The sequence below is a fragment of the Pseudomonas sp. B21-059 genome (assembly GCF_026016285.1).
GTDB lineage: Bacteria > Pseudomonadota > Gammaproteobacteria > Pseudomonadales > Pseudomonadaceae > Aquipseudomonas > Aquipseudomonas danubii.
The window spans coordinates 5,997,806-6,055,336 of sequence record NZ_CP087201.1; the positions used below are offsets into that span (position 1 = coordinate 5,997,806).

The window sequence follows — 57,531 nt, forward strand, 5'->3', positions numbered from 1 at the left end:
CAGCAGTCCGGAATAGCGCCAGCCGGCCAGGGGTTCCTGAAGTTCGGCGGAAGGTTCGGCGAACACCGCCCCTGCCACCAGCAAGGTCAGCAGGAGGGAGGATAAAACGCGCATGTAATGCGTCCTGCCATGCATGGGAAAACCCTGGCGCCAGATCCTCGGCGCGGCTGCAAATATTCAGAAAGAGTGCCCGGCGACAAAGGGCGCTGGAAAGGCCGCAGATTAGCGACTTGGCGCCTGTTGCACAATTGGCGAAAAGGGATTTTGCAAGGCAATCGACACCCTGCTGAAGTCCGCTCCGCAGGTGCCACTACGGCGACATTATCCGCGCCGAGAAAGGTGGCCATACGCCACCAATTGCGCACCTCATCAGCCGACAAGAAAAACCCTTAGTTCAAGTACGAATCTGCCCCAGAGGCCCCCTCTCTCCAGCACTCGCAAGCGTCCGGCCGCCAACCACCGACGGCTGCCGATCGACCCTGCGGCAAGCGCTCTGGAATGCCTGTTGCACCAATCGGCCCGGCCATCGCCCATGGCAGCCAGGGGCCATCGCGCATTCCCTCAGGGAATGACCCCATACCCATTAGTCGATTGCTACAGCGCACCACTCAACGCTTATCTAAGAACGCCGCAGCGTTGCACCGCGGCGCCCTGTGATTGCGGCCTCGCCTGGCCATAAAAAAGATAAGCAACGGGAGTGCCTCACTGATGAAGTATCCGTTAAGAGCCTGGGTCTTCTGGCCCACCTTTCTGATTCTGCTGGCGGCGGTGATCGCCAGCTACCTTGATCTGCAGGGTTTCCTGGTGGTGAGCAGGCAGCTCAACCGGATCATCCTCGACAACTTTTCCTGGCTGTTCAGTGCCGGCAGCTTCTTTCTCCTGGTACTGACCGCCATCGTCTACTTTTCGCCCCTGGGGCGGGTGCGCATCGGTGGCGAAGACGCCAAGCCCCTGCTGAGCAAGCCGCGCTGGTTCATGGTGGCCCTGTGCACCACCCTGGCGGTCGGCGTGCTGTTCTGGACCACCGCCGAGCCGCTCTATCACCTGTATGGCCCGCCCTCGAGCCTGAACATCGAAGCCGGCAGCAGCGAGGCCAAGCACTTCGCCATGTCCAGCATGTTCCTGCACTGGACCCTGACGCCCTACGCCATCTATCTGGTGCCCTCACTGGTGTTCGCCCTGGTTTTCTACAACCTGCGCGGCCACTTCTCCATCGGCGCCATGCTGCAACCCCTGCTTGGCGCAGCATGGGTCAAGCGCCATGCCGGACTGATCGACACCCTGGCGATGTTCGCCCTGGTGGCGGGCATGGCCTCTTCCCTGGGCACCGGCGCCCTGACCCTGTCCGGTGGCCTGAGCCAGTACATCGGCGGTGACACCACGCCGCTGCGCCTGGGACTGATCATCGCGGTGATCGTCGCCACCTTCGTGTTCTCCGCCGCCAGCGGCTTGCAGAAGGGCATCGTCAAGTTCTCCACCTTCAACACCTGGATCATGCTGGCCCTGGGGCTGTTCGTTCTGGTCTGCGGGCCGACCCTGTACATCCTCAGCCTCGGCATCGAGTCCTTCGGCACCTACCTGCAGACCTTCTTCGGCCGCAGCCTGTTCACCGGCGCGGCCAGTGGCGACAACTGGCCCCAGAGCTGGACGGTGTTCTACTGGTCGGTGTGGTTCGCCTGGGCCCCGGTGAGCGCCATGTTCCTGGGCAAGATCGGCCGTGGCTATACCGTGCGCGAATTCATCCACATCTCCATGCTCTACCCGGCGCTGTTCACCGCCCTGTGGATCTGCATCTTCTCCGGCAGCAGCCTGTACTTCGACGCCCAGGGTGATGGGGTACTCAACCGTGTGCTCAACGAGCAAGGGGTGGAGCATGTGCTGTACCAGGTGTTCCAACAGCTGCCGGCGAGCGGCCTGATCATTGCCTTCCTGCTGTTCATTGCCTTCATCTCCTTCGTTACTGCTGCCGACTCCAGCACCGATGTCATCGGCAATCTGTGCAGTCGCGGGGTCACCGCCGACTCCGATCTGGACGGCAGCCCGCTGCTCAAGGTGATCTGGGGCGCGATCATCGGCTGCGTGTCCTGGGTGATGGTGGCCTACGTCGGCATCGGCGGGGTCAAGATGCTCTCCAACCTGGGCGGCCTGCCGGGCATGCTGATTGTCCTGCTCTCCAGCAGCGCACTGATCATCTGGATGAAAAACCCGTCCTTGCTGACACCGCCGCTGCCAGCGGAAGAGCTCGGGGAAAGCCACTCGCCACGAGGGCCTACCCCATGAACGTCCGTCTCCTGATCCTTGGCGGCCTGGGCCTGACGCTGCTCTGCCCCGCGCTGGCCCACGCCAGTCAGGCGCAATCCCGGGGCTTTGTCGAAGACAGCCGAATCAACGGCCTGGTGCGCAACAACTACCGCAACAACGACCATCGTCAGTTGGACCTGGATGCCCGCGAGTGGGGCCAGGGCCTGCAGCTGGACTACGCCTCCGGCTACACCCAGGGCACCCTGGGCTGGGGCCTGGATGCCCATGCCTATTTCGCCACCCGACTCGACAGCGGCGGTGGCCGGGCGCGCACCATGATGCTGGTCAGCGACAGCGACGGCAGCAGCCGCCGGGAATCGGCCACTGCCGGGGCCGCGCTGAAAATGCGCCTGTCCAATACCGAGCTGAAGTACGGCGACCTGCGGCCACAGACCCCGGTGCTGGCCCTGGCCGACAACCGGCTGATGCCGGCCACCGCCACCGGCCTGGCCTTCAGCAGCCGCGAGGTGGAAGGCCTGTTGCTGGAGGGCGGACACTTCACCGCCTCCCGGGACTTCAACCAGACCGGTCATCGGGGCGGCTTCCACGCCGGCTACGCCAGGGTCGAGGGCGGCGACGCCAGCTATCTGGGCGGCACCTACCAGTTGCATCCGCAGGTGGGGCTGGGGCTCTACAGCTCGCGCTACCAGGACCTGTGGCGCCAGCACTACGTCAACCTCAACCTCGACCAGCCCCTGGACGCCGAGGAGCGGCGCAGCCTGAACCTGGACCTGCGGCTCTATCGTTCCCTGGACGATGGTAAGGCCCTGGCCGGGGATATCGCCGTAACGGCCTGGTCGGCGGCGCTGGCCCTGAAGGATGGTCCGCACACCGTGACCCTGGCCCACCAACGCATCCATGGCCAGCAGCCCTTCGACTATCTGGCCCTGAGCGGCGGCGGCTTCCACGGCTCGATCTACCTGGCCAACGCCTCGCTGATCGCCGATTTCAACGGCCCTGGTGAGCGTTCCTGGAGCCTGGGCTACCGACTCGACCTGGAGCACCTGGGCCTGCCCGGCCTGTCCTTCGGCACCCGCTACATCCGTGGCAGCCATGTCGACGGCCGGCGGATCCCCAAAGACAGCCCCTACCGCTACTACGCCGACAAGGAGCGCCAATGGGAGCGGGACATCGACCTGAGCTACCGGGTGCAGAGCGGCGTCGCCAAGGACCTGTCCCTGAGCCTGCGCCAGGGCACCTACCGCATTAACGGAACCTCGAACGGCGATGTCGACCACATCCGCCTGGTCACCGAGTACCCCTTCAGCCTGCTGTGATCCACCGCGCTCGGCCCGGTGCCGGCCCCTTTATCGACTGGAGTAGCCCATGGACGTCATCCGCGACTTTCCCCATCCGATCCGCGAGATCGAGCACTGCCTGATCCCTCTGCGTGACGGCACCCAACTGGCTGCGCGTATCTGGCTGCCGGCCGATGCCGGCACCCGGCGTTACCCGGCAATTCTCGAATACCTGCCCTATCGCAAGCGCGATGGCACCGCAGTGCGCGATGCCCTGACCCATCCCTGGATGGCGGGCCAGGGTTACGCCTGCGTGCGCGTGGACATGCGTGGCAACGGCGAGTCCCAGGGCTTGATGGCCGACGAGTACCTGCCCCAGGAGCAGCAGGACGCCCTGGAGGTGCTCGACTGGCTCTGCGCCCAACCCTGGTGCGACGGCAACCTGGGGATGATGGGCATCTCCTGGGGCGGCTTCAACGGCCTGCAAGTGGCTGCCCATCAACCCGCAGCACTGAAAGCCATCATTACCCTGTGCTCCACCGACGACCGCTACGCCGACGACATTCATTACAAGGGTGGCAACCTGTTGATGGAAAACCAGGGCTGGGCCGCCACCATGCTCAACTTCAGCGCCGCCGTACCGGACCCGCTGCTGGTACAGGACTGGCAGGCGCAATGGCAGCAACGCCTGGACGCCATGCCGATGCTGGCCGAAACCTGGCTGCAGCATCAGACCCGTGACGACTACTGGCGCCAGGGCTCGGTGTGCGAGGACTACGCGGCGATCAAGGCCGCGGTGTACTGCATCGGCGGTTGGGGCGATGCCTACAAGAACAGCGTGCCGCGCCTGATGCAGCACCTGAATGGCCCGAAGAAAGCCCTGCTCGGCCCCTGGATTCACAAGTACCCGCACTTTGCCGTGCCCAACCCGGCCATTGGTTTTCTCCAGGAGGCCAAGCGCTGGTGGGACCACTGGCTCAAGGGCATCGACAACGGGGTGATGGACGAGCCCGCCTGCACCTTCTACCTGCAGGACGCCGTGCCGCCCAAAGCCAGCTACGCCGAACGCCCGGGCGTGTGGGTGCAGACCGCCGGCTGGCCCGATCCACAGATCCAGTGGCAGACCTTCAGCCTCAGCGACAGCGGGCTCAGCGCGGGAGCGCAAGCGCTGAGCGCAAGTCGCAGCATCTGCTCGCCCCTGACCACCGGCCTGCATCAGGGCGAGTACTGCGCCATCTGGTTCGGACCGGACGGCCCCACCGACCAGCGCCGGGACGATGCCCATTCACTGTGCTTCGACAGCCAGCCCTTGAGCGAGCCCCTGGCCTTGCTGGGTGATGTGCGCCTGGACCTGCGTCTGACCTCGGACCGGCCTTGCGGGCAGATCGTCGCCCGGCTCAATGCCGTAGCCCCGGACGGTCAGGTGGCGCAGATCACCTACGGCACCCTGAACCTGTCGCTGCGCGACGACTTCGCCGTGGCCAGCCCACCCGAGCCCGGCGCGCCCCTCCAGGTTCGCTTCAACCTCGACCATGTCGGTTATCGCCTGCCGGCCGGTTATCGCCTGCGCCTGGCGTTGAGCACCGCCAGCTTCCCGTTGCTGTGGCCGGCCCGGGAACTGACCACCCTGACCCTGCTGCCCGAGGTGCAGAGCGTGCAATTGCCGGTGTTCATCGGCGAACCCGTGGCGTGTCCGTTCGAAGCCCCGCAAAGCGCCCCGCCGGCCAACCTGGAAATCATCCGCGCCGCCGCCCCCAAGCGCAGCCTCAGCGAAGACGTGGCCAGCGGCGAAGTCTGCGTGCGTATCGACGACGACCTGGGCGCCATGCGCTTGCTCGATCACGGCCTGTGGGTCGACCAGCGCTGCACCGAGCAGTACCGCACCCTGCCCTGGGACCCGCTGTCGACCCGAGCCGATATCCAATGGCAGTACCGGGCCGGTCGCGGCACCTGGTCGGTGGAAGTGGACAGCACCCTGGGCCTGCACGCCGACGCACAATGGTTCTACCTGCGCGCCACCCAGGTTGCGCGACTCGATGGCCGGCAGATTCATCAACGCCAGTGGCACAAACGGATCGCCCGATCCACGCTGTAAAGCGTGGCAGGATGCCCAATCTCCGAGACTCGGCGGGACGCAGGACACAGCGCCCGCCCCTGTAGACTGGTACCCGCATGTCGCATCGAAACGTCGATCTGCCCCCTCTCAACTGCCTGCAGCCTTTCGAGGCCGTGGCCCGTCATTTGAGCTTTACCCGGGCCGCCCAGGAGCTGAACCTGACCCAGAGCGCGGTGAGCCGCCAGATCAAGCGTCTGGAGGCAAACCTCGCCCGGCCGCTGTTCCACCGCCACAACCTGGGCATCAGCCTGACCCCGGCGGGCGAGCGCTACTTTCGCACCATCCAGCGCCTGCTGCGCGAGCTGGACCGCGAGTCGGCGGAACTGCGCCGGCGCGGCGCCGAGCGCCAGCTGACCCTGGCCAGCACCCCGACCATCAGCTCGATCTGGCTGGCGCGCCTGCTGCCAGCGTTCCAGAGCCTGTATCCGGAGCTGGACATCCGCATCCTCTGCAGTGAAAGCCCCCTGCACCTGGATGTCAGCGAGTACGACCTGGGACTGTTCTATCACCTGGACGAGTTGCCGGCGCCCCTGGGCCTGGAGCTGACCCCGGTCTTTGCCGGGGAGCAGGTGATCTGCGTCTGCAGCCCGGACTACCTGAGCCGCAAGGGGCCGATTCGTGATCCGCAACACCTGCTGCAGGAACACCGGCTGCTGATTGTCGAAGACCACTATCACGACTGGCTGACCTGGTCCGACTGGTTCAGTGCCGTGGGCGCGACCTATCACTCCCCGCAACATGCCCTGCGCACCAACAGCTACCAGTTGCTGATGCAGTCGGCAGTGATGGGCCAGGGGGTAGCCCTGGGCTGGGAAAGCCTGCTGCAGGACGAACTCGCCGCCGGACGCCTGCAACGCGCACTGCCGCAGCGCATGCCCAGCCGCGGGCGCCTGAACCTGATGCAACCGCACCACCGCAATCCGCCATCCGCCGTACGCCGCTTTCGCCAATGGCTGCTGGAACACACCCACCTTGCCCACGACACCGGTCCTTGACCGCCCCGACCTGACGACTCATGAACCTGAACCTGCTGACATTCCCCGCGCTCTACTGCGCCACCCTCCTGATGCTTGCCGGCAACGGGCTGTTCTTCAGCTTTATCGGCCTGCGCCTGACCAGCGACGGGGTCGGCGAACTGTGGATCGGTGGCCTGACCGCCGCCTATTACGCCGGCATGGTCTGCGGCGCCAAGTTCGGCCATCGGATGATCGCCGCGGTTGGTCATATCCGTTCCTACGTCGCCTGCGCGGGTGCCGCGACCATGATCGTGCTCCTGCACCTGCTGTTCGAAGATCTGTGGTTGTGGCTGGTGCTGCGCTTCATCACCGGCCTGGTGATGATGAACCAGTACATGGTGATCGAAAGCTGGCTCAACGAGCAGGCGGGCAACCAGCAGCGCGGCGCGGTGTTCGCCGGCTACATGGTGGCGGTCTCCCTGGGCTTGATGCTGGGTCAGAGCGTGCTGATCTGGCGTCCCGAGCTGGACTTCAAGCCTTTGCTGATCGTCGCCCTGTGTTTCGCCGCCTGCCTGATACCCGTCGCCCTGACCCGACGCCTGCACCCGGCCAAGCTGGTGGCAGCCCCCCTGCAGATCGGCTTTTTCTGGCGCCGGGTGCCGCAAGCCCTGAGCACGGTGTTCATCACCGGACTGCTGGTCGGTTCGTTCTATGCCCTGGCACCGGTGTTCATCACCTTGAGCGGCCTGGACACGGCCCAGGCCGGCACTTTCGTCGCCGTGGCGATCCTGGCCGGGCTGTGCGGCCAGTGGCCGCTCGGCTGGCTTTCGGATCGCCTCGACCGCGCACGACTGATCCGCGCCTGCGCGCTGCTCCTGTGCCTGGTGACTGTGCCTTTGTGGGGGCTGGTCGGCCTGTCGTTTACCTTCTTGCTGCTGTTCGCCTGCCTCAGCGGCCTGCTGCTGTTCAGCCTCTACCCACTGGCGGTCGCCCTGGCCAACGACCACATTGAGCAACCCCAACGCGTGGCCCTGAGCGCCATGCTCCTGGCCACCCACGGCGTCGGCGCCTGTCTGGGGCCGCTGCTCAGCGGCGCGCTGATGAACCTCTATGGCCACAACGCCTTGTACATGGTGTTTTCGCTGTTCGCCCTGCTGCTGGCCTGGCGGGTACAACCGAGCAAGGTCAGCGGGGAGTTCCGGGTCGACGACGCGCCGTTGCAGCACGTGGCCATGCCCGAGCATCCGCCAAGCGTGCAGGCCTCGACCCTTGATCCACGCATCGAGGCTGTGCCCGGGGAGTGGCTGATCCAGGCGCCGCCGCCCGGTGAACCAGGGCACAGCACGCTCAAGACCGACGCTGCATCCGCCTGATTCAGGCAGGGTTTAATTGGACGCTGAGCCGAATACATGCTCTATTCGGCTCACCGTAAGAGCTGAATAGAGCATGTATTCGGCTCATCCCCAGAGAGCCCGTCCATGGACCACCCACGCTGGATCTGGCAACACCCTACCTGGCACAGCTTCGACTGGCAGGCCGAGCGTCTTGCGCCGCTGTTGCGCGAATGCGCTCAGGCTCAAGGCCGTTTGTTGGGCATGTCGGGCGTGGTGGACCAGGAACTGAGCGTCCAAAGTGAACTGGACGCGTTGCTGCAGAACATCCTCACTTCATCTGCCATCGAAGGTGAACATCTGAATGTCGGCTCGGTGCGCTCATCCCTGGCGCGGCGACTGGGCCTGGAGCTCCCTCTGGAAAGCCGCACCAGCCCACGCAGCGAAGGCCTGGCGGAGCTGACCCTGGATGCCACCCAGCACTTTGCCCAACCCCTGAGCCCTGCACGACTGATGCGTTGGCATCAGTGGCTGTTTCCCACGCAAGAGCAGCACCTGATGAGCCTGCCGATCCGGGTCGGCGAACTGCGCGGGGAGGCACCGATGCAAGTGGTGTCAGGTCGCCTCGATCGTCCCACCGTACACTTCGAGGCGCCGCCCAGAGCCGGCCTTGAGCAACAGTTGCAGAGCTTCCTGGAATGGTTCGAGTCCAGCCGTCATCTGCCCGGGCTCGACCCGCTGCTGCGGGCCGGGGTCGCGCATTTCTGGTTCGTCACCCTGCACCCCTTCGATGACGGCAACGGCCGTTTGGCCCGAGCCATCACTGACCTGGCTCTGGCCCAGGCCGAACACCAGGCTATTCGCTTCTATGCCATGTCCTCCAGCATCCTCAAGGACCGCGCGGGCTACTACCGGATACTGGAAAACAGCCAGCGCGGCGGGATGGATATCAGTGCCTGGCTGGAGTGGTTCCTGCAAACCCTGCTCAGCAGCCTGCAGCAGGCGATGTCACGCATCGACCGGGTACTGGACAAGACTCGCTTCTGGCAGCAGCACCGCCAGCAGGCGCTGTCTGCGCAACAGATCAAAGTGCTCAATCGCCTGTTCGACGGGGATCAGGACAGCTTTGCCCATGGCATCAGCGCCAGCCAATACCAGGCGCTGGCCAAGGTCTCCAAGGCCACCGCAACCCGCCACCTGGCCGACCTGCTGGCCAAAGGCTGCATCATCCGCTTGCCCGGAGGTGGCCGCAGCACCCGCTATGCAGCGAACCTGCCGGAGCGTCTTGGAGCCCCAGGAAAAACTCCGTGAAAAGCGCAAGCCAAGGCCACTGAAACCCGGGCCAGCAAGCGCTTCTCATTTGCCCGAAACCCCGGTGTCTGCTAGTGTCGCGCCGGTTTAACGTCAACCGGGATAGCCGCCATGGCCCGCAAAAAAGCTGCCTTAGATTTCGAACAATCCCTCGCCGACCTGCAAACCCTGGTCGAGCGTCTGGAGAACGGCGAGCTGTCGCTGGAAGACTCGTTGACCGCCTTTGAACAAGGCATCGGCCTGACCCGTGATTGCCAGGCCGCCCTGGCCCAGGCCGAGCAGAAGGTGCAGATCCTGCTGGAGCGCGATGGCGAACTGGCCGAACAACCTTTCGACGCGGAACAGCCAGAATGATTGCCGCTTATCAGGCCACCAGCCAGGCCCGCGTCGACGCTGCAATGCACACCCTGCTCACCGCTCCAAGCCCCGAACTTGCCCGCCTTTATGAAGCCATGCGCTACAGCGTGATGAATGGCGGCAAGCGCGTGCGCCCGCTGCTGGCCTACGCCGCCTGCGAGGCGCTGGGCGGCAGGCCCGAGCAAGCCAACGGCGCGGCCTGCGCGGTGGAACTGATTCATGCTTACTCCCTGGTCCACGACGACCTGCCGGCCATGGACGATGACGACTTGCGTCGCGGCCAGCCCACCACCCACAAGGCGTTCGACGAAGCCTGCGCGATCCTCGCCGGCGACGGCCTGCAGAGCCTGGCCTTCAGCGCCCTGCTGGACCCGGGCCTGAGCGACGCCAGCGCCGAGATCCGCCTGCGCATGGTCACCACCCTGGCCCAGGCCGCAGGCCCGGCGGGCATGGTGGGCGGCCAGGCCATCGACCTGGGCTCGGTGGGGCTCAAGCTCGATCAGAAAGCCCTGGAGTACATGCACCGGCACAAGACCGGCGCGCTGATTGAAGCCAGCGTGATTCTCGGGGCCCTGGCCAGCGGCCGGGCCGAGAAAGACGAGCTCAAGGCCCTGCAGACCTACGCTCAGGCAGTCGGCCTGGCATTCCAGGTGCAGGACGACATCCTCGACGTCGAAAGCGATACCGCAACCCTGGGCAAGCGCCAGGGTGCCGACATCGCTCGGGACAAACCGACCTACCCGGCGCTACTGGGCCTGGCCGCAGCCAAGGAATACGCCCTGGAATTGCGGGACCAGGCGCTGCATGCGCTGCGTCCGTTTGACGCAGCGGCCGAGCCCTTGCGCGAGCTGGCGCGGTATATCGTCGAGCGCCGCAGCTGATCAACTCCCGATAGCCGGACCGCATATCGGCCAAGTTCGGCGCTCCGCGTGGGCAGCTTGCGATGCATAAGGTAAACTGCCGCCTCTTTCTATACCTATAACGATTCGCCTGATGCCCACGACGTTTCATGAGATTCCCCGCAAACGCCCTACCACGCCGCTGCTCGACCGTGCCCAGACGCCGGACGGCCTGCGTCGGTTAGGTGAAGCCGAGCTGGAAACCCTGGCCGATGAGTTGCGCCTGGAATTGCTCTACACGGTCGGCCAGACCGGCGGGCATTTCGGTGCCGGCCTCGGGGTCATCGAGCTGACCATTGCGTTGCATTACGTGTTCGACACCCCGGACGACCGGCTGGTGTGGGACGTGGGTCACCAGGCGTATCCGCACAAGATCCTCACCGGTCGTCGCGAACAGATGGCCAGCCTGCGCCAGAAAGATGGCCTCGCGGCCTTCCCGCGGCGCTCCGAGAGCGAGTACGACACCTTTGGCGTCGGCCACTCCAGCACCTCCATCAGCGCCGCCCTGGGCATGGCCATCGCCGCCCGCCTGCAGCACAGCGAGCGCAAGGCCATCGCAGTGATCGGCGACGGCGCCCTGACCGCGGGCATGGCCTTCGAGGCGCTGAACCACGCGCCGGAAGTGGACGCCAACATGCTGGTGATCCTCAACGACAACGACATGTCGATCTCGCGCAATGTCGGCGGGCTGTCCAACTACCTGGCCAAGATCCTCTCCAGCCGCACCTACGCCAGCATGCGCGAAGGCAGCAAGAAAGTGCTGTCGCGCCTGCCCGGTGCCTGGGAAATCGCTCGCCGCACCGAAGAATACGCCAAGGGCATGCTGGTCCCCGGCACCCTGTTCGAAGAACTGGGCTGGAACTACATCGGCCCCATCGATGGCCACGACCTGCCGACCCTGATCGCCACCCTGCGCAACATGCGTGACCTCAAGGGTCCGCAGTTCCTGCATGTGGTGACCAAGAAGGGCAAGGGCTTCGCCCCGGCGGAAGTCGACCCGATCGGCTACCACGCCATCACCAAACTGGAACCCCTGGATGCTCCGGCGGCCGCACCGAAAAAGGCCGGCGGTCCGAAGTATTCCGGCGTCTTTGGCGAGTGGCTGTGCGACATGGCCGCCGCCGATCCGCGCCTGGTGGGCATCACCCCGGCGATGAAGGAAGGCTCGGACCTGGTGGCCTTTAGCGAGCGTTTCCCGCTGCGCTACTTCGACGTGGCGATTGCCGAGCAGCACGCAGTGACCCTGGCAGCCGGCATGGCCTGCGAAGGCGCCAAGCCGGTGGTGGCGATCTACTCCACCTTCCTGCAGCGCGGCTATGACCAACTGATCCACGACGTGGCGGTACAGAACCTCGATGTGCTGTTCGCCATCGACCGTGCCGGCCTGGTGGGCGAAGACGGCCCGACCCACGCCGGCAGCTTCGACCTGTCCTACCTGCGTTGCATCCCCGGCATGCTGGTGATGACCCCGAGCGACGAGAACGAGTTGCGCAAGATGCTCAGCACCGGGCACCTGTACAACGGCCCCGCCGCCGTGCGCTACCCGCGCGGCACCGGCCCCAACGCGCCGATCGACAAGGACCTGGAACCGATCGAGATCGGCAAGGGCGTGATCCGCCGCCAAGGCAAGCAAGTGGCCCTGCTGGTATTCGGCGTGCAACTGGCCCAAGCCCTGCAAGTGGCCGAAAAGCTCGACGCCACCGTGGTCGACATGCGTTTCGTCAAACCCCTGGATGAAGCCCTGGTCCGCGAGATCGCCGGTAGCCACGAACTGCTGGTGACCATCGAGGAAAACGCCATCATGGGCGGCGCCGGTGGCGCGGTCAGCGAATTCCTGGCCCGCGAGAACATCCTCAAGCCGATCCTGCACCTGGGCCTGCCGGATGCCTACGTCGAGCACGCCAAACCGGCGCAGATGCTTGCCGAATGCGGCCTCGACGAAGCCGGCATCGAAGCTTCGGTGCGCCAGCGTCTGGAACTGCTGGGCCTGTAACCGCCACACTCGAATGCACACGCCCGCCACGCGGGCGTGTGCTGCAAAACCCGACCTTTCGCTGTACGCGGTCAAGGCCGCAGTGCGCTAATGGAATAGCCATGCAACTTGCTCGCTTTGCCCTGCCCCTTTGCCTCCTGCCTTGCACTGAACTCCTGGCCGAGACTCTCGGGCGCGGTCAGGCATTGAAACTGTCCGAGACACTGATCAGCACCAACCGCCAGGTACAGGCGCGCAACGACAGCAGCGCGGCGAACACGGTATTCACCCGGGAAGATATCGACCGCCTGCAACCCACCAGCCTGACCGACCTGCTGCAACGGGCGCCCGGGGTCCAGGTTGCCCAGAGCGGCGGACGCGGCAACCTGCCGAACATTTTCATTCGCGGCACCAACTCGGCCCAGAGCCTGGTGCTGGTGGATGGCCAGCGCATCAGCAGTTCATCCTCCGGCGACAGCAACCTGCAATTCATCAGCGTCGAGCAGATCGAACGGGTGGAAGTGCTGCGTGGCTCGCGCTCGGTGATCTACGGTAGCGACGCCATTGGCGGGGTGATCCAGATCTTCACCCGGCGCGGCGCCGAGTCGGGGCTGCATGGGCGCATGCGTGTCGCCGCTGGCAGCAACCAGACCTGGGAACGCAGCCTGGGCCTTTCCGGCGGCGACGCCCAGACTCGCTTCAGCCTCGGCGCCAACCTGGATGAGAGCGCCGGAATCGACTGGACCCACGCCTCCTACCCCAGCGATGCGGATCACGATGGCTACCGCAACCAATCCCTGAGCTTCACCCTCAGCCATGCCCTCAGCGACGACCTGGAAGTGGGCTTCAACCTGCTGGATAACCGAGGCCGCAGCCGTTATGACAATCCGTTCGGCCCGGAGCAGGACCCTTACACCGACTTCACCGTCAGCAGTGTCAGCGGCTTTATCGATGCGACGGTCAATGACCGCTGGCAGTCGCGACTGGAGCTGGGCCACAGCGAGAACCGCGACCTCAAGCGAGATAAGCTCAGCGACCAAAACAGCGTGTTCAACACCTACCGCGACTCGCTCGCCTGGCAAAACGATCTGCGCCTGAATGCGCAGCACAGCCTGATCCTTGGCGCCGACTGGTATGAGGACAGACTCAATACCGGGCCGGCCTTTTTCATCGGTAGCACCCCGCTGTACTTCGCCGAAGACAGCCGCTGGAATCGTGGAGCCTTTATCCAGCATCGGTTTCAAGGCGAGAGCTTTTCCACCGAACTGGGCCTGCGCCGTGACCAGAACCAGCAGTACGGCAGCCAGAACACCTGGAGCGGCACCCTGACCCTGCCACTGAATCCGGACAACGACCTGCTGCTGTCCTACAGCGAAGGCTTCCGTGCGCCGAACTTCAGCGACCTGTATTACCCAGGCTTCAGCAACCCGGACCTCAAGCCGGAGCACTCCAGGAGCTACGAACTGCAATGGCGCAGCCAACTGACGCCAAGCAGCCGCCTGGAAACATCGGTGTACCGTACCGACATCAGGGACGCGATCATCTTCGACTTCGGCGCGCAGCGCCCGGAGAACATCGGCTCGGCGAGGATCAATGGCCTGGAAACGGCCCTGAAGCAGGAGTGGTTCGGCTGGCAGAGCAGCCTTGGCGCCGCCATCATCGACCCACGCAACCGTCAGAGCGGAGAGCAACTGCCACGCCGGGCCAGGCGCACCCTGAACCTGGATCTGGACCGGCAGTTCGAGCAGTTGGGCCTGGGCGCCAGTTGGCAACTGGTCAGCGATAGCCGCGAAGATCAATCCCCGCAGAAGCAGGCGCGCCTGGGCGGCTATGGGCTGGTTGGATTGCGCAGCAGCTGGGCCGTCAATCGCGAGATCAAACTGGACCTGAAGCTCGACAATCTTTTCGACAAGTCCTACTCCCGAGCGCTCTACCGCTACGACGGCAACAACTATGGCTACCGCACCGAAGGCCGCACCTGGATGCTCGGCGTGACCTGGACGCCCGAGCTGTAAGATCCGCCGAAGGGGCTCAGCGCTCAGGCGCGATCAAGGCACAGAGCTTGGCAGTCGCTACGATCATCTGCCCACTGGGCCGTTCCAGGCCCTTGTCCCTCACCAGCAACAACCGCCCCTGCCGCACCGCCGCGATCTGCGGCCAGGCCTTCCAGGCATCCAACTGCCCCTGGGCGGTGGCCAGGATCGCCTGCGGATTACGCTGCAATACCGATTCGATACTGACCTGGGGCGCCGGCAGGTGCTGGTCGGCAAATACATTGCGCGCCCCGCAGACACCCAAGGCTTCACTGATGATCTGCCCGCCGCCCACGGTGTACAGCGGCTGATCCCAGACCTGATAGAACACCGGCACGGCGGGCTCGCGGTGATAGCGTGCACGCAGGCTGGCCAGCTGACCATTCAACTCGTCTGCCAGATTGCGCCCGACGGCCGGGCGGCCCAGGCGCTCGCCGATCTCGGCGATCTGCGCCAGCAACTGCTGGAAATCATGGGGTTCGGCAACGTAGGTGGGAATGCCCAGGCGCGCCAGTTGGTCGCGCTGGGCCGGGCCAACACTGCCTGGCCAAAGCAACAGCAGGTCAGGTTTGAGGCTCAGTAGGCGCTCGATATCCAGCTGGCCGTAACGCCCCACCGAAGGCAGGTGTTTGAGCGACGCTGGCCGCTCACCGGCGTCCAGCACTCCCACCAGCAACTCGGCAGCGCCCAGCTCCACGACGATTTCCGTGAGCGACGGCGCCAGGCTGACCACTCGCGGCGCAGCCAGCGTCGGAACGCTGGCCAGCAGGCACAGGACCGCCAGCCAGCGCCACATCAGCCCAGCTGACGAGGAATACGGTAGAGGTAGAACAGCACCGCGGTGGACAGCGCCAGGAGCATCAGCGGCACCGCTTCCAGGCCGACAAACACTGCCAGGGCACCGATCCAGGCGGGCAAGGATGCCGCCAGGAAGGCGGCGCGACGACGGGCCGCCAGGGTGATCCAGGCGGCAGGCTCCTCAGGGGTATCGAGGGCTTTGCCGGCGGCGATCAAGGCATGCTTGTAGCCGTTGAAAAAACGCAGGCTGACGAACATCGAGGCCGTACCGGCGATAAAGAATGGCATCGCCAGCACGGGCATCAACGCCTCGCCCTGACCAAACACCAGGTTGATCACAAACAGCGGCAGCAAGGCCAGAGCCAGGTATTGCCACCAGCTTACGGTCAGACGCCGTTTGACTTGACCCCGAGTCACGCGCGGTCGACCTCGCCCTGGTGCTCGTTGCCCATCATGTGGTCGAGCTTGCTGGCCTTGGTCGCCAGGTACAGCTTGTTGTGGGGGTTGTGCCCGGTGTGCAGCGGCACCCGCTCGGCAACCTGGATGCCCATCTCGGTCAGTGCCTTGACCTTGCGCGGGTTGTTGGTCATCAGGCGTAGGGACTTGACCCCCAGATGCTCGAGCATCGGCAGGCACATGCCGTAGTCACGCTGATCCGCGGCGAACCCCAGGCGCTCGTTGGCTTCCACGGTATCGGCACCACCATCTTGCAGCTCATAGGCACGGATCTTGTTCAGCAGGCCAATACCGCGACCTTCCTGACGCAGGTACAGCAATACGCCGCGACCTTCCCGGGCGATGGCCCGCAGGGCGGCTTCCAGCTGCGAGCCGCAATCGCAACGCTGGCTGAACAGGGCGTCACCGGTCAGGCATTCGGAGTGCAGGCGACCGAGAACCGGCGCGCCATCGGCGATGTCCCCCAGGCTGAGCACGACGTGCTCGCGACCGGTGGCTTCATCGAGAAAACCATGCATGGTGAATTGCGCAAAAGGTGTAGGCAGCTTGGAGGCGGCAACAAAAACGACGGGCACTGTTGTGCTCCTGATCTGTATGAGGACTGGAGATTCGCAGAGGCGGCATTGTAACAGCAGCCTCCACTGCACGCTTAGGCTGAATTATCGGAGATAAATATCGATAAGTTTGATCAACGGACCGCCGGACGCGGACTCCCATCAAAGGGATAAGGCTGCTTCCAACGCTCGAAGATTGGCCGTAATCGCCCTGTACTCACCAACTGCGCCATGCGCTGGTCATACAGCTCGCGCATTTCCCGGCCCCGGGGATTACTGGCAAACCCCAGGTACAGCGGCAGCTCGGCCAAATGGGTGCGCTTGAACTGGCTCGGGTCCTGAGCCTGGCTCAGCACATAATCGATCTCGGTCTGGGCATCGATATAGTAGTCGGCGCGACTGTAGAGCAGCATCGGCAGGATACCGACACGCCGCCGGATCTCGTTGTAGCGGCGAACATTGGGCAGGTAGTCCTGGTACTTGTAGCCACGCACCCAGACCAGTCGGTAACTGCCGAGCGTCGCCGGGCTCAGTTCCGGACTGCTCGCCAGGCCCAGGGCGTAGATGTGGTCCGTGTCGTAGTTCCAGTGCGGGTAGAGCACGCCCGGCGATTCGTCGCGATAAGCCCCAACCTGTGCATCCACCTCGCCGCGCTGCACCAACCCGACCGAACGGGTATAAGGCACGCTGTAACGCTCGATGGTGATTCCCACGGGCTCGAAGACTTCGCGCAGGATGTCCCAGGCCAACCCATCGCCGTCGGCCTCGGTGTATTCGCTCCAGACCTCACTGGCGATGCGAATCTGCCCGGATGGCGCCTGCAGCTCGCCGGCCCGGACGCTGCAACAGCTCCAGGCAACCAGCAACACCAGCAGCACGCGGCAGACATCCATGCCTAATTCCTCAGTTGAAGCACCACACCAGCCCTTGCATCGCCAACCAGGCAAACACGCCAGCCAGCACATCATCGAGCATGATGCCGACACCGCCATGCACATGCCGGTCGACCCAGCGAATCGGCCACGGCTTGAGAATGTCGAAGAAACGGAACATTAGAAACCCCGCCAACAGCCAGTACCAGCCCTCGGGCACCAGCCACAGGGTGATCCACATGCCGACCATCTCGTCCCAGACGATACCTTCGTGGTCATGCACCCGCAGATCGTCGGCGACCTTGCCGCACAGCCAGAAGCCGAACAGCATGGTGACGCCGAGCATCAGCCAGTAGCCCCAGTCCGGCAACATCTGCCACAGCGGGATAAAGGGTAGTGCAACCAGCGAGCCCCAGGTGCCTGGCGCCTTGGGCAAGGTGCCGGAACCAAAACCGAACGCCAGGAAATGCCAGGGATTACGCCAGACCGACGGCGGTACGAACTCCGCCGGGACCTGTTTGGGATGATCTGTCACGGTGTCTCCGCAAAGTGTTGATAACCCCGGGTGCCGGGGGTGATGTCCTGGCCGCCGGCGTCCAGCAGGGTCACGCCCTGCCCGGCCACCACTTGCCCCACCACCTGCACCGGCCAACCAGCCGCCAACAGCGGCGCCAGCTCGGCAGGCGGCAAGGTAAAGGCCAGGACATAGTCATCGCCGCCACTCAAGGCCGCAGCGCGGGCACCCTGTTCGCCAAGAAAGCTCAACAATGCCGGCGACAGTGGCAATTTCTCCACCTCCACCTGCAAGGCGACCTTCGAAGCGGCCGCGATATGCCCGCAATCGGCCAGCAGGCCATCGGAGATATCCAGGGCCGAGGTGGCCTTGCCCCGCAGTGCCTGGCCCAGGGCCAATTGCGGTTGCGGTGACCAGTAGTGAGCCAGCAAGGGGGCGGCGATGGTTGCATCAGCGCTGCGCTGGCCCAGGACCAGCGGCAGGGCTCCGGCGGCATTGCCCAACTCACCGCCGACGCACAGCAAATCACCCACACGGGCACCACCGCGGGTCAGGGCAAGGCCTGCGGGCACTCGCCCGAAGACGGTCAGGGTCAAGGTCAGCGAGCCACGAGTGGTGTCGCCACCAATCAGGCGCACGTCGCAACTCTGGGCCATGGCGTTCAGGCCGCGGGCATAGGCCTGCAGCCAATCGGCGCTTACCGTCGGCAGGGTCAGGGCAAGGGTAAAGGCCAGCGGAGTGGCGCCCATGGCAGCCAGATCGCTGACAGCCACCGCCAGGGAGCGCTGGCCTAAAAGATAGGGGTCGCAGGGATCGGCGAAATGCACACCGGCCACCAGGGTGTCGGTGGAAATCGCCAACTGCTCGCCCGGAGCAACCGCCAGCAAGGCGCAGTCGTCACCAATCCCCAGGGCAACACCCTCGCCGCCTTGCGCACAAGGCGCGGCAGCGAAGAAGTTACGGATCAGCTCAAACTCGCCCATGGCAGCTGCAAGCGCGGTTCAGCGCTTGAACGCCTTCACTTCAGCTTCACGCAGGCGTGGGGCCAGCTTGTCGAGAACACCGTTGACGAACTTGTGGCCGTCGGTGGAACCGAAAACCTTGGCCAGTTCGATACCTTCGTTGATCACAACGCGGTACGGCACGTCGACGCGCTTGAGCAGTTCCCAGGTGGACAGCCGCAGTACCGCCAGTTCAACCGGGTCCAGCTCATCGATGGCCAGGTCCAGGCAAGGCACGAGCGCGTTGTCGATCTCGTTCTTGTTGGCCGGAACTCCGTGCAGGATCTCCCGGAAGTAGGCGCCGTCGATGTCAGTGAAATCGTTGTCGACCCGAAACTGCGCTTCGATCTCGTTCAGCGAATGCTTGGCCATGTGCCATTGGTACAGCGCCTGGGTCGCGAGCTGACGGGCTTCGCGACGCTTGGCGCTCTTGGATGGCTTGCCGGCGTTGGCAGGCTTGGGATCGCGCGGGTTGAAACGATCGCTATCGTCGCTAATCACTTGGCCTCCAACTGCGCCAGCAGGCTGACCATTTCCAGGGCGGACAGGGCAGCTTCAGCACCTTTGTTGCCGGCCTTGGTGCCGGAACGTTCGATGGCTTGTTCGATCGAGTCAACGGTCAGCACGCCGAAGGCCACTGGTACGCCGAACTCCATGGACACCTGGGCCAGGCCCTTGGTGCATTCGCCGGCCACGTATTCGAAGTGCGGAGTACCGCCACGAATGACCGCGCCCAGGGCGATGATCGCCGCGAACTCACCTTTCTGTGCGACTTTCTGCGCGACCAACGGAATTTCGAAGGCGCCAGGGGCACGGATGATGGTGATGTCGCTTTCGCTCACGCCATGGCGAACCAGGGCGTCAACCGCGCCGCTGACCAGGCTTTCGACGACGAAGCTGTTGAAACGGCCGACCACCAGGGCATAGCGGCCTTTAGGGGCGATGAAGGTACCTTCGATGGTCTTCAGGGTCATTCGACAAATCTCTTAAAGAGCCAGAGCGTGTCTAGCACACGCTCTTCAGTGATATTTGAACCGCGAATTTCAAGCCGGAAACGACCGGCTTTTATTCGGAGGGCACGTATTCTACAACTTCCAGGTCGAAACCGGATATCGCATTAAACTTCATCGGCGCACTCATCAGGCGCATTTTACGTACGCCCAGGTCGCGAAGGATCTGCGAACCGGCACCGACGATGCTGTAGGTGGTGGGTTTCTTCACCGGCTGGTGTTCCGCTGTTTCACGGATGTGCGCCAGCAGTACATCGCCATCCAGCGGGTGACCCAGCAACAGCACCACGCCACTGCCGGCCTCGGCCACTTTGACCATGGCCGCGCGCAGGCTCCAGCGGCCCGGCTGCTTGACCATCAGCAAGTCGCGCAGCGGGTCCATGTTATGCACGCGCACCAGGGTCGGCTCTTCAGCACAGATATCGCCCAGGGTCAGGGCCATGTGCACGTCGCCTTCCACCGAATCACGATAGGTCACCAGGTTGAACTGGCCCAATTCGCTGTCCAGGGGCTGCTCGGCAATCCGCTGAACGGTACGTTCGTGGATCATCCGATAGTGAATCAGGTCGGCGATGGTGCCGATCTTGATGTTGTGTTCAGCGGCGAAGGCTTCCAGTTCGGTACGACGGGACATGGTGCCGTCGTCGTTCATCACTTCGCAGATCACCCCGCTTGGCTCGAAACCGGCCATGCGCGCCAGGTCGCAGGCGGCTTCGGTGTGGCCGGCACGGGCCAGGGTACCGCCGGGTTGGGCCATCAGCGGGAAGATGTGACCCGGGCTGACGATGTCCTCGGCCTTAGCGTCCTTGGCCGCTGCCGCTTGTACGGTACGCGCACGGTCAGCGGCGGAGATGCCGGTGGTCACGCCTTCGGTGGCCTCGATGGAGACGGTGAACTTGGTGCCGAAGCCCGAACCGTTGCGCGGCGCCATCAGCGGCAGCTTGAGCAGTTCGCAGCGCTCGCGGCTCATGGGCATGCAGATCAGGCCACGGGCGTGCTTGGCCATGAAGTTGATGTGTTCGGCCTTGCAGCACTCGGCGGCCATGATCAGGTCGCCTTCGTTCTCGCGGTCTTCGTCATCCATGAGGATGACCATCTTGCCTTGGCGGATGTCTTCAACCAGTTCTTCGATGCTGTTGAGCGCCACGCGGCACCCCCTTGGGTCAGGATTTGAGATAGCCGTTAGCGGCCAGAAAACTTTCGGTAATGGTGCCGCCGGTGGTGGCTTCAGCCGCCTTGTCACCCAACAGCAGGCGTTCCAGGTAGCGCGCCAGCAGGTCGACCTCGAGGTTGACCTGCCGACCCGGCCGGTAGTCGGCCATGATGGTTTCCGCCAGGGTGTGGGGCACGATGGTCAGCTCGAACTCGGCGCCATTGACCGCGTTGACCGTCAGGCTGGTGCCGTCGACGGTGATCGAGCCTTTATGGGCGATGTACTTGGCCAGTTCTTTCGGTGCGCGGATGCGGAACTGAATGGCCCGGGCATTTTCTTCCCGCGCCACCACTTCGCCGACACCGTCGACGTGACCGCTGACCAGGTGACCGCCCAGACGGGTGGTCGGGGTCAGGGCTTTCTCCAGGTTGACCCGGCTGCCGGCTTTCAACTGATGGAAGGCCGTGCAATCGAGGGTCTCGCGGCTGACATCGGCCCAGAAACCATCGCCAGGCAGCTCAACCGCAGTCAGGCAGACGCCGTTCACCGCGATGCTGTCGCCCAGTTTGACGTCGGCCAGATCAAGCTTGCCGGTTTCTACATAGACCCGCACATCTCCGCCTTTTGGGGTCAATGCGCGAATGCTGCCGATGGATTCGATGATGCCGGTGAACATGGAGTCCTCCTCGAGAACAGGGCCGCCGGGTAGGCGAAAGTCGGGAATTATACGCTCGCTGGCGGGGCCGGGATGGCAGTGACTCGCCAGTCATCGCCCACCGCACGCATTTCAATGATCTTGAGCAACGGTGCCTCGCTCATCTGCGCCAGCGGCCAGTCCAGCAACGGCCGCGCCGAGGAACCGAGGAACTTGCCGGCGACGAAGATCTGGTACTCGTCCACCAGACCCTGCTGGGCAAAGGCTCCCGCCAGCCGCGGGCCGGCTTCCACCAGCACTTCATTGACGCCACGGGCGGCCAGCTCCAACAGCAAGCGATGCAGGTCGACCTGGCCATCGGGGCCGGGAACGATCAGGCACTCCGGGCCGTTGGCATATTGCTCTTCCACGGCCGCACAGGTGGCCACCAACACCGGTCCGGCCTTGAAGAACGGCGCGTCGAGAGGCACCCGCAAACGACCATCGATCAACACCCGCAGCGGTGGGCGACTCATGGCCAGGGCAGTCTGCTCAGGGTCCAGGCCCAGCTCAGCGGCGCGGACGGTCAGCCGGGCGTCATCCGCCAGCACTGTGTCGGCACCGGTCAGCACCACCGAAGATTCGGCCCGCAGACGCTGCACCGCAGAACGAGCGGCAGGCCCGGTAATCCATTGGCTCTCGCCACTGGCCATAGCAGTGCGACCGTCGAGACTCATCGCCAGCTTGACCCGCACATAAGGCAGGCCGTGCTCCATGCGTTTCAGGAAACCCTTGTTGATCGCACGGGCCTCGGCTTCCAGTACACCGCTGTGGGTATCGATGCCGGCCTGGGCCAGACGCTGTAAACCGCGACCGGCCACTTCCGGGTTCGGGTCCTGCATCGCCGCAACCACCCGCGCCACCCCGGCATTGACCAGGGCATCGGCGCAAGGCGGTGTGCGGCCGTGATGGCTGCAAGGCTCGAGAGTCACATAAGCCGTGGCGCCACGGGCCAGTTCCCCGGCGGCACGCAGGGCATGGACTTCAGCGTGGGGTTCACCGGCACGCACATGCCAGCCTTCGCCTACCACCTGGCCGTCGCGAACGATGACACAGCCGACGCGAGGGTTGGGATGGGTGGAATACCGGCCCTTGCGCGCCAGTTCCAGGGCACGGGCCATGTAGTGCGCGTCGAGTACCGCTTGCTCCGGGGACAGGCTCATTGCTTGGCCGGCTCGCGGGCGAGACGGTCGATCTCTTCGCGGAATTCGTTGAGATCCTGGAAACGTCGATAGACCGAAGCGAAACGGATATAGGCGACTTCATCGAGCTTCTGCAGCTCGGTCATCACCAGTTCACCCACGACCAGGGATTTGACTTCGCGCTCGCCAGTGGCCCGCAGCTTGTGCTTGATGTGCACCAGCGCCGCCTCCAGACGCTCGACACTGACCGGGCGTTTTTCCAGGGCGCGCTGCATACCGGCGCGCAGTTTTTCTTCGTCGAAGGGCTGACGGCTGCCGTCAGTCTTGATCAGGCGCGGCATCACCAGTTCGGCGGTTTCGAAGGTGGTGAAGCGTTCACCACAGGCCAGGCATTCACGCCGGCGGCGCACCTGTTCGCCCTCGGCGACCAGACGCGAGTCGATGACCTTGGTGTCGTTGGCACCGCAGAAGGGACAGTGCATGGTGGCAGGCAACAAAAAAAGGGAGGGCCATGGTAGCGCATCCCACTGGCAAGACAAGCCATAGCCTTTACGGTATACAGACCGACTATTATGTTTCGCACATGGACATTCGCCTTGTTGGAGCTTCAGATGCCGCTCAGACCGCTCGTTTTGCTCAGTCTCGTCAGCCTGCTGGTCGCTTGCAGCAGCGATGCCCCGAAACCTGCGGCCCCCTCTTCTTCACAGCAACAGACCACGCAAAAAAATCAGGAACCTGCCGATCTTGGGCCCTTGCCGGCCTACCAGCGGGAACTGAGCGGTACCCTCGATGGGGTGCCGGCCGGCGCCAACGTCGAGCTGGCGCTGCTGGTGATCGATGAGCGCGGCCGTCCGCAACGCTTGCTGGCCAGCAACAACTTGACCGGCACCAACCAGGCCCTGCCCTTTCGCCTGCGTTTCGCTCCCGACGCCTTCCCCGCCGGCGCCCGGGTCGAACTGCGCGGCCGCGCCAGCCAATCCGGCCAGTTGATCCTGCACCTGCCGGCGCTGCGCATCGACCAACCCACCACCCAGGCCCTGGGACCACTGCAATTCGTCAAAGCCCCATGAAGGTACCGCTCGACCTGCAAGACGCCCTAAGCGAGCTGCTGGGTGATGCGCAACTGGTGGCCTGCGAGCTGCCCGACACGCGCCTGAAACTCTGGCTGATCGACGCCCAGAACATGGACCGCGCCTTCACCCCGGAAGAAACCCGACGCATTCTCCATGAACCGCCTTACTGGAGTTTCTGCTGGGCCAGCGGCCTGGCCCTGGCCCGTTACCTGGCCGAACACCCGCACTGGGTGCAAGGCAAGCGGGTGCTGGACTTCGGTGCCGGTTCCGGGGTGGCGGCGATTGCCGCGGCCAAGGCCGGCGCCCTGGAAGTGGTGGCCTGCGACCTCGATCCACTGGCCATCGCCGCCTGCCGGGCCAACGCCGCACTCAACGACGTCGAACTGAGCTATTCAACGGACTTTTTCGCCGAGGCTGATCGCTTCGACCTGATCCTGGTGGCGGACGTGCTCTATGACCGAGCCAACCTGCCGCTGCTGGATGAATTCCTCAGCCGCGGCCGCGAAGCCCTGGTGGCGGATTCCCGGGTCAGGGACTTCCAGCACCCGCTGTATCAGCGCCTGGAAATGCTCAACGCCCTGACTCTGCCTGACCTGGCCGAGCCTTGGGAGTTTCGCAACGTGAGCCTGTATCACGCGCAGCGGCCATTCACCGACGACCCGGCTGCCACGGGCAATAGCGATCTACTTCGCGCAACTTTATAGTGGTTCCATTCCCGCTTATTCGAGATACCCCATGAGTCAGGACACGCCGTATATCTTCGACGCCCGCACCGCTGATTTCGACCAGTCGGTGATCGAGAACTCCTTCCACAAACCGGTCCTGGTGGACTTCTGGGCAGAATGGTGCGCGCCCTGCAAGGCGCTGATGCCGATGCTGCAACAGATCGCCGAGAGCTATCAGGGCGAGTTGCTGCTGGCCAAGGTCAACTGCGATATCGAGCAGGACATCGTCGCCCGCTTCGGCATCCGCAGCCTGCCCACTGTGGTGCTGTTCAAGGACGGTCAACCGGTGGACGGCTTTGCCGGCGCACAACCGGAATCCGCAGTACGGGCCATGCTCGAACCCCATGTGCAGATGCCGCCACCCCCTGCCGCCGACCCGCTGGAGCAGGCCGAAGCCTTGTTCAACGACGCTCGTATCGGCGACGCCGAGGCCCTCCTCAAAGTGCTGCTGGGGGAAGACAACAGCAACGCTAAGGCCCTGATTCTCTACGCCCGCTGCCTGGCCGAGCGCGGCGAACTGGGCGAAGCCCAGACCGTGCTCGACGCGGTCAAGAGCGATGAACACAAGGCTGCCCTGGCCGGTGCCAAGGCGCAGATCACCTTCCTCAAGCAAGCGGCGGATCTGCCGGATGCCGCCGACCTCAAGGCGCGCCTGGCCAAGGACCCGCTGGACGACGAGGCAACCTACCAGCTGTCGATCCAGCAACTGGCCCGCCAGCAATACGAAGCGGCGCTGGAAGCCTTGCTCAAACTCTTCATGCGCAACCGCAGCTACAACGAAGGCATTGCCCACAAGACCCTGCTGCAAGTTTTCGACCTGTTGGGCAACGATCACCCGCTAGTGACCGCGTATCGCCGCAAACTGTTCGCCGCGCTGTACTGAGCAGGATGTGCCGGCTCATGCAACTGGCTTGTGTAGGAGCTGGCTTGCCAGCGAAAGGGTTCTGACAGACCGAACGCGTTCGCCAGCAAGCTGGCTCCTACAGGATCATTGCACCCAGCTGTAGAGCGGCGTATCGGCGCCGCTGATCACCTTGACCTCGGCGCAGTGGCGCAAGCGCACCAGCAAACGCTTGCCCGCCGCCGCGCTGCCGGTCAGCCCCTGCAACTGCTCCAGCAACTCGGGCCCGCTGATCTGGCCCGCCTTGCGCAACAGATCCTTGGCGGTCTGCCACAACGCATCGTCCTGACTGGCCGGCCGGGTAGCTACCGCGACACTTTCAGGCTTGGCCGCCTGCAACTGCGCGCCCAGTTGCGCCCAATCGCCTTCGTCCAGTTCCAGGGTCAAATCCACCGGCCAATCGCCGATGCTTCCACGAATCCGCAACATCGCTGTGCTCCCACATTTTTCTGACGAGCATGCTCCCACGCGTCTTGCGCAACGCCAAGCGGGCGGTCAAACTCTGCGGCCAATTGTTATAAGATCACATAACATTTATTTCATCTTCGCCCTGGAGACTTGCTATGCGCCGTCTGCTACTCGCCCTGCCCTTCGCCCTGTTGCCGCTGGCCGTTGCCCAGGCCGCGCAAGCCCATGATCACGAGCATGAACACGGCAGCCTCGGCGCCCACGAACACGGCGTGGCCCGTTTGAACGCAGTGCTCGACGGCCAGGCCCTGGAGCTGGAACTGGAAAGCCCGGCGATGAACCTGGTGGGGTTCGAACACGCCCCCAGCACCGACGCCGACAAAGCCAAGGTCGCTGCCGCCCGCACTCAACTGGAACAGCCCCTGGCGCTGTTCAGCCTGCCCAAGGCCGCCGCCTGCACCGTGGCCAAACAGGAACTGGAGAGCCCGCTGTTCGGCGACAAGCCCGATGCCGATGCCCACGATGACGATGACAAGGACGCGGCAGGTCATGAACATCACCACGAACACAGCGAGATCCACGCTCACTACCAGTTCACCTGCGCCAAGCCGGACGCCCTGAAGAACCTCGACCTGGGACAAGTCTTCAAGACCTTCCCCGCCACCCAGAAAATTCAGGTACAACTGATTTCGCCAAACGGCCAGCAAGGTGTCGAAGCCACCGCCAAGGCTGCCACCCTAAAGTTCTAAGCGCTGCGCCTGTAGCCGCAGCTCCAGCAGCGGCTACACCACTCACTGCATGATCGGCCCAACATGACCCAAGCACTTATCGAACTGTCCGACCTGGGCTTCAGCTGGCCCGGCCACCCTCAGTTGCTGGACATCCCGAGTTTCCGCCTGGAAGCCGGCGAAACACTGTTCCTCAAGGGCCCCAGCGGCAGCGGCAAGACCACACTGCTGGGCTTGCTGGGCGGGGTGCAGAAACCCAACCAGGGCAGCATCCGCCTGCTGGGCCAGGAGCTGACCGAGCTGGCCGCCGGAGCACGTGACCGCTTTCGCGTCGATCACACTGGCTACATCTTCCAGCAGTTCAACCTGCTGCCGTTTCTCTCGGTGCGCGAGAACGTCGAACTGCCCTGCCACTTCTCCAAACTGCGGGCCAGCCGCGCCATTCAGCGCCACGGCAGCGTCGATCAGGCGGCCGCCACTTTGCTGGCCCATCTGGGTCTGAAGGACCCCGACCTGCTCGGCCGTCGTGCCGACTCGCTGTCCATCGGTCAACAGCAACGGGTCGCCGCCGCCAGGGCCCTGATCGGCCAGCCAGAGCTGGTGATCGCCGACGAACCCACCTCGGCGCTGGACTACGACGCCCGGGAAGCCTTCATCCAACTGCTCTTCGCCGAGTGCCGCGAGGCTGGAGCCAGCCTGCTGTTCGTCAGCCATGACCAGAGCCTGGCGCCGCTGTTTGATCGCAACCTGTCGCTGGCCGAACTCAATCGCGCCGCCACGCCCGCAGAGGTCTGAGATGTATCTGTTCCGTCTAGCCATGGCCAGCCTGGCTAACCGCCGCTTCACCGCGATCCTCACCGCCTTCGCCATTGCTCTCTCGGTCTGCCTGCTGCTGGCGGTGGAACGGGTCCGCACCGAAGCCCGGGCCAGTTTCGCCAGCACCATCAGCGGCACCGACCTGATCGTCGGCGCCCGCTCCGGCTCGGTGAACCTGCTGTTGTACTCGGTGTTTCGCATCGGCAACGCCACCAACAACATCCGCTGGGACAGCTTCGAGCACTTCGCCAACAACCCAAAGGTGAAGTGGGCGATCCCGATTTCGCTGGGCGACTCCCATCGTGGCTACCGGGTCATGGGCACCACCGAGGCCTACTTCCAGCACTACCAGTACGGTCATCAGCAGAGCCTGCAACTGGCCGTGGGCCGGGCTTTCGCCAGTGATCCTTTCGAGGTGGTACTGGGGGCCGAAGTCGCCGATGCCCTGCACTACAAACTTGGCGACAAGCTGGTGCTGGCCCACGGCGTGGCGGCCATCAGCCTGGTCAAGCATGACGACAAGCCCTTCACCGTGGTGGGTATCCTCAAGCGCACCGGTACTCCGGTGGACCGCACGCTGCATATCAGCCTGGGCGGTATGGAGGCGATCCACATCGACTGGCACAACGGCGTGCCAGCCCGTGGCGACGGTCGTATTACTGCCGATCAGGCGCGCAACTTGGACCTGACGCCCCAGGCGATCACCGCCTTCATGCTTGGCCTCAACAGCAAGATTTCGACCTTCGCCCTGCAACGGGAGATCAACGAATTTCGCGGCGAGCCGATGCTGGCGATCCTGCCCGGCGTGGCCCTGCAGGAACTCTGGAGCCTGATGGGCACCGCCGAGAAAGCCTTGTTCGTGGTGTCGCTGTTCGTGGTTCTTACCGGCCTGATCGGCATGCTCACGGCGATCCTCACCAGCCTCAACGAGCGTCGTCGGGAGATGGCCATCCTGCGTTCGGTAGGCGCCCGTCCCTGGCATATTGCAACCCTGCTGGTACTGGAGGCGTTCGCCCTGGCACTGTTCGGGGTCCTGGCCGGCCTGGGCCTGCTGTACCTGGGCATCGCCCTGGCCCAGGGCTACGTGCAATCGAACTATGGCCTGTACCTGCCGCTGTCCTGGCCCAGCCAGTATGAGTGGACGTTGCTGGGCGGTATCCTGATCGCCGCGCTGCTGATGGGCAGCGTGCCGGCCTGGCGCGCCTACCGGCAATCCCTGGCCGATGGCCTGTCGATTCGTTTATGAGCACCGCTTTATGAAAGCCCAACGCCTACTGCGCCCCCTGCTTGCCCTGTCGCTGCTGATCGCCACGCCGTTGTGGGCGGCCGGAGCACCGAAGGATCTGACCTGGTCGGAAATGATCCCGCCGGACGCGCCGCCGGAAGTGCCGAACATGCAGCCGCTGCACGACCTGTCGCAGATGAGCGATGCACTGGCCGCCGAATCGGCCCCCGCCGCCAAGCAGGACCTACCCAATGCGCCGGTGGTGAAGAGCCTGGACGGCCAGACGGTGCGCCTGCCCGGCTATATAGTGCCCCTGGAAGTAAACGAGGAAGGCCGCACCACGGAGTTTCTCCTGGTGCCCTACTTCGGCGCCTGCATCCACGTGCCACCACCGCCGTCGAACCAGATCGTCCACGTCACCAGCGAGCTCGGGGTAAAGCTCGACGAGCTGCATCAGCCTTACTGGATCGAGGGCGCCATGCAGGTCAAACCCTCTACCAGCGAGCTGGCGGACGCCGGCTACCAGATGGCGGCGCAAAAGATCTATGTCTATGAGTTGCAGGAGTGAGTGCAGCAGCGGTGCCGGCTCGGACAGGGTTCGGGCACCAGGCCAAAAGAGTGCAGAACAAAAGAATAGTTCAGCCCTGCCACCGGGGTTCGCCATTTCATTGAGCTGAGTCAAGGCAGTCAACTTGACGATCCTTACCATTGGACATAGCCAATTTGAATCGTCCTTTGGAGCTCCCATGCACAAGTCTCTGCTTAGCGCTTCCCTGATCGCGCTCGCACTCGCCGCCCCGATTGCCAACGCCCATGAAGCTGGCGATATCCTGATCCGCGCCGGTGCCATTACCGTCAATCCAAAAGCCAACAGCTCCGACGTCAAGGTCGACAGCGGCCCGTTGGCCGGCGCCAACCTGGGCGGCAAGGCGACCATGAGCAGCGACACTCAGCTGGGTCTGAACTTCGCCTACATGGTGACCAATAACGTCGGTATCGAACTGCTGGCCGCCACCCCGTTCGAACACGATGTGAAGATCAAGGACACCTCCCTGGCCGCCGCCAACGGCAAGCTCGGTACCCTCAAGCACCTGCCGCCGACCCTGAGCGTTGTGTACTACCCGCTGGATAGCAAATCGGCGTTCCAACCCTACGTCGGTGCCGGTATCAACTACACCTGGATCTACGACGAGCACGTCGGCAGCCGCGCCCAGGCCGCAGGTTTCGACAATTTCCGCGCCAAGAACTCCTGGGGCCTGGCCTGGCAGGTCGGTGCCGACTACATGCTGACCGACAAGATCATGGTCAACGCCCAGGTGCGCTACATCGATATCGATACCCGTGCGTATGTGGATAACAACGCCCTGGCCGCCGGCACCCGCGCCAAGGTCAATGTCGACGTTGATCCTTGGGTCTACATGGTGGGTCTGGGCTACAAGTTCTAAGCCCGCCGACAATGAAAAAAGGCGCCTCGAAAGGCGCCTTTTTCATGCCTGCACTTTCCCTCAGCGCCCCATCAGGCGGGCGAGGCCGACACTCATCGGAGTCGGCTCGGGAAACGTGAAACGCTGCAGCAGACGCTGGTTGCTGGCGCGGGAATGACGGATGTCACCGGCCCGGGCCGGACCGTAGCTGATGGCAGGCAATTCGCCGACCACCTCGGCCAGGGCCGTAAGCATCTGCTTGAGGGTGGTGGCCTGATTCAGGCCGACGTTGACCGCCCCCACTTCAAGCTGCGGTGCCTCGATGGCCTGCACCAGCACCTGCACCAGATCACCGACGTAAACAAAGTCCCGAGTCTGCTCGCCATCGCCGAACACGGTAATGGGCAGTCCCTGTTGGGCCCGCTCGCTGAAGATGCTGATGACCCCGGAATAGGGCGAGGACGGGTCCTGACGCGGGCCAAAGATATTGAAGAAGCGGAAGATCGCCGGTTCCAGGCCATGCTGGCGCCGATAGAAATCAAAATAATGCTCGCTGGCCAGCTTGTCCGACGCATAAGGGGTCAGCGGCGCCTTGGCCGTGTCCTCATCAATGGACTGGCCTTCGCCGTTGTTGCCATAGACCGCCGCGCTGGAGGCGAACAACACCCGTTTGACGCCGCACTGGCGCATGGCCTCGCAGACATTCAGGGTGCCGATGAAATTGCTCTGGTGAGTCTGCACCGGATCGTCCACCGAGGCCTGTACCGAGGCCACCGCCGCCAGATGCGCCACGGCGCAACAGCCTTGCATGGCACGGCTCACCAGCCCCGCGTCGGCGACGTCGCCCTCGATCAGTTCTACCCGCGGGTCGTCCAGCGGCAGGTTGCTCGGTTTGCCGGTGGACAAGTCGTCCAGCACCCGCACCGAGTAGCCCTTGGCGAGTAGGGCGTCGGTCAAGTGCGAACCAATGAAACCGGCGCCGCCGGTGATCAATACAGGGCCATCAGCCATGACGATAAAACCTATCCAGTAAGGCCGGGAGCGCGGCACGCCAGGCGCGCGGCTTGATCCCGAAGGTATGAAGAATCTTCTTGCAGGCCAGCACCGCGTGCTGCGGTTCTTCGGCAGCATCGCCACAGGCGGCATGGGCCTGGGCAGTAGGGGCCTCGATGGCCAGCGGGTGCAGTTGCCGTGCTTCTGTCAGCACCGCCTGGCCCAGAGCCAGGGGCGTGGTCGCTTCCTGACCGGCATAGTGATAGGTGCCCCACAGCGGCGCGGCACAATCGAGCTGCTTGAGCACCGAGATGATCACCCGCGCGGCGTCGTCCACCGGGGTCGGATTGCCCCGACGGTCGTCCGCCATCAACAGTTCTTCCGGGGATTCGGCCCGAGCCAGGAAACGCCCGAGAATGCCGTCGGAGCTGTCGTCCAGCAACCAGCCGAAACGCAGCAAGACGTGCTGCGGACAGGTGGCACGAACGCTCTGCTCGATCCGCCACAGTGCCTGACCGCGCAGCCCCAAGGGCACCGGCTCGTCTTTCTCGCTGTAGGCGGTGGCCCGGGAACCGTCGAACACTCGATAGCTCGAAGGCTGCGCAAGAATGATGTTGTGATGCTGGCAAAGCTCCGCCAGCCGTTCGACCGCGCGCTCCTGAGCACTCAGGCGTGCCTCGCTCACCGTCTCCGCCTGAAACCAGTCGAAGTAGTAAGCCAGGTTGATCAAGGCATCCGGGCGGGTGTCGTCGAGCAGTTGCGTGAGGCTCGCGGCATCCCAACCGTCTTGCGGCGGACGGGGGGCGAGGAAACCGATGTCCTCCTCCGCACCCAGGCGAATCAGCGCCTGCCCAAGGGCATTTCCGCCGCCCAGTAACATAAGGCGCATTCGCATAGAGTCAGCAGGCCCAGTCTGTTCAGAACGATGGTTTGGATCGGCCAGTCCCGTGGGTTTGACCGTCGAGAATTGCCGGAATCGTTGCATTTTGCGGGTTTGTGGCGCAAGCGTCACTGAGAAAGTGTCGGTGCGACCTTGTGCCCTCTGCGCCGACTGCGGCGCCAGCTGCACAGCACGCTACTTGCAAGTTGCCCCGAGCGGCCGCATAAACCCATCCATGACCCTCGCCGAATCCATGAACCCGGTCCTGGACGGTTTTCATCCCGCCGTCAGCGCCTGGTTCGAGCGCACCTTTGCCGCCGTGACCACGGCCCAGGCCCGCGCCTGGCCGTTGATCGCCCAGCGCCGCTCGACCCTGATCGCCGCCCCCACCGGCTCGGGCAAGACCCTCACCGCCTTTCTCGCCGTGATCGATGACCTGGTGCGCCAGGGCCTGGCCGCTGGCGGCCAGTTGCCGGACGCCACCCTGGTGGTCTACGTCTCGCCGCTCAAGGCCCTGAGCAACGATATCCAGATCAACCTGCAGCAGCCGCTGGCCGGCATCATCGAACAACTGCGATTGATGGGCCTGCCGCAGCTGTGCATCCGCACCGCGGTGCGCACGGGCGACACCCCGCAGAAAGAACGCAACGCCATGCGCAAGAGCGCGCCGCAGATTCTCGTCACCACCCCGGAATCGCTCTACGTGCTGCTGGGTTCGGACTCCGGGCGCAAGATGCTGGCCAGCACCCGCAGCGTGATCGTCGACGAGATCCACGCCCTGGCCGGGAGCAAGCGCGGCAGCCATCTGGCCCTGAGCCTGGAGCGCTTGCAGGCGCTGTGCGCCGAGCCCCTGTTGCGCATCGGTCTGTCGGCCACGCAGAAGCCCATCGAGGCCGTGTCACGTTTTCTGGTGGGGCATGAGCGGCCTTGCGACATCGTCGACATCGGCCATGCCCGCCCCCGGGACCTGGATATCGAAGTGCCGCCCGTACCGCTGTCGGCAGTCATGTCCAATGATGTCTGGGAGCTGGTGTACGGGCGTCTCGCCGCCCTGAGCCGGGAACACCGCACCACGCTGATTTTCGTCAACACCAGACGCCTGGCCGAGCGGCTGGCCCGGCACCTGAGCGAACGCCTGGGCAAACAGGCGGTGGCCGCGCACCACGGCAGCCTGGCCAAGGAGCAGCGCCTGGAGGCCGAGCAGCGGCTCAAGGCCGGGGACCTGCAAGTGTTGATCGCCACTGCCTCCCTGGAGCTGGGCATCGATATCGGTGATGTCGATCTGGTGTGCCAGATCGGCTCGCCGCGCTCGATCTCGGCCTTTTTACAGCGCGTCGGGCGCTCCGGCCACCAGGTCGGCGGCACCCCGAAGGGCCGATTGTTTGCCCTGACCCGGGACGACCTGATCGAATGCGCCGCTCTGCTGGACTGCGTGCACCGCGGCGAGCTGGACAGTCTGCTGATCCCCCATGCGCCGCTGGATGTGCTGGCCCAGCAGATCGTCGCCGAAGTCAGCTGCCAGGAATGGCCGGAAGGAGCGCTGCTGGACCTGCTGCGCCGGGCCACGCCTTACGCCGACCTGGATCAGGCCCACTACCAGGCCCTGCTGCAGATGCTTGCCGAAGGCTTCAACGGTCGCCAGGGCCTGCGCAGCGCCTATCTGCATCGTGATGCCCTGACCCGCACCCTGCGCGGCCGTCGTGGAGCCAAGCTGACGGCGGTCACCAGCGGCGGCACCATTCCCGACAACGCCGACTACAGCGTGCTGCTGGAACCCCAGGGCCTGAACATCGGCAGCGTCAACGAAGACTTCGCCGTGGAAAGCATTGCCGGCGACGTGTTCCAGCTGGGCAATACCTCCTACCGCATCTTGCGGGTGGAAACCGGAAAAGTGCGGGTCGAGGACGCCCAGGGCCAGCCGCCGAACATCCCCTTCTGGCTCGGTGAAGCCCCGGGGCGCAGCGCCGAGCTGTCCAGCGCCGTGGCCCGCCTGCTGGCGCAACTCGACGCCCAGCTCAGCGCGACTCCGGGCCAGTTGCAACCGGCCATCGACTGGCTGCAGCAGGCGCTGGGGCTGAACCGCGCCAGCGCCGAGCAACTGGTGGACTACCTGGCGCCCGCGCGCCTGGCCCTGGGCGCCCTGCCGTCCCAGGACACGCTGATCATGGAGCGTTTCTTCGACGAATCCGGCGGCACCCAACTGGTGATCCACAGCCCCTTCGGCAGCCGCATCAACCGCGCCTGGGGCCTGGCCCTGCGCAAGCGTTTCTGTCGCACCTTCAACTTCGAACTGCAGGCTGCCGCCAGCGAGGACGCCATCGTCCTGTCGCTGTCTACCAGCCACAGCTTCGCCCTGGATGAAGTCTGGCGGTATCTGCACAGCAACAGCGCCGAGCACATCCTCATCCAGGCGCTGCTGGACGCCCCGCTGTTCGGCGTGCGCTGGCGCTGGAACGCCGGGATCGCCCTGGCTCTGCCGCGCTACAGCGGCGGGCGCAAAGTGGCGCCGCAGATCCAGCGGATGAAAAGCGAAGACTTGATCGCCAGTGTGTTTCCCGACCAGATCGCCTGCCTGGAAAACCTCGCCGGCGAACGGGAAATTCCCGATCACCCGCTGGTGGAACAGACCCTCGACGACTGCCTGCACGACGCCATGGACAGCGAAGGCTGGCTGCAGCTGTTGCGGCGCATGGAACAGGGCCAGGTGCGCCTGCTGAGCCGCGAGTTACCAGCGCCCTCGCCCCTGGCGGCGGAAATTCTCAGCGCCAAGCCCTACACCTTTCTCGATGACGCGCCCCTTGAAGAGCGTCGCACTCAGGCGGTATTGGCGCGGCGCTGGAGCGACCCGCAAACCACCGACGACCTCGGCGCCCTGGATGCGGACGCCATAACCGCCGTGGCTGAAGAGGCGTGGCCAAACCCGGCCACGGCCGATGAAATGCACGAAGCCCTGATGAGCCTCGCCGCCATCAGCGAGGCTGAAGCCCAAGCCAACCCCCAGTGGCCGCAATGGCTGGCAACCCTGGCAGCCCAAGGCCGTGCCTGCCGCTTGCCGGTGGGCTCCAGTGAACAGCTGTGGCTGGCGCTGGAGCGCATCACCTGCCTGCAAGCCCTGTATCCCCAAGCGCCCTTGCAGCCGGCCCTGAACCCTGTGCCCGGCTTCGATCAGGCCTGGGACCCGGAACCTGCGCGAGTGGAACTGATTCGCGCGCGCCTCAGCGGCTTTGCCCCCCAGACCCTGAGCCAGATCGCCGCCCCCCTGGGACTGCCTCCCGGGCAAATCGCCCAGGCCCTGGTCCAGCTTGAAACCGAAGGCTATGTACTGCGGGGGCGCTTCAGCCCCGATTGCCAAGAAGAACAGTGGTGCGAACGCCATCTGCTGGCGCGAATTCACCGCTACACGGTGAAGCGCTTGCGCCGGGAGATCGAACCGGTGGCCCTGCAGGACTTCATGCGCTTCCTGTTCGACTGGCAGCACCTGTCCCCAGGCACCCAAGGCCAGGGCAGCGCCATGCTCGCCGAAGTGGTCAGCCAGCTCGCAGGCTACCCGGCGGCGGCCTCAGCCTGGGACAGCGACCTGCTGCCGGCGCGGATCAAGGATTACTCCGCCAATTGGCTGGATGAGCTGTGCCGCAGCGGCAAGGTAGTCTGGAGCCGGATCAACAGCACGGGCAAGACCGCCAGCAGCGCCCTGCGCAGTACGCCGATCGTGCTGCTGCCACGCTCCCAGGCCGCTCTCTGGAGCGCATTGACCTGCCCGGCCGACAGCCACGAGCTCTCGCCCAGGGCGCAGAAAGTCCACAGCGTACTGAGCCAGCAAGGCGCTCTGTTTTTTGATGAGCTGCTGCACGAAGCCCACCTGCTACGCAGCGAACTGGAAAGCGTGCTCCAGGAACTGGTGGGCGCCGGCCTGGTGAACGCCGACAGTTTCGCCGGACTGCGCGCCCTGATTACACCGGCGAGCAAACGCCAGAACCGCAGCAGCCGACGAGGTCGCGGGGCCTTTGTCGGTGGCATGGACGATGCCGGACGCTGGGCCTTGCTGCGTCGTTCAGTGACTCAAGACTCGACAGCCACCCTGGAACAGGTGGCCATGACCTTGCTGCGCCGTTACGGCGTGGTGTTCTGGCGACTGCTGGAACGCGAGGCGGACTGGCTGCCCAGCTGGCGCGAACTGCTGCGCACCTTCCATCGGCTGGAAGCCCGGGGAGAGATCCGTGGCGGGCGCTTTGTCAGCGGTCTGGCCGGCGAGCAGTTCGCCCTGCCGGAAGCCATCGCGCTGCTACGGGAGGTACGCCGCCGGCCCCATGACGGCAGCCTGATCGCGGTGTGTGGCGTGGACCCGCTGAACCTTGCCGGCACCCTGCTGCCCGGGCCCAAGGTAGCGGCACTCAGTGGCAACCGCCTGGTGTATCGCGACGGCCTGCCCGCCGCGGCCGAGATCGGCGGCACCCAACACTGGTGGCTGGAACTGGAACCCGAGGCCGCCCAGGCCCTGCGCAACAAACTCATCCAGCACTGACCTTCCCCCGCAGGAGCCGGCTTGCCGGCGAAGGCGGCCCCGTCAATCCCGGCCCATTGCCCCGCCTGTGCAACGGCTATGGGATCAGACTTAACCGGCGCCGAGCCTATTGCCCCCGATTGGCGGCACTGGGAGACACACCGAAGCGGTTGCGGTATTCGCTGGGGGCCAGACCGGTGATTTTCTTGAACAGGCTGCGAAAGGTCGCCGGGTCCTGGTAACCCACGGTCCAGGCGATGTGATCGATGGTGCCGTTGGTGAACTCCAGCATCTCCCGCGCCTTGCCCACCCGCAGGTGCTGGCAGTACTGGGTCGGTTTGAGGCCGGTGGCGGCGCGGAAACGTCGCAGCAAGGTGCGCTCTTCAAGACCCGCCTGTTGCGCCATCGTCGGCAGCGACACATCCACCGCGCCATTGGCCTGCAGCCAGTGCTGCAACTTGAGGATCGCCCCATCACCATGGTTGAGGATCGGCGCGAAATTGCTGCCGCACTGGCTGGCGCTGTCGCTGTGCTCCATCACTAGAAAACGCGCCGTGGCACTGGCGATGCTCGGCCCCAGCAGGCGGTCCACCAGGCGCAGTCCCAGTTCGGCCCAGGCCATCAACCCGGCCGTGGTGATCAGGTCGCCATCGTCGACTATGGGTTGGTCGGCCTCCAGGCGCACCTGTGGATAACGGGCGGCGAACGCCTTGGCCGAGGTCCAGTGGGTGGTGGCGCTGCGGCCATCGAGCAGGCCACTCTCGGCCAGCAGGATCGAGCCCACACAGACACCGCCAAGCGTGGCGCCGGCCGCATGCTGCTGGCGCAACCAGCTCACCAGGGCAGAGGACGACTGGTTCGCGGAAAAACCTGCCAACGAAGGCGGTATCACCACGGCCAGCAGGCTGCCGCTCTCTCCCTCCTGGCTGTCATAGATCCGCCGTGGGCCTTGTGCCTCAGAGGCTTGCCAATGGCTGACCCGCAACCGCGGCAGTTGCGCCAGGGGCTGTTCACCGGCAATCCGATTGGCCACTTCGAACAGATCGGTCAGACCATGCACCGCCGCCATCTGCACCCCGGGATAAAGCAGTACGCCCAGTTCGGCGACCGAGCCTTGAATGCCCACTGTCAGTTTTCCCCCTGTTAATGTCGATGCGGCCAATCCTCCTGGGAGCAAGGGCCACCGATACTGGGCCCCAGGTTATCCACTCACTTGGAGGCAACACCCATGGCCAAACAGGCGCTCATCGTAATCGATATCCAGAACGACTACTTCGCCCACGGCAAATGGCCCCTGATCGGGGTCGACGCGGCGGCGGACAACGCGGCAAGGCTGATCCAGGCCTTTCGCCAAAAGGCGCAAGCGGTGGTGCACATCCGCCACGAATTCACCTCCGACAGCGCGCCCTTTTTCACCCCAGGCTCCGAGGGTGCGCACTTGCACCCCAAGGTGCTGAACCGCGCCGACGAACCCGTGGTGCTCAAGCACTTCGTCAACTCGTTCCGGGAAACCGAGCTGCAGGCGATCCTCCAGCAACTGGGCATCGATGAACTGGTGATCGTGGGCAACATGAGCCACATGTGCGTAGAGGGCACCGCACGGGCTGCTGCCGACCTGGGCTACCCGGTCAAGGTGATACACGACGCCTGTGCCACCCTCGACCTGGAGTTCAACGGCCAGCGAGTACCGGCGGCGCAAGTACAAAGCGCGGTGATGTCGGCCCTGGCATTCGCCTACGCCGATGTCCTGTCCACCGAAGAGTTCCTCGCAGCCTGATCGCTTGCATTCTGCGCCGACGATGGCGGTGAGCTCAGCCTCACCGCCGTTTGTGTCTGGGCAGGCAGACCTGCCCCAGACAGATATCCACAGGCAAGGACACCACACCGCCTGTTGTCGCCAGCAAGACAACTTCCAGAACTACTTACGAATGATTCTTGTTATCCGAGCTAATTGTTAGTTGCGACCAAACTCTTGCCGTCACAACTCAAAGCGGTCAAATAAATGGCGCCATTAACAATGGTCGACATTCAATAGCTGACTAATGGAAATGTTTTAACCCCGATTATTTCAAATCCTGCCTTGAGCTTTACCAAGAGTCGCTTCACGCCTAATAACATCAACACTTATAAATCTCAGTGCTTACTTCTTACGGTTACCTGTAACTCGATATAACCAAAGCGAATAAAACATATAACAAAAGCCAGAACCCACCTATAACAAGACTCCCCACCCCGGATTCATTGCCCTTAAAGCCAAGCAACAAGGTTGCACCACGTCCCTAGGGAGGGTGTTTGCAACAGTATCAACAGCCGAACCCGATACTTTCCCAGCGCGCCAGAAAAGAGCCTTGCGAGCCACTTCAGTCACCTTACTTGCAAATCCAGCGGCCTTGGCTAAGTTGATAGCTACTCGCCACTGAAGTGCTCTTCAGCCGCCAGAAAACCAATAAGAACTGTCGAGGAGTTCAATAACCGGACGCCCCCCCGCCTGCCCCAGCTGAGACTGACACGGAATTAGTCATATTAATCAAGAGGGATGCTTGATGAAGCGCAGTTCATTGCCTCGAGTTTTTTCATTCAAGGGTGCGGCCGAAAATTACTGGCTCTCGTTAGTGCTGTTTTCGATCCTGGTGGTCGCCAGCTTCCTGCTGTTTGAACAACAGATCCAACAGTTGCTGAATCACCTTGGCAACTTCCTCCCTTCCGATCCCGTGCAACGCACCAGCCTCGCTCTGCTGCTGGTCACACTGCTGGCCCTGGACGTGCTCTTGCCGGTGCCTTCCAGCCTGGTGGCGCTGCTGGCCGTTGCGGTTCTGGGCGCCGTTGGCGGCTATCTGGTGATTTTCATCGGCCTGTGCCTGGGAGCCTGCCTGGGCTACTGGCTGGGGGCCGGCTACTTTCGCCTGTTATCCAACTGGCTGGGGCTCAGGAGCTGGCAGCCGGGGCAACTGGCCTATCGCCTCAGCACCCTGTCGCTGATCTGCCTGCGCGGAGTTCCAGTGCTGGCAGAGACCTCGGTGCTGGCCGCGGGCATGCAGCGTTATCCACTGCGCCAGTTCCTGCTGGTCACCACCCTGGCCAATGCCGGGCTGGCCCTGGCCTACGCCGCCATCGGCAGTTTGCTGGTGGAGCAGAACGCACTGCTGGCGACCATTCTCGCCAGCATGGTGCTGCCGGGGCTGGTCCTGGGCGCCCGCAGCCTGCTCAAGCCTCGCGCTGCGCAGCCGCCGATGGAGCAAAACCATCCTCTGGAAGGACGCTTCGAGGTGAGCTACCACTACCCGGTGCTGTTCACCGATCACATTTTCCAGGCCGACAATCCCTGCCTGCACCGGCAACTGGTCCAGGCGCAACAGGGACGCACCACCGTGCTGGTGTTCATCGATGAACAATTGCTGCAGTGCTGCCCACAACTGCCGCAACAGATCGACGCCTATTTCAGCGCCCACGCCGCCGACCTGCATCTGCAGGCCGCACCGATCCCGGTGCCGGCGGGCGAGCTGAGCAAGACCCCGGACGTGCTCCAGCAGTTGTATGCCCACATGCTTGAACACGGCCTGGACCGCCACTGCTATGTGCTGGCCCTGGGCGGCGGCGCGGTACTGGACGCCGTCGGCTATGCCTGCGCCACCTTTCATCGGGGGATGCGGCTGATCCGCATCCCGACCACGGTGCTGGCCCAGAACGACGCCGGCATCGGGGTCAAGAACGGCATCAACGCGTTCGCCCAGAAGAACCTGCTGGGCGCCTTCTACCCAGCCACGGCGGTGATCAACGACTTCCAACTGCTGCTCAGCCTGTCACCCCGGGACCAGATCGCCGGGCTGGCCGAAGCGGTGAAAGTGGCCGTGATCAAGGACGCTGCATTCTTCCAGTGGATGGAGCAGCAGGCCGAGGCCCTGGCGAGCTTTGAACACAGCGCCAGCCGCTACGCCATCTTCCGCTGTGCGCAATTGCATCTGGGCCATATCACCGGGGCCGGCGACCCTTTCGAACGGGGCAATGGCCGCCCCCTGGACTATGGGCACTGGGCTGCGCACAAGCTGGAGAACCTCAGCCAGCATCGCTTGCGCCATGGTGAGGCGGTGGCGGTGGGCATGGCCCTGGACGCGCTCTATGCCAATGCCACCGGCTTGCTGAGCCATGCTGAAACCCAGCGCCTGTTGCAGCTGCTGGACAAGCTCGGCTTCAACCTGTGCCCGCCGGAGTTGCGGTTGCAGGATGCCCAGGGCCGCTCCCTGGTGCTGCTGGGGCTGGAGGAGTTTCGCCAGCACCTGGGTGGCCAGTTGTCGATCCCGATGCTCAACCGCCTGGGCCAGTCCACCGATGTGCACCACATCGAACTGCCGGTCATGGAGCAGGCCCTGCTGCGTCTGAGCAGTTTCGGTGGGCCGGACTTCGCCTGGACCGAAGGCTGCGCCCAATGAGCCACTCCTCCCTGACCACCTGGCTGACCCTGGGCCGGGTATCCAACCTGCCGACGGTGTGGACCAACGCCCTGGCCGCCGCGTTGCTGGCCAGCAGCGCCACCACCCTGGCACCGCCCTCGCCACTGGTGTGGACCCTGCTGCTGGTGGCGCTCTCGGCGCTGTACCTGGCCGGGATGCTGCTCAACGACCTGCTGGATGCCGATTGGGACCAGCAACATCAGAACCCGCGGCCGATTGTCCTGGGCCTGGTTAGCCGGACTCAGGTCAGCCTGGCCACCGCCGCCCTGTTGCTGCTGGCGGCGCTGTCGGTACTGGGCCTGAGCCACCTGATCGCGCAGCCCCATTGGCTGCTGGCCAGCGCCGGCTTGCTGCTGCTGTTCATCCTGGCCTACAACCTGCTGCACAAAAAATACCCCCACAGCGTCTGGCTCATGGGCGGCTGCCGCTCGGCCCTGTACCTGACCGCCGCCGCCAGCCTGGCCATGCCACCGCAGCCGCTGTGGCTGTGTGCCGCGCTGCTGGGCACCTACATCGCCGGCCTGACCTACCTGGCCCGACTGGAGCATCGCAACCAACTGCTCAGCCGCCTGCCGCTGCTGCTGATGCTCAGCCCCCTGGCCCTCGCCGCTTACGCAGACAACGGGGTGTTCTGGCTGGTCCTGCTGCTGTGGCTGGGCTGGTTGGGCTGGCACTACCGGCGTCATTTGGCCAACCCGCAACAACGGCAGATTCGTGCCTTTATCGGTGCCGGCCTCGCCGCCCTGCCGTTGTTCGATGCCCTGGTGCTGGCCCTGGCCAATCAACCCCTGGGCAGCCTGCTGTGCGTGCTGGTGTTCTTTCTGCTGCCCCACCTTCAACGCTGGATCAAGCCGACATGACCATGGACGTCACTTTCCCCGCCTCGCTCCCGCTCGTCATGCGCCATGAGGCCTTTGCCGAACGCCGCCGCCAACTCGACGACCAGCTCGACGACGAGAACCGCCGCTGGTGGCACGCCGCCCTGGAGCAACTGGCCAGCCAACCGTCGGCCAACACCCTGGTGCTGCTCAGCAGCCAGTGCAAGCGGCGCTTTGGCAACGCCGAGGTCAGCGCCAGCCCAGGCTGGAACCGGACTCAACTGGCCCGCGCCTTGCTCCTGGAGCAACTGCTGGAACAGCAGGCCGGCGGCGATCAACTGGCCCTGCTGCGCCAGCTGTTTCTGTGGGGCGACGACCAGGAAAAAAGCGTGCTGCTCAGGGTCCTCGATGACCTCGACACAGAAGGGCGCAGCATCGATCTTGCGCTCCAGGCAGGACGTACCAACAACCGTGAAGTGTTCGCCGCCCTCGCCCTGGACAACCCCTTTCCCGCTCGCCACTACCACGACCGGGCCTTTCACCAGTTGCTGCTCAAGACCCTGGGCATGGGCCTGGACAGTGGCCGCGTCAAAGGCCTGGCCCAGCGCCACAGCGTCGACCTCAACCAACTGGCCCTGGAGCATATGGAAGAACAGTTGGCGGCGTTCCGCAGTGTCAGCGACGGACTGCCCCATGCCATCGCCTTCGAGCTGTTGAGCCAGGCCCAGCGCCAACGCTTGCGCCACCTGTGCCAGCAGCGACGACTGCCACCGCACTGGCTCCAGCACTTGCCACCCGACGCCTGATTCGACACCGGCGCACCCACTCAATTTTCTCTACCACTGCATCAGGGACTCACCATGCCGAAGTACTTCGACCCGCACATTCATATGGTCAGCCGCACCACCGACGACTATCAGAACATGGCCGCCGCCGGTATCACCGGGGTGATCGAGCCGGCCTTCTGGCAAGGCCAGGCGCGCACCAGCGTCGGCAGCTTCATTGACTACTTCGACACCCTTCTGGGCTGGGAGCGCTTTCGCGCCAGCATGTTCGGCATTCACCACTTCTGCACCATCGGCCTCAATCCCAAGGAAGCCAATGACCTGTCGGTGGCCAACGAGGTGCTGGAGATCCTGCCGCGCTATCTGGTCAAGGACGGTGTGGTCGCGGTGGGCGAGATCGGCTACGACGACATCACCCCCGAGGAAGACCGCTTTCTCGCCGCACAACTGGAGCTGGCCAAGCAGTTCAACCTGCCGGTGCTGGTGCACACCCCGCATCGGGACAAGATCGGCGGCACCAAGCGCACCCTGGCGGTGATCCGTGAAGTGGGCATCGCCGAGCATCTGGTGATCATCGATCACCTCAACGAACTGACCCTGCCCCTGGTGCTGGACAGCGACTGCTGGCGCGGGCACTCCATCTACCCCAACACCAAGATGTCGGAGCAGCGCATGGTGGCCCTGCTCAAGGAGTACGGCACCGAGAAGATGGTGGTCAACAGCGCCGCCGACTGGGGCATCAGCGATCCGCTCAAGGTGCCCAAGACCGGCCAGGCCATGCTCGCCTCCGGATTCAGCGAGGCTCAGGTGGAACAGGTGCTGTTCCATAACCCGGTGGATTTCTTCGCCCAGAGCGGACAACTCGACAAGCAACAGGTGAGCACCCCGCTGCCCATCGACCAGCGGCGCCAATGGCAGGACAACTCCGCCCTGCGCGGCCAGGAACCGGTGGTCAAATGAGCGCCCGGGCCGGTTGGAGCGCCGCGCAGATCGGTTACTGCAGCAACGTGCACCCGGCGCGGGACGTGGCCGGCCTGGAGAGCTCGATCCTCCAGCACTTCCAGGGGGTGCGCCGCCAGCGTGGCCTGGCGGTGCAGGACAGCGGCCTGTGGATCAGCGCCCAGGCGGCCGCCGAGCTGCAGCAGCCCGCAGTGCACGAATCCTTCCTCGGGCTGTTGCACGACAGCGGGATGCGCCTGACGTCCCTCAACGGCTTTCCCTACGGCCAGTTCCATCAGGGTGCGGTGAAGGCCGAGGTCTACCGACCGACCTGGGCCGAACCGCAACGCCTGGAGTACAGCCTGCAACTGGCGGAGTTGCTCGCCGCCGCCCTGCCCCTGGACTGCCAGCAGGGCGTGATTTCCAGCGTGCCTCTGGGTTATGCCGCCCTTTGGGACGACGCCCAGCAACAACAGGCCGAGGCCCAGCTGTTGCAGTTGACCGCCGGGCTGGCCAGCCTGCATCGGCGCAGCGGCAAGAAGATCCTGCTGTGCCTGGAGATGGAGCCGGACTGCGTACTGGAAAACACCGATCAGGCCATCGCCTTCTTTCAGCACTGGAAAGCCACCGACCCCCATCATCAATACCTGGCGCTGTGCTTCGACGTCTGCCACCAGGCGGTGGTCTTCGAGGACTGCTACCAATCGCTGCAACGGCTGCTGCAGGCGCGCATTCCGGTGGGCAAGATCCAACTCTCCAACGCCCTGATCTGTCACTTGCCGGTGACGGACCCAGCACGCCGCGAGCAGGTGCTGCAGGCCCTGGGCAACTTCGCCGAAGCCACCTACCTGCATCAGGTGAAAGCCCGTGACCGCAAAGGCCAACTGCTGGCCTGGGCCGACCTGCCCAAGGCACTGCAGGCGGTAGAACCGGTGCACGGCCAGTGCCCCGAGTTGCGCATTCACTTTCACGTGCCCTTGTTCAGTGAACAGTTCCTGTTGCCGGAGCTCAACGGCAGCCAGCAGGCCCTGATGCGCACCTTCGACTTTCTCGCCGCCCATCCGCAGTGCCAGCCGGTGCTGGAAGTCGAGACCTACAGCTGGAACGTACTGCCCGGCACCCTGCGTCCGGACACCGAACAAGCCCTGCTCCAAGGCATTGCCGCAGAGCTGCAGTGGGTTGAACAACAGTTGCGCCAGCGGCACTTGCTGCATGGGCAATCGTCCCCCATGGAGGCGCCAGCCCATGCCCTCTGAAGCACTGCGCCAGCCCCTGCTGCTGATCAACGTGGTCGGCCTGACCCCCAGCTTGCTGGGCCCGGCCACGCCGCGGATCAACGCCCTGCTGCAACGGGCCAAAATGGCCCGGCTGCGCCCGGTGTTCCCGGCCGTGACCTCGACGGTACAGGCCTCGATCCTCACCGGCCTGCCGCCTTCGCAACACGGCATTGTCGGCAACGGCTGGTATTTCCGCGATCAGGCCGAAGTGCGCTTCTGGCTGCAGCCCAATGCGCTGATCCAGGGTGAAAAGGTCTGGCAGACCTTGCAACGTGAGATCCCCGGCCTGCGCTGCAGCCAGCTGTTCTGGTGGTTCAACATGTACGCCGAGGTGGATGCCGCCATTACGCCACGCCCCCACTATCCGGCCGACGGGCGCAAGATGTTCGGCCTCTACTCGTCACCGCCCGGGCTGCACGAACGCATCGAGCGGCAGATTGGCGAGTTTCCCTTTCCGGGCTTCTGGGGCCCGGCGGCGGGCATTGCCTCCAGTCGCTGGATCGTCGACTGCGCCATCGCCGAGTTCCAGATCAGCCGCCCCGACCTGCAACTGATCTACCTGCCGCACCTGGACTACAGCCTGCAACGCCTGGGGCCCGAGCATCCGTCCATCAGCGACGAAGTGCGGGCCATCGACCATGAAGTCGGGCGCCTGCTGGACTTTGCCCAGCAACAAGGCGCGGCGGTGATGCTGGTTTCCGAATACGGCATCGAAGCGGTGCAGCAATCAATCTCCATCAACCGCGTGCTGCGGGAGCAGGGCCTGCTGCAAGTACGCCGCTCCCTGAGTTGGGAGCTGCTCGACCCCGGCGCCAGTGCCGCCTTTGCCGTGGCCGACCATCAGATCGCCCACGTCTACGTGCGCCAGCCCAGGGACATTGCTCGGGTCAAGGCCCTGCTGCAGCGCCAGCCGGGCATCGAGCAGGTGCTGGATAAAACCGAACAGCGGGCCTGGCAGCTGGATCACCCGCGCAGCGGCGAGCTGGTGGCGGTGGCCGCCCCGGGCTTCTGGTTCGATTACTACTACTGGTTCGACGACCGCCTGGCCCCGGACTTCGCCCGCACCGTGGATATCCACCGCAAGCCGGGCTATGACCCGCTGGAGCTGTTCATCGATCCAGCGATCCGCTTTCCCAAGCTGCGGGTCGCCCGCCGCCTGCTGCAGAAGAAGCTCGGCTTTCGCTACTACATGGACCTGATTCCCCTGGACACCCGACTGATTCGCGGCAGCCACGGACGCTTGCCGAGCAACGATGAGGTGGGGCCGCTATTGATCACCGATTGCGATTTACCACTGCCGGAGCATCTGCCGGCCACTGCGGTAAAGCACCTGCTCCTAGAGCATTTCCTAGGGCGCCCCTATGACGACACGGCTCAAGCCAAGGAGATTCCATGCGGCGAACCATCCCTATAGCGGTACTCAGTGTGTTGAGCGGTCTCGCTCAGGCACAGAGCCCGAACACCTTCGATTGCAACAAGTTCCTGACCTTCGCAGACGACCCCACGACCACCCTGGCGACGTTCAAGCAGAGCCCGGAAACCATGGCCTGGAACTGGTTTGTCTGCCTCAACCAGCCGGATGCCAGCCGCAACAACAATCGGGTCTGGGAAACGTTCAAGCCTTCCGATCAGGTTTACCTGTTGAAGGGGGCCGAGCCCCTGCCCTACTCCGACCATGAAAACCTGCCGAGCGAAGTACCGGAACTGGCACAAAAGCAGGGCATGGACCCCAAAGGGCTGTTTCAGTTTCTCGGCAACGACATGCCAGGCAGCCCGCAGAACGGCATCCAGCAGGTGGATGGCCTGGCTCTGAAAATGCGCAGCGGCCCACCGGTGCCACCGTCGAAAAACGAACAGTTGGTGCGCTTTCACCTGTTGATGGGCGAGGACACCTTCAACTACATCGTCGCCAACAAGATCTACAACCGCGATGGCCTGGCCAAGCTCACCAGCAACCTGGACTTCCCGGACACGGCCTGGGAGCTGAAAACCTCCTGGTTCTGGATCGGAACCGACCAGGACTTCAAGGCCCTGTTGACCCAGGACGGGTACTACATCTCCCAGGCCTATTACGTGGACAGCACGGGCCAGTATCAGGTGGGCTACGCCGCCCTGAGCGGCATGCATGTGATCAACAAGCTGACCCCGGACTGGGTCTGGACCACCTTCGAAAACCGCAACAATCCCAAGTACACCGTCACCAATGACACCCCACCCAAGCCGATGACCAACATCACCGGCCCCACCGAGGCGGCCAAACCGGTGAACACCAGCTTCCAGCAGCAGTATTCGAACCTGGCCCAGTACGAACTGATCGGCGTGCAGTACGACCAGAACCGTGCCGAACCCAAGCTGCTGGCCAACTCCCAGCTGGAGTCGGCGTTCCAAGGCTCCTCATCGTGCCTGGCCTGCCACAGCACGGCGGCCTATTCGACGAAGAAGAACACCTTCTTCTCGTTCAACATCGACCACACAGGCGGAATCCTCTACCCCACCAGCGTACTGCCGGACAAAGACTTCGTCGGTTATCAAAAACTGGATTACGTCTGGTCGCTCAAACGCGCCCAGTGGAAACGCTAAGGAGAGCAGCCCATGAGCGTCTTGAACTTTCCACGGATCTACCTCAACGGTTTCATGTTCTGGAACCCGCCAACCTTCAACAACAACGATGTGCTGCCGCTATACGACGCGGTGAAGATGCAGATGAACTGGCCTTTCCTGAACCGGTACGGGATCAACGACAAGAATGCCCCGCAAACGCTGATGCCCTGGGGCATCACGCCGCTGGCCTACAAGAACGTCCCGGACTACGTGCTGCAGGTGCCCACCAACGGCGATCCCAACAACTACCCGATGATTCCCGCCGAGTGGGATCTGTTCGGCGACAACGCCTGCGGCACCGTGGACTACCAGCAGTTGCGCTCGGTGATCATCGGCGGGGAATCCAAGGTCGACAGCTACATCGACAGCGATCCGCTGATCAACAAGTCCTACCAACTGCTGGGCAACTCCTTCGGCAACCCGACCCCGACCGCCGCACGCTTCGTCGACGTAAGCCCCTGGCAGAACACCTTCACCGCCCTGTACTTCGACAAGTTGGTGCTCGGTGACGCCACCTGTGGCCTGACCCTGAAACACACGTACCGCATGCTCAACCGCTTTCTCGACTTCAACTGGGGCGCCTTTGGCGGCCTGGTCTACGTCACTGCCACCTGGCAGACCTGCTTTCCCAAGGACCAGCTGGAATGGGTCATCGGCGACTCAAAACTGTTGAAAAACCTGCAGGATGAAATGCTCAGTCAGAACGCCCAGGGCCTGATGATCAGGTTCACCACCTACCTGACGGTCTATGACAAGAACGGCCTGTTCAACGACTTCAAGATCGTCAACAGCCATTCCCAGGCGCCCTGGGACATGTCCAGGCTGCAGATGCTTTATCAAATGGGCCTGGACAACCCGACCGAAACCTTCTTCAACCCGGCCTACAGCCGCACCGCCGGCACCCTGGGCCTGTGGTTCGCCAACGAATTCCCCACCGCACCGGCCGGCCAGCGCCTCGTGCCTAAGACTTCGGTGCCTTTCTACAAAAAGGTCCCGGACGATACGCAGATCCATGCGGATGAACAGTTGGTCAATCTGGGCGTGATCAGCGCCGAGCTCCACGGCGACACGCTGTCTCTGGACCTGGGCAATACCTTTCCGATCTACCCGGACGTCCATGACGGCCCGGCCGCCCCCGATCTGGATGGCCGCAACAACGCTGTTCCGGTCGCCGCCAAGTTCCACGTCGGCGACTTTGAGTTGGGGGTCCAGCAGGGCGGCAACTTCGAGCCCCTGACCAGCGTCAGCTACGAGCAGTATCAGCAGAGCGCCTTTGACAAGCGTTCCGGCCTGTTGGACCTGCCCCTCGATACCAGCGCCCAGGCCCTGTTGAAAAACGGCAACCTGGCACTGCGCCTGAAGGGCACGGACACCATCGCCGCCGAACAGCAGATGTGGACCGCGGAAGTCATCGAGAGCGGCAGCTTCATCGACGTCGGTGACAGCCGGACGCTGAACATCATGGTGCAAAACAACGGTACGCCCGCGCCGGCCGGCACCACCTTGTGGGTCGCCGAGTACAACAACGCCTTCATGCTGACCACCAGCAACTACTACCTGGCGTTCAGCAACCCGGCGGATTTCGTGCTGATCACTGACTATCCCAAAGCACGTGCCAAGAACAAGCCGGGAATGCCCCAGTTCATCGGCGGTTCGCAGCATCCGAGCCTGTTAAGGGAGGGCAGTGGCAGGAGCCTGAGTGCCATGATCGTCAGGGGTTCCGCGTGCGATGAGCCGGTCAGCAGCGCCATCACCTATCAGGAGTTCCTGAAAACCCCGGCCGCTGTCGATCTGAGGCCCTGCCTGAGGTTCGAGAACCCGCAAGCGATGAGCGGGACACTGGATAATGACGCCGGCATGGGCGCCACCGTGAACTACAGCCTGACCCGCATCCAGACCAATGCCGACGGCATTGCCCAGTTGACGGTGCATGCCGTGGCGCCGGGCTTCCCCACTGTGCGGTTTTTCATCCAGGACGATCCGACAGGGATTCCGTTCAGCTTCTCCTACACCGGTGCCTTCACCGACTTCCTTTCGCCGCTGCGGGTGCTGCCGCAAGAACCGCAGATGTTCAAGGACTTCATCGACTACTGGAACGGCGTGTGCAAGTTCGACGACGCCAACGTGCGGATCTGGAACGGCTTCATCTTTCCGCAAATCCTCCAGCCCTTCTATTACCTCTACCCGATCATGAACAAGTACATGCCGCTCAACTCCCTGCAACGCATCGAGGGCGCGATCGAGCAGTTCATCAAACTGATCAGCAAGGAGTATCAGGAGGCCAGCACCCTGGCCATGCCTATCACCCGGGACTTGCCGCAGAGCCGTCGCCAGGTGCTGGAAATCTGGGCCAAGGACCTGGTGAGCACCGGCTACCCGCCGACCCCGCTGAACCTCGACGACTATCAGCAAGGCTGAGCCGCAACGGCCATGCACTGGAACACCGGGCGACCTGGGTCGCCCGGCTTTGCAAAGGAGAGTCAGATGAACGCCAGTTTCTTCAAGCGCCTGCTGTTGGCCGCCACCCTGCTGTGCGCCAGCCAGACACTGTGGGCCCAGAAATACCCCGACAACGTCTACTTCAACATGGGCGTGCACAACACCAAGGGCTGCAATGCCTTGAACAACAACTGCGTGATCAAGCGCAAGGCCGGCGAGCCGACCGATCCGCTCTATCCGGCAACCTGGGTCAGTGACTGGACCATGTACCGGGTCACCGCCAACTACGAGAAGAACCCGCCGCCCTACAGCAGCCCGCCCAGCACCCTGCAACCTGCCGACTACACCGTGTCCCAGGGCAGCAGCTACTACGACAACGACTATGTCCCGGCCGACGGCGACGGCTCCGGGGCGATGATGGAGCACTACGAGAAATACTGCCTGCCGATCTTCCCGATCAAGGACAACAACTACACCTGCTCCTTTGTCTCCCTGGGTAACAAGGCCTACTTCCTCACCTACCCCGAGGACCGGCCCAAGGACATGCCGGCCTGCTGCCTGTTCTCGCCCATGAACCATCCGCCGCGCCGGGACTTCATCAAGCACCTGCCCTACAGCGCCGCCCGCAGCCAGCATCTGGACGGCAGCGTGCAGGCCTACGCCTTGGAGCTCAAACCCGGCAAAGGCAGCCCCCCCATCCTCTTCGGCTATGCCTTCTACAAGCAGGCCACCAGCGACGGTCCGGGCCAACCGGCCTATCAACATCCGCAGTCGTTCTATTTCTCCGGTGATGCCAGCGTCGCCAACGCGCCAATCGTCAGCCAGAACTACCGCAACTGGAGCAATGCAAAGCCGGACCCGGCCAAGACCTGGGACCAGGTGGCGAAGATGTGCCCGGCCAACCCGCCTGACTGCCAGCTCTTCACGCCACCGCCATCGCTGAAGAACGGTGCACGGCCACAGTGGAACCAACTTTCACCCACCCCGCAGTGACAGGAGCAGCCTCATGAACCGTTGGAGCCGTTTCACCGCCCTGTTGTTGCTTGGCCTGGGCAGCCAGCAAGCCAGCGCCCTGCAACCCAGCGCAGCGGGGGCGCAAACCAGCTGCCCACCCACAGCCACGGTGCCTGCCGCCGGCGCCTCGCAGCAGGCTTTCGATCAATACAGCTGGCAGATGTTCATCAACCTGAACTGGCCGGCCCAGGCGGGACAGCGCGGAGTGGCCGATTGCAGCAAGCCCCTGGGCAGCCCAGGCGATACCGTGTGGCAGACCTACAAGAGCGTCAGCGAGACCTTCCTCCCCGGGGCCAAGAATCCGGGCCCCTGGAACTCGCAACTGCCCCGCAGAAACCTCAGCCTGATCAACATTGCCGCGGTCAAGAACACTCAGGTGGTGCAAGCGGACAACCAGGCGGTGGGCGGCTGGCTGATTGATCAGCGCGGCAACCCGACCTACTACGACATCGCCGCCAACGAGGTCTCCTACAACTACATCGTCGCTAACGACTTCTACAACGCGGTGGTCGTCGATGCCGCGAAGAACATCGGTTTTCCCAACAACGCCGGCGAGATCAAGAGCAGCTGGCGCATCCTCACCAGCGCCGACGACAGCAGCCGCTATCTGACGATGAAGGCACTGGTCACCCAGTTCGACAGTCAGGGACAGCCCAATGGCACCACCGAGGCCAACTTGGGATTGGTGGGGCTGCACATCATCAGCAAGGTGGAGGGGTTCCCGCAGTGGATCTGGTCGACCTTCGAGCAGGTCGACAACGTGCCGCCCAAGACCCAGCTGGGGGGCCGTTGGGTAGACCAACCGGCCTCGGGGATTTTCTACTCCTACTTCAACGCCAAGGCGCCCGCCGAAAGCCTCAACCAGTCCCCGTGCCTGTGGCAGCAACAGGCGGGAAAGATGGTCTGTACGCCCAAACCCGGTAGCAGCTTCAGCACCCCTGACCCGCTGAACCGGGTCACCCCGATCACGGACGTCACCCAGCAGATCAATACCCAGTACCAGAGCGATCCGCAGGTACAGCAGAGCGTGTTCAAGTACTACCAGTTGATCACCACCCAACGCCCACAGTCGCCGGACAACCCCGGCAATCCGTTGGGGCAGCCAACGCCGTCGCTTTCGGCCAACGTCACCATGGAAAGTTACATCCAGCCCAACAGCAGCTGCATGAACTGCCACTCCATGGCGGCACCGCTCAACAGCCAGTACAAGAGCGACTTCTCCTTCCTGTTCAGATTCGCCCAAGCCCCGGTCAGCAGCGTCACCAAGGATAAGGAATAGAACATGAGCATATTGAATGGACCCCGACTGAACTTCTGGGGCGGTATCTCCACCGACGTCAGCGTGCCGAACAACTCGCCGACCTTGCCCAACGGCATCACCACGTCCCTTGAGCTGTTCGACCTGACCACCTCGACCGTGGCGGACCAGGCCAAGACCTACAGCGATGAGCACCTGTACCAATTGATCAACGCCCCGGACCCGAGAATCGGCCCCAGCAGCCGGTACACGGCCGGCGGCTGGAACCACTACGGAGAACACGTGGTGACGCTGCACAACGCGTTGATCAGTTCCCAAGGCACCCCGGGCAACATTGCGCTGGAAGGGGATATGGTCGGCCAGCCGGTCTACCTGCTCGGCTCCGTTACACCCGGCACCGGACAAGGGCCCTACTCCGGCCCGATGATGGTCGACCTGGACCCCACAGCCAGCACCACGACCCAGATCTTTGTCGGAGGCCTGCAGATCGGCAACGGCAACACGCCTGAGCTACTGATTCGCTGGGATACCGTGTGCAGCAGTTTCGACCTCAACACCCGGGTGCTGGAGCCGGCAACCATGGACTCGCCGGGCTCCTTCCATGCCAGCGGTACCTTTCAACTGACCTTTCCGCTGAGCAGCATCGTCAGCTACAACAAGGAAAGTGCCGGACTCAGGGCCCTGATCGAAGCGCCTAACGCGACTGGGATCGTGCTGCGTTTTGTGATGTTCGAAATGTGTCCGACCCTGACTACCGAGCAACTGAATGCCGACTACGCCGCCAACCAGTTCAGCCCGAACCCGAGCATCGGCCGAGTCATCGGCACCCTGGCCACGGCGTTTACCGATGAGCCGCAAATCTGTCCGCCGGGCCGGCAAATCATCAATGCCGACAAAGACCTGAACATCAACAGCGTTGCCTATGCCGAGGTTGCCAACGGGCAACTGAGCATCGACATGGTCAACCTGATCCCCAAGCAGACGTTCAGGGCTGTACGCGACGACATCACCAGCCCCATCGGCCCCAACGCCGACTACGGGACCGTCACCATCGCGGCCGGAACGACACCCCTGGCGAGCTTTGAGCCCAGCGACCCGCTGCTGCAGGACTACTACCGGTACGGCGGCATCATCGACGTACCGCTCAACTCGACCCAGACACAGTTGGTGCAGAGCACGCCCTTGTGCATCAGTGCCCCCGGGACCACCCGCAACCCGGCGCTGTCGGCCCCCGAATGCCCGTATCGGGTCTACAGCGATCAGCGCAACACCTACCTGGACCCCAACAGCAGCGGCGTGCAGATCACCTTGCAAGTCCGTTACCTGGGAGCACCGGTACAGGAAGATACGCCAATCAGCATCGACGCCTCGGCGACCGCCGCCTATCAAGCCAATCGCTACTGGAACTTCCTGGAGCTACCGAACTCGGTAACGGTGCCGGCCGGTCAACCTTCGGTGAGCTTCAACGTCGTCCCCGTCGCCGGTTCCAATACCCAGGCCGGTTTCACCACACTGACCTACACCATCGACAACAACCTTCTGACCCAGAGCTTCAGCAACTTCCGCAAGTACGCCTGGAGCGACTTCGGCATTCCAACCGGCAGCATCGTCACCTGGGAACAGGCGTTTCAAAACGTGCTGCGCTTTCATTACCTGGCCTTCCCTGCCATGTCGCGCTACATCCAGCTCAATCAACCCGACGCGGTGATGGGTTACAAACAGGCGATCCTGGCCCGGATATCCCCCGAGTACCAGAACACCACCTTGTACATGTCCGTGGTGCGTTCGATGTCGCCGAGCCAACGCTCCCTGCTGACCGCCTATCTCAACGGCACGCCCTGGCAACCTTGAACAAGGAGAAGACCATGCCCGTTGCTCTACACATTCCCGCCCAGCCGGAACGGATGCTGTGCCCAAGCAGCATCATCGCCGAAGGCCTCTTCAACCCACGCGGCGTCTGCGTGGAAAACGATGGCGGCCTGCTGCTGGTGGAAGCTGGCTCAGGCCTCCCGGACCAAGCGTTCAGCGGTCGCATCAGTCGCCTGCGACCAGATCCTCACGCCCCCGGCACCTACCTGCCACCCGAGGTTCTGGTCAAGGGCTTTCGCTCGATGAACATGCAGTCGCGGATGCTGCGCGATGAAATCATGGGGCTGTCGGACATTGCCTTCGGTGCCGGGCGCTACCTGGCCAGCCAGACCGATTACGTCGCCGGTTCCAAGCTTCTGGACCTGCAATACAGCCCGCCCGAGCCGCTGTTCCACAGCCACGGCAACCTCAACTCATTGTGCTATCACCCCACGCGCCAGAGCTGGCTGGCGGTCAAGCCCGATACCAACCAGTTGGTGGAGTTCACTCAGGGTGAGGAGCAGATCCTGGCCCAACTGCCCGACCTGGATCAGGGCCAGGAAGCCGTACCCGTGACCCTGGTGCATGAGCCACAGACCGACGCGGTGCTGATCAGCCTGTTCTCTGGCGAGCTGCACAGTGACCCGGCGCGAAAGGGCATCGACTTCACCGACAAGGCGGGCCAGGTAATCCGGGTCTGGCCCGAGAGTGGCAGGATCGAGGTACTGATTCGCGGGCTGCAATTGCCCACCGGGCTGGCGCTGGACCCGCAGGAGCGGATTCTGGTGCTGGAACTGTGCGACCGACTGTTGCAGCCCCTGCAGCCCGACTGGTCCGGCGAGACCTTGCACGGCGGCTTTGCCCGCTTCAGTGGACGGCTGCTGCGCTGCGACCTGCAGCAACGCAGTGTGCAGGTGCTCGCCAACGAACTGGATACACCGTCCAATCTGTGCTGCGTCGAGGGAGCGGTGCTGGTGAGCGAAGGCATGGGCCTCAGTGGACGGCCGATTCCCACGCCGGATCATCAGGTGGTTGCCCTGAGCGGTCGATTGCGCCGAGTGCAACTTTGAGCCCAATCCCAACGCCTGAAAGGAAACAGTCCGGCATAAAAAAGGGGCCCTGTACGGGGCCCCTTTCTCATCGATACTGAATGCTCGAGGGAGCGATCAGAACGGAATATCGTCATCGAAGCTGTCGAAATCCGGTGCCGGCTGCGGAGCGGCCTGCTGTGGCGCTGGACGCGACTCACGCTGTGGCTGCGGAGCAGGACGGGACTGCTGAGGACGCGGTGCCGAGTTGGACATGCCGCCCTGGCCTTGCTGGTCGCCCTGTGGACGGCCACCCAGCAGCTGCATGGTGCCTTGCATGTCGACAATGATCTCGGTGGTGTAGCGCTTGATGCCGTCTTTTTCCCACTCGCGAGTCTGCAGTTTGCCCTCGATGTAGACCTGGGAACCCTTGCGCAGGTACTCACCGGCAATCTCCGCGACCTTGCCGAACATCGAAACACGGTGCCACTCGGTGCGCTCGACCTTCTGACCGGTCTGCTTGTCGGTCCACTGTTCGCTGGTGGCCAGACTCAGGTTGGTCACGGCGTTACCGTTAGGCAGATAGCGAACTTCGGGATCCTGGCCGCAAGTACCGACCAATATGACTTTGTTAACCCCACGGGCCATAACGTTCTCCTAGGCTTCGCGCGGCGACGGCGCTGAGTTGACCAACTGCTCGAGCGTCACGCGATCCAATAATTCGGTGTCCAATTTGATGTAAATGGCAGCCTCTTCGGCCACCACCACGGCATCTGTTACTCCAGCGACGGCTTTCAGGCGCTCAACCAGACCAGCTTCGCGGATCGCTTCGGGCGATAACGGCAAGCGCAGGCTCGTCACATATGGAGGCTCGCGCATGGTAACAGCAAAGCCCAACCAGAGTGCAGCCAGACCTGCGCATCCAAGGAACACAACCGACAAACCGCCATGCTGGAACAACCAGCCGCCGAGGATGCCGCCCAGTGCCGAACCGAGGAACTGGCTGGTGGAATACACCCCCATCGCCGTGCCCTTGCCGCCTGCCGGCGAGACTTTGCTGATCAGCGACGGCAACGACGCCTCCAGCAGGTTGAATGCGGTGAAGAACACCACGGTGCCGATCACCAGCGCCCGCAAACTGTCGCCGAACTCCCAGAAGAATAGCTCGGTGAGCAGCAGCGTAATGACAGCGCCGAGCAGAACTCGTTTCATCTTGCGTTTTTTCTCGCCGTAGATGATGAACGGGATCATGGCGAAGAAGGAAATCAGCAGCGCGGTGAGGTAGACCCACCAGTGCTGTTCCTTGGGCAGGCCGGCCTTTTCCACCAGTGCCAGGGGCAAGGCGACGAAGCTCGACATCAACATGGCGTGCAACACGAAGATACCAAGATCCAGGCGCAGCAGATCGGGATGCTTGAGGGTCGGGATCAGCGCTTGGCGCGCCACGCCGGACTCGCGGTGCTGCAACGGGCCGGTGGAGCGCGGGACCATGAAAGCCACGATCAGGATGCCCACCAGGGCCATGGCACCCGTGGCCAGGAACAGCCCCGACAGACCAAAGCTGCGGGTCAGCAGCGGACCGACCACCATGGCCACGGCAAAGGACAGGCCGATGGTCATGCCGATCATGGCCATGGCCTTGGTCCGGTGCTGCTCGCGGGTCAGGTCCGAAAGCAGCGCCATCACTGCGGCGGAAATCGCCCCGGCACCTTGCAGGATTCGTCCGGCGATCACGCCCCAGATCGAATCGGCGTTGGCCGCCAGCACGCTGCCCAGGGCGAACACGATCAACCCCAGGTAAATCACTGGGCGACGACCGATACGGTCGGAAATGATGCCGAAGGGAATCTGGAAAACCGCCTGGGTCAGACCATAGGCGCCAATCGCCAAGCCGATCAGAGTCGGGGTCGCTCCTGCGAGATCCATTCCATAGGTCGCCAGGACCGGCAGTACCATAAACATGCCAAGCATACGGAAGGCGAACACCAGGGCCAGACCGCTCGCTGCGCGGGTCTCGCTGCCACTCATGCGTTCGCTGTGGGGATCGTGCATGGATAAACCTCATGTGAACCGGCGGCGATTCTACCAGTCCGATCGATTGAGGGGGTATATGGCGACGCTTTGCCGCGCAGCCCCAGCAGCGAGCAAAAAAGCACCGCATGATAGTGTGCATCCATCCAGTGTTTGGTTTTATACTCCTGCCTTTACGCCCGCCGATCGAGGCCACTTTTGGACAAGATTCTGATTCGTGGGGCCCGCACCCACAACCTGAAGAACATCGACCTGACCCTGCCGCGGGACAAGTTGATCGTCATCACCGGGCTGTCTGGGTCCGGCAAGTCGTCCCTGGCTTTCGACACGCTTTATGCCGAAGGCCAGCGCCGCTATGTCGAATCGCTGTCGGCTTACGCCCGACAGTTCCTGTCGATGATGGAAAAGCCCGATGTCGACACCATCGAAGGGCTGTCGCCGGCGATATCCATCGAACAGAAATCCACCTCTCACAACCCGCGCTCCACCGTCGGCACCATTACCGAAATCTACGATTACCTGCGCCTGCTCTATGCTCGCGTGGGCACCCCGCGCTGCCCGGACCACGACATTCCTCTGGAAGCCCAGACCGTCAGCCAGATGGTCGACCTGGTGCTGGCGCAGCCCGAAGGCAGCAAGCTGATGCTGCTGGCCCCGGTCATT

At 63.7% G+C, this 57,531-nt stretch carries 52 protein-coding genes (2 of these 52 only partly in view); 33 read left to right on the top strand and 19 right to left on the bottom strand.

Annotated elements, in window-relative coordinates; genetic code table 11:
- Nucleotides 1-114, bottom strand: the start of a protein-coding gene (locus tag LOY69_RS26650; RefSeq protein WP_265073823.1) for a YfaP family protein. 678 nt of this gene lie to the left of the window's left edge; only the first 114 of its 792 coding nucleotides appear in the window; its start codon is at nucleotides 112-114; the stop codon falls past the left edge of the window.
- Between the two features lie 594 nt (nucleotides 115-708).
- Between LOY69_RS26650 and LOY69_RS26655 the strand changes: the two genes are divergently transcribed.
- The 10 genes from LOY69_RS26655 to LOY69_RS26700 all read left to right on the top strand — a co-directional run bounded on the left by LOY69_RS26655 (nucleotide 709) and on the right by LOY69_RS26700 (nucleotide 14,496).
- The gene (locus LOY69_RS26655; protein WP_265073824.1) at nucleotides 709-2,280 is read left to right on the top strand and encodes a BCCT family transporter; all 1,572 of its coding nucleotides are present in this window, start codon (nucleotides 709-711) and stop codon (nucleotides 2,278-2,280) included.
- On the top strand, nucleotides 2,277-3,578 hold the full coding sequence (locus tag LOY69_RS26660) for an OprD family outer membrane porin (RefSeq protein WP_123390307.1): 1,302 nt from the start codon (nucleotides 2,277-2,279) through the stop codon (nucleotides 3,576-3,578). The genes LOY69_RS26655 and LOY69_RS26660 overlap by 4 nt, the downstream gene beginning before the upstream one ends.
- Nucleotides 3,579-3,627: 49 nt before the next feature.
- The gene (locus LOY69_RS26665) at nucleotides 3,628-5,634 is read left to right on the top strand and encodes a CocE/NonD family hydrolase (RefSeq protein ID WP_265073825.1); all 2,007 of its coding nucleotides are present in this window, start codon (nucleotides 3,628-3,630) and stop codon (nucleotides 5,632-5,634) included.
- Nucleotides 5,635-5,711: 77 nt separating this feature from the next.
- Nucleotides 5,712-6,650, top strand: coding sequence for a LysR substrate-binding domain-containing protein (locus LOY69_RS26670; protein WP_110652023.1), 939 nt, complete (start codon nucleotides 5,712-5,714; stop codon nucleotides 6,648-6,650).
- A gap of 20 nt (nucleotides 6,651-6,670) precedes the next feature.
- Complete coding sequence (locus tag LOY69_RS26675) at nucleotides 6,671-7,984, top strand: MFS transporter (protein ID WP_265073826.1); 1,314 nt, start codon at nucleotides 6,671-6,673, stop codon at nucleotides 7,982-7,984.
- Between the two features lie 105 nt (nucleotides 7,985-8,089).
- Complete coding sequence (locus LOY69_RS26680) at nucleotides 8,090-9,253, top strand: Fic family protein (RefSeq protein ID WP_265073827.1); 1,164 nt, start codon at nucleotides 8,090-8,092, stop codon at nucleotides 9,251-9,253.
- Nucleotides 9,254-9,364: 111 nt separating this feature from the next.
- On the top strand, nucleotides 9,365-9,607 hold the full coding sequence (locus LOY69_RS26685) for an exodeoxyribonuclease VII small subunit (protein WP_011063724.1): 243 nt from the start codon (nucleotides 9,365-9,367) through the stop codon (nucleotides 9,605-9,607).
- The gene (locus LOY69_RS26690) at nucleotides 9,604-10,491 is read left to right on the top strand and encodes a polyprenyl synthetase family protein (RefSeq protein ID WP_265073828.1); all 888 of its coding nucleotides are present in this window, start codon (nucleotides 9,604-9,606) and stop codon (nucleotides 10,489-10,491) included. The genes LOY69_RS26685 and LOY69_RS26690 overlap by 4 nt, the downstream gene beginning before the upstream one ends.
- A 112-nt stretch (nucleotides 10,492-10,603) precedes the next feature.
- Nucleotides 10,604-12,502, top strand: a complete 1,899-nt coding sequence (gene dxs, locus LOY69_RS26695) for a 1-deoxy-D-xylulose-5-phosphate synthase (protein ID WP_102882372.1) — start codon at nucleotides 10,604-10,606, stop codon at nucleotides 12,500-12,502.
- 101 nt (nucleotides 12,503-12,603) lie between these two features.
- Nucleotides 12,604-14,496 (top strand): TonB-dependent receptor domain-containing protein, encoded by a 1,893-nt coding sequence (locus LOY69_RS26700; protein ID WP_265073829.1) that lies wholly within the window; start codon nucleotides 12,604-12,606, stop codon nucleotides 14,494-14,496.
- 16 nt (nucleotides 14,497-14,512) lie between these two features.
- On the opposite strand, the gene LOY69_RS26705 is transcribed toward LOY69_RS26700, so the two are convergent.
- The 12 genes from LOY69_RS26705 to nrdR all read right to left on the bottom strand — a co-directional run bounded on the left by LOY69_RS26705 (nucleotide 14,513) and on the right by nrdR (nucleotide 23,190).
- A complete protein-coding gene (locus LOY69_RS26705) occupies nucleotides 14,513-15,310 on the bottom strand; it encodes a cobalamin-binding protein (protein WP_123390296.1) in 798 nt (265 codons plus the stop codon).
- Nucleotides 15,310-15,729, bottom strand: coding sequence for an MFS transporter (locus tag LOY69_RS26710; RefSeq protein ID WP_102865296.1), 420 nt, complete (start codon nucleotides 15,727-15,729; stop codon nucleotides 15,310-15,312). The genes LOY69_RS26705 and LOY69_RS26710 overlap by 1 nt, the downstream gene beginning before the upstream one ends.
- Nucleotides 15,726-16,343 (bottom strand): GTP cyclohydrolase II, encoded by a 618-nt coding sequence (gene ribA, locus LOY69_RS26715; RefSeq protein ID WP_102865295.1) that lies wholly within the window; start codon nucleotides 16,341-16,343, stop codon nucleotides 15,726-15,728. Before ribA ends, LOY69_RS26710 begins: the two co-directional genes overlap by 4 nt.
- Before the next feature lie 113 nt (nucleotides 16,344-16,456).
- Entirely contained in the window at nucleotides 16,457-17,215 is a 759-nt protein-coding gene (locus tag LOY69_RS26720; RefSeq protein ID WP_110652019.1) for a substrate-binding periplasmic protein, read from the bottom strand.
- A gap of 10 nt (nucleotides 17,216-17,225) precedes the next feature.
- Entirely contained in the window at nucleotides 17,226-17,729 is a 504-nt protein-coding gene (locus LOY69_RS26725) for a phosphatidylglycerophosphatase A (protein WP_102865293.1), read from the bottom strand.
- Entirely contained in the window at nucleotides 17,726-18,691 is a 966-nt protein-coding gene (thiL, locus tag LOY69_RS26730) for a thiamine-phosphate kinase (protein ID WP_265073830.1), read from the bottom strand. The genes LOY69_RS26725 and thiL overlap by 4 nt, the downstream gene beginning before the upstream one ends.
- A gap of 18 nt (nucleotides 18,692-18,709) precedes the next feature.
- Nucleotides 18,710-19,210, bottom strand: coding sequence for a transcription antitermination factor NusB (gene nusB / locus LOY69_RS26735; RefSeq protein WP_102865291.1), 501 nt, complete (start codon nucleotides 19,208-19,210; stop codon nucleotides 18,710-18,712).
- A complete protein-coding gene (gene ribE / locus LOY69_RS26740; RefSeq protein ID WP_003228649.1) occupies nucleotides 19,207-19,683 on the bottom strand; it encodes a 6,7-dimethyl-8-ribityllumazine synthase in 477 nt (158 codons plus the stop codon). Before ribE ends, nusB begins: the two co-directional genes overlap by 4 nt.
- A 91-nt stretch (nucleotides 19,684-19,774) precedes the next feature.
- A complete protein-coding gene (gene ribBA / locus LOY69_RS26745) occupies nucleotides 19,775-20,866 on the bottom strand; it encodes a bifunctional 3,4-dihydroxy-2-butanone-4-phosphate synthase/GTP cyclohydrolase II (RefSeq protein WP_102882377.1) in 1,092 nt (363 codons plus the stop codon).
- Between the two features lie 16 nt (nucleotides 20,867-20,882).
- The gene (locus LOY69_RS26750; RefSeq protein ID WP_047306287.1) at nucleotides 20,883-21,548 is read right to left on the bottom strand and encodes a riboflavin synthase; all 666 of its coding nucleotides are present in this window, start codon (nucleotides 21,546-21,548) and stop codon (nucleotides 20,883-20,885) included.
- Between the two features lie 47 nt (nucleotides 21,549-21,595).
- Nucleotides 21,596-22,729: a bifunctional diaminohydroxyphosphoribosylaminopyrimidine deaminase/5-amino-6-(5-phosphoribosylamino)uracil reductase RibD gene (ribD, locus tag LOY69_RS26755; protein WP_102882378.1), complete on the bottom strand. Its 1,134-nt coding sequence runs from the start codon at nucleotides 22,727-22,729 to the stop codon at nucleotides 21,596-21,598.
- Nucleotides 22,726-23,190 (bottom strand): transcriptional regulator NrdR, encoded by a 465-nt coding sequence (nrdR, locus tag LOY69_RS26760; protein WP_019095943.1) that lies wholly within the window; start codon nucleotides 23,188-23,190, stop codon nucleotides 22,726-22,728. The genes ribD and nrdR overlap by 4 nt, the downstream gene beginning before the upstream one ends.
- A 129-nt stretch (nucleotides 23,191-23,319) precedes the next feature.
- Here nrdR and LOY69_RS26765 point away from each other — a divergent pair, with 129 nt between their 5' ends.
- The 3 genes from LOY69_RS26765 to trxA are packed head-to-tail and all read left to right on the top strand — an operon-like array spanning nucleotide 23,320 to nucleotide 25,389.
- Entirely contained in the window at nucleotides 23,320-23,778 is a 459-nt protein-coding gene (locus tag LOY69_RS26765; protein ID WP_265073831.1) for a hypothetical protein, read from the top strand.
- On the top strand, nucleotides 23,775-24,485 hold the full coding sequence (locus tag LOY69_RS26770) for a class I SAM-dependent methyltransferase (RefSeq protein WP_213665104.1): 711 nt from the start codon (nucleotides 23,775-23,777) through the stop codon (nucleotides 24,483-24,485). The genes LOY69_RS26765 and LOY69_RS26770 overlap by 4 nt, the downstream gene beginning before the upstream one ends.
- Before the next feature lie 31 nt (nucleotides 24,486-24,516).
- Nucleotides 24,517-25,389, top strand: a complete 873-nt coding sequence (trxA, locus tag LOY69_RS26775) for a thioredoxin (RefSeq protein ID WP_102882380.1) — start codon at nucleotides 24,517-24,519, stop codon at nucleotides 25,387-25,389.
- A 105-nt stretch (nucleotides 25,390-25,494) separates the two neighbouring features.
- On the opposite strand, the gene LOY69_RS26780 is transcribed toward trxA, so the two are convergent.
- Nucleotides 25,495-25,836: a hypothetical protein gene (locus tag LOY69_RS26780; RefSeq protein WP_102882381.1), complete on the bottom strand. Its 342-nt coding sequence runs from the start codon at nucleotides 25,834-25,836 to the stop codon at nucleotides 25,495-25,497.
- 134 nt (nucleotides 25,837-25,970) lie between these two features.
- Between LOY69_RS26780 and LOY69_RS26785 the strand changes: the two genes are divergently transcribed.
- From LOY69_RS26785 to LOY69_RS26805, 5 genes are all read left to right on the top strand, one after another.
- On the top strand, nucleotides 25,971-26,564 hold the full coding sequence (locus LOY69_RS26785; protein WP_265073832.1) for a DUF2796 domain-containing protein: 594 nt from the start codon (nucleotides 25,971-25,973) through the stop codon (nucleotides 26,562-26,564).
- 63 nt (nucleotides 26,565-26,627) lie between these two features.
- Nucleotides 26,628-27,338 carry an ABC transporter ATP-binding protein gene (locus LOY69_RS26790; protein ID WP_110596268.1) on the top strand — a complete coding sequence of 237 codons (711 nt, stop codon included), beginning with the start codon at nucleotides 26,628-26,630 and terminating at the stop codon, nucleotides 27,336-27,338.
- Between the two features lies 1 nt (nucleotide 27,339).
- The gene (locus LOY69_RS26795; RefSeq protein WP_102865281.1) at nucleotides 27,340-28,605 is read left to right on the top strand and encodes an ABC transporter permease; all 1,266 of its coding nucleotides are present in this window, start codon (nucleotides 27,340-27,342) and stop codon (nucleotides 28,603-28,605) included.
- 10 nt (nucleotides 28,606-28,615) lie between these two features.
- Nucleotides 28,616-29,152 carry a DUF3299 domain-containing protein gene (locus LOY69_RS26800; protein WP_265073833.1) on the top strand — a complete coding sequence of 179 codons (537 nt, stop codon included), beginning with the start codon at nucleotides 28,616-28,618 and terminating at the stop codon, nucleotides 29,150-29,152.
- A gap of 178 nt (nucleotides 29,153-29,330) precedes the next feature.
- Nucleotides 29,331-30,029, top strand: coding sequence for an OmpW/AlkL family protein (locus tag LOY69_RS26805; protein ID WP_041120027.1), 699 nt, complete (start codon nucleotides 29,331-29,333; stop codon nucleotides 30,027-30,029).
- A 60-nt stretch (nucleotides 30,030-30,089) separates the two neighbouring features.
- On the opposite strand, the gene LOY69_RS26810 is transcribed toward LOY69_RS26805, so the two are convergent.
- Both LOY69_RS26810 and LOY69_RS26815 read right to left on the bottom strand, forming a co-directional pair.
- Nucleotides 30,090-31,019 carry an NAD-dependent epimerase/dehydratase family protein gene (locus tag LOY69_RS26810; protein WP_265073834.1) on the bottom strand — a complete coding sequence of 310 codons (930 nt, stop codon included), beginning with the start codon at nucleotides 31,017-31,019 and terminating at the stop codon, nucleotides 30,090-30,092.
- Nucleotides 31,012-31,896: a sugar nucleotide-binding protein gene (locus LOY69_RS26815; protein WP_102865279.1), complete on the bottom strand. Its 885-nt coding sequence runs from the start codon at nucleotides 31,894-31,896 to the stop codon at nucleotides 31,012-31,014. Before LOY69_RS26815 ends, LOY69_RS26810 begins: the two co-directional genes overlap by 8 nt.
- A 220-nt stretch (nucleotides 31,897-32,116) precedes the next feature.
- Here LOY69_RS26815 and LOY69_RS26820 point away from each other — a divergent pair, with 220 nt between their 5' ends.
- Nucleotides 32,117-36,403, top strand: a complete 4,287-nt coding sequence (locus LOY69_RS26820) for a DEAD/DEAH box helicase (RefSeq protein WP_265073835.1) — start codon at nucleotides 32,117-32,119, stop codon at nucleotides 36,401-36,403.
- A gap of 106 nt (nucleotides 36,404-36,509) precedes the next feature.
- Here LOY69_RS26820 and LOY69_RS26825 read toward each other — a convergent pair whose 3' ends face one another.
- Nucleotides 36,510-37,451, bottom strand: coding sequence for a GlxA family transcriptional regulator (locus tag LOY69_RS26825; RefSeq protein ID WP_413787151.1), 942 nt, complete (start codon nucleotides 37,449-37,451; stop codon nucleotides 36,510-36,512).
- 159 nt (nucleotides 37,452-37,610) lie between these two features.
- Between LOY69_RS26825 and LOY69_RS26830 the strand changes: the two genes are divergently transcribed.
- From LOY69_RS26830 to LOY69_RS26890, 13 genes are all read left to right on the top strand, one after another.
- The gene (locus LOY69_RS26830; RefSeq protein ID WP_265073837.1) at nucleotides 37,611-38,159 is read left to right on the top strand and encodes a cysteine hydrolase family protein; all 549 of its coding nucleotides are present in this window, start codon (nucleotides 37,611-37,613) and stop codon (nucleotides 38,157-38,159) included.
- A 766-nt stretch (nucleotides 38,160-38,925) separates the two neighbouring features.
- On the top strand, nucleotides 38,926-40,809 hold the full coding sequence (locus tag LOY69_RS26835; protein ID WP_102882389.1) for a 3-dehydroquinate synthase: 1,884 nt from the start codon (nucleotides 38,926-38,928) through the stop codon (nucleotides 40,807-40,809).
- On the top strand, nucleotides 40,806-41,690 hold the full coding sequence (locus LOY69_RS26840) for a UbiA family prenyltransferase (protein WP_102865274.1): 885 nt from the start codon (nucleotides 40,806-40,808) through the stop codon (nucleotides 41,688-41,690). Before LOY69_RS26835 ends, LOY69_RS26840 begins: the two co-directional genes overlap by 4 nt.
- A complete protein-coding gene (locus LOY69_RS26845) occupies nucleotides 41,687-42,454 on the top strand; it encodes an EboA domain-containing protein (protein ID WP_265073838.1) in 768 nt (255 codons plus the stop codon). Before LOY69_RS26840 ends, LOY69_RS26845 begins: the two co-directional genes overlap by 4 nt.
- Before the next feature lie 54 nt (nucleotides 42,455-42,508).
- On the top strand, nucleotides 42,509-43,393 hold the full coding sequence (locus LOY69_RS26850; protein ID WP_102865272.1) for a TatD family hydrolase: 885 nt from the start codon (nucleotides 42,509-42,511) through the stop codon (nucleotides 43,391-43,393).
- The gene (gene eboE, locus LOY69_RS26855; RefSeq protein ID WP_265073839.1) at nucleotides 43,390-44,628 is read left to right on the top strand and encodes a metabolite traffic protein EboE; all 1,239 of its coding nucleotides are present in this window, start codon (nucleotides 43,390-43,392) and stop codon (nucleotides 44,626-44,628) included. Before LOY69_RS26850 ends, eboE begins: the two co-directional genes overlap by 4 nt.
- Entirely contained in the window at nucleotides 44,618-46,063 is a 1,446-nt protein-coding gene (locus LOY69_RS26860) for an alkaline phosphatase family protein (protein ID WP_102882393.1), read from the top strand. The genes eboE and LOY69_RS26860 overlap by 11 nt, the downstream gene beginning before the upstream one ends.
- Nucleotides 46,042-47,229, top strand: coding sequence for a hypothetical protein (locus LOY69_RS26865; protein WP_110596276.1), 1,188 nt, complete (start codon nucleotides 46,042-46,044; stop codon nucleotides 47,227-47,229). Before LOY69_RS26860 ends, LOY69_RS26865 begins: the two co-directional genes overlap by 22 nt.
- Nucleotides 47,230-47,241: 12 nt before the next feature.
- Nucleotides 47,242-49,668, top strand: coding sequence for a hypothetical protein (locus tag LOY69_RS26870; protein WP_265073840.1), 2,427 nt, complete (start codon nucleotides 47,242-47,244; stop codon nucleotides 49,666-49,668).
- A gap of 66 nt (nucleotides 49,669-49,734) precedes the next feature.
- Nucleotides 49,735-50,682: a hypothetical protein gene (locus tag LOY69_RS26875; RefSeq protein WP_110596278.1), complete on the top strand. Its 948-nt coding sequence runs from the start codon at nucleotides 49,735-49,737 to the stop codon at nucleotides 50,680-50,682.
- A gap of 13 nt (nucleotides 50,683-50,695) precedes the next feature.
- Nucleotides 50,696-51,982 (top strand): hypothetical protein, encoded by a 1,287-nt coding sequence (locus LOY69_RS26880; protein ID WP_110596279.1) that lies wholly within the window; start codon nucleotides 50,696-50,698, stop codon nucleotides 51,980-51,982.
- Nucleotides 51,983-51,985: 3 nt separating this feature from the next.
- A complete protein-coding gene (locus LOY69_RS26885; RefSeq protein ID WP_102882398.1) occupies nucleotides 51,986-53,812 on the top strand; it encodes a hypothetical protein in 1,827 nt (608 codons plus the stop codon).
- A gap of 14 nt (nucleotides 53,813-53,826) precedes the next feature.
- Entirely contained in the window at nucleotides 53,827-54,879 is a 1,053-nt protein-coding gene (locus tag LOY69_RS26890; protein ID WP_265073841.1) for a hypothetical protein, read from the top strand.
- Nucleotides 54,880-54,975: 96 nt separating this feature from the next.
- Here the strand turns inward: LOY69_RS26890 and LOY69_RS26895 are convergent, their stop codons facing one another.
- Nucleotides 54,976-55,485, bottom strand: a complete 510-nt coding sequence (locus tag LOY69_RS26895; protein WP_011063767.1) for a single-stranded DNA-binding protein — start codon at nucleotides 55,483-55,485, stop codon at nucleotides 54,976-54,978.
- A gap of 9 nt (nucleotides 55,486-55,494) precedes the next feature.
- The gene (locus LOY69_RS26900; protein ID WP_265073842.1) at nucleotides 55,495-56,889 is read right to left on the bottom strand and encodes an MFS transporter; all 1,395 of its coding nucleotides are present in this window, start codon (nucleotides 56,887-56,889) and stop codon (nucleotides 55,495-55,497) included.
- A gap of 177 nt (nucleotides 56,890-57,066) precedes the next feature.
- Here LOY69_RS26900 and uvrA point away from each other — a divergent pair, with 177 nt between their 5' ends.
- Nucleotides 57,067-57,531, top strand: the beginning of a protein-coding gene (gene uvrA, locus LOY69_RS26905) for an excinuclease ABC subunit UvrA (RefSeq protein ID WP_102882401.1). 2,370 nt of this gene lie beyond the right edge of the window; the window shows 465 of its 2,835 coding nt (coding positions 1-465); the start codon lies at nucleotides 57,067-57,069; its stop codon lies off the right edge, out of view.

Coding starts and splice junctions, on each gene's coding strand:
- LOY69_RS26720 (WP_110652019.1), bottom strand. CDS start 17,215: ATGGATGTCTGCCGCGTGCTGCTGGTGTTGCTGGTTGCCTGGAGCTGT.
- eboE (WP_265073839.1), top strand. CDS start 43,390: ATGAGCGCCCGGGCCGGTTGGAGCGCCGCGCAGATCGGTTACTGCAGC.
- LOY69_RS26660 (WP_123390307.1), top strand. CDS start 2,277: ATGAACGTCCGTCTCCTGATCCTTGGCGGCCTGGGCCTGACGCTGCTC.
- LOY69_RS26795 (WP_102865281.1), top strand. CDS start 27,340: ATGTATCTGTTCCGTCTAGCCATGGCCAGCCTGGCTAACCGCCGCTTC.
- LOY69_RS26785 (WP_265073832.1), top strand. CDS start 25,971: ATGCGCCGTCTGCTACTCGCCCTGCCCTTCGCCCTGTTGCCGCTGGCC.
- LOY69_RS26700 (WP_265073829.1), top strand. CDS start 12,604: ATGCAACTTGCTCGCTTTGCCCTGCCCCTTTGCCTCCTGCCTTGCACT.
- LOY69_RS26850 (WP_102865272.1), top strand. CDS start 42,509: ATGCCGAAGTACTTCGACCCGCACATTCATATGGTCAGCCGCACCACC.
- LOY69_RS26880 (WP_110596279.1), top strand. CDS start 50,696: ATGAACCGTTGGAGCCGTTTCACCGCCCTGTTGTTGCTTGGCCTGGGC.
- LOY69_RS26820 (WP_265073835.1), top strand. CDS start 32,117: ATGACCCTCGCCGAATCCATGAACCCGGTCCTGGACGGTTTTCATCCC.
- LOY69_RS26810 (WP_265073834.1), bottom strand. CDS start 31,019: ATGGCTGATGGCCCTGTATTGATCACCGGCGGCGCCGGTTTCATTGGT.
- LOY69_RS26800 (WP_265073833.1), top strand. CDS start 28,616: ATGAAAGCCCAACGCCTACTGCGCCCCCTGCTTGCCCTGTCGCTGCTG.
- LOY69_RS26685 (WP_011063724.1), top strand. CDS start 9,365: ATGGCCCGCAAAAAAGCTGCCTTAGATTTCGAACAATCCCTCGCCGAC.
- nrdR (WP_019095943.1), bottom strand. CDS start 23,190: ATGCACTGTCCCTTCTGCGGTGCCAACGACACCAAGGTCATCGACTCG.
- LOY69_RS26895 (WP_011063767.1), bottom strand. CDS start 55,485: ATGGCCCGTGGGGTTAACAAAGTCATATTGGTCGGTACTTGCGGCCAG.
- LOY69_RS26825 (WP_413787151.1), bottom strand. CDS start 37,451: ATGGCGGCGGTGCATGGTCTGACCGATCTGTTCGAAGTGGCCAATCGG.
- LOY69_RS26865 (WP_110596276.1), top strand. CDS start 46,042: ATGCGGCGAACCATCCCTATAGCGGTACTCAGTGTGTTGAGCGGTCTC.
- ribD (WP_102882378.1), bottom strand. CDS start 22,729: ATGAGCCTGTCCCCGGAGCAAGCGGTACTCGACGCGCACTACATGGCC.
- LOY69_RS26815 (WP_102865279.1), bottom strand. CDS start 31,896: ATGCGAATGCGCCTTATGTTACTGGGCGGCGGAAATGCCCTTGGGCAG.
- LOY69_RS26675 (WP_265073826.1), top strand. CDS start 6,671: ATGAACCTGAACCTGCTGACATTCCCCGCGCTCTACTGCGCCACCCTC.
- LOY69_RS26845 (WP_265073838.1), top strand. CDS start 41,687: ATGACCATGGACGTCACTTTCCCCGCCTCGCTCCCGCTCGTCATGCGC.
- thiL (WP_265073830.1), bottom strand. CDS start 18,691: ATGGGCGAGTTTGAGCTGATCCGTAACTTCTTCGCTGCCGCGCCTTGT.
- LOY69_RS26655 (WP_265073824.1), top strand. CDS start 709: ATGAAGTATCCGTTAAGAGCCTGGGTCTTCTGGCCCACCTTTCTGATT.
- dxs (WP_102882372.1), top strand. CDS start 10,604: ATGCCCACGACGTTTCATGAGATTCCCCGCAAACGCCCTACCACGCCG.
- LOY69_RS26780 (WP_102882381.1), bottom strand. CDS start 25,836: ATGTTGCGGATTCGTGGAAGCATCGGCGATTGGCCGGTGGATTTGACC.
- LOY69_RS26840 (WP_102865274.1), top strand. CDS start 40,806: ATGAGCCACTCCTCCCTGACCACCTGGCTGACCCTGGGCCGGGTATCC.
- LOY69_RS26870 (WP_265073840.1), top strand. CDS start 47,242: ATGAGCGTCTTGAACTTTCCACGGATCTACCTCAACGGTTTCATGTTC.
- LOY69_RS26680 (WP_265073827.1), top strand. CDS start 8,090: ATGGACCACCCACGCTGGATCTGGCAACACCCTACCTGGCACAGCTTC.
- LOY69_RS26770 (WP_213665104.1), top strand. CDS start 23,775: ATGAAGGTACCGCTCGACCTGCAAGACGCCCTAAGCGAGCTGCTGGGT.
- LOY69_RS26835 (WP_102882389.1), top strand. CDS start 38,926: ATGAAGCGCAGTTCATTGCCTCGAGTTTTTTCATTCAAGGGTGCGGCC.
- LOY69_RS26690 (WP_265073828.1), top strand. CDS start 9,604: ATGATTGCCGCTTATCAGGCCACCAGCCAGGCCCGCGTCGACGCTGCA.
- LOY69_RS26705 (WP_123390296.1), bottom strand. CDS start 15,310: ATGTGGCGCTGGCTGGCGGTCCTGTGCCTGCTGGCCAGCGTTCCGACG.
- LOY69_RS26750 (WP_047306287.1), bottom strand. CDS start 21,548: ATGTTCACCGGCATCATCGAATCCATCGGCAGCATTCGCGCATTGACC.
- LOY69_RS26860 (WP_102882393.1), top strand. CDS start 44,618: ATGCCCTCTGAAGCACTGCGCCAGCCCCTGCTGCTGATCAACGTGGTC.
- LOY69_RS26805 (WP_041120027.1), top strand. CDS start 29,331: ATGCACAAGTCTCTGCTTAGCGCTTCCCTGATCGCGCTCGCACTCGCC.
- LOY69_RS26830 (WP_265073837.1), top strand. CDS start 37,611: ATGGCCAAACAGGCGCTCATCGTAATCGATATCCAGAACGACTACTTC.
- LOY69_RS26665 (WP_265073825.1), top strand. CDS start 3,628: ATGGACGTCATCCGCGACTTTCCCCATCCGATCCGCGAGATCGAGCAC.
- LOY69_RS26875 (WP_110596278.1), top strand. CDS start 49,735: ATGAACGCCAGTTTCTTCAAGCGCCTGCTGTTGGCCGCCACCCTGCTG.
- trxA (WP_102882380.1), top strand. CDS start 24,517: ATGAGTCAGGACACGCCGTATATCTTCGACGCCCGCACCGCTGATTTC.
- LOY69_RS26790 (WP_110596268.1), top strand. CDS start 26,628: ATGACCCAAGCACTTATCGAACTGTCCGACCTGGGCTTCAGCTGGCCC.
- LOY69_RS26900 (WP_265073842.1), bottom strand. CDS start 56,889: ATGCACGATCCCCACAGCGAACGCATGAGTGGCAGCGAGACCCGCGCA.
- LOY69_RS26670 (WP_110652023.1), top strand. CDS start 5,712: ATGTCGCATCGAAACGTCGATCTGCCCCCTCTCAACTGCCTGCAGCCT.
- LOY69_RS26765 (WP_265073831.1), top strand. CDS start 23,320: ATGCCGCTCAGACCGCTCGTTTTGCTCAGTCTCGTCAGCCTGCTGGTC.
- LOY69_RS26890 (WP_265073841.1), top strand. CDS start 53,827: ATGCCCGTTGCTCTACACATTCCCGCCCAGCCGGAACGGATGCTGTGC.
- LOY69_RS26885 (WP_102882398.1), top strand. CDS start 51,986: ATGAGCATATTGAATGGACCCCGACTGAACTTCTGGGGCGGTATCTCC.
- ribE (WP_003228649.1), bottom strand. CDS start 19,683: ATGACCCTGAAGACCATCGAAGGTACCTTCATCGCCCCTAAAGGCCGC.